This is a genomic window from Streptomyces sp. NPDC001617 (assembly GCF_053596855.1).
The window spans coordinates 52975-110645 of record NZ_JBSFHA010000026.1 but is presented as its reverse complement, the minus strand read 5'-3'; the positions used below and the strand labels follow the sequence as shown (position 1 = coordinate 110645).

Annotated in this window: 49 protein-coding genes, 1 pseudogene and 1 riboswitch (1 of these 51 running past the window's edge); of the genes and pseudogenes, 16 read left to right on the top strand and 34 right to left on the bottom strand. The window is 69.5% G+C overall.

Features of this window, described 5'->3' with window-relative positions; genetic code table 11:
• The 3 genes from rarD to ACWC09_RS21235 all read left to right on the top strand — a co-directional run.
• A protein-coding gene (rarD, locus tag ACWC09_RS21245; RefSeq protein WP_450852112.1) for an EamA family transporter RarD crosses the window boundary here: on the top strand, window positions 1-613 show its 3' portion. Its footprint begins 344 nt before the window's first position; the window shows 613 of its 957 coding nt (coding positions 345-957); its start codon lies off the left edge, out of view; it ends in the stop codon at window positions 611-613.
• A 37-nt stretch (window positions 614-650) separates the two neighbouring features.
• Window positions 651-1127, top strand: a complete 477-nt coding sequence (locus tag ACWC09_RS21240; protein ID WP_450852111.1) for a VOC family protein — start codon at window positions 651-653, stop codon at window positions 1125-1127.
• Window positions 1128-1274: 147 nt separating this feature from the next.
• Window positions 1275-2240, top strand: coding sequence for a M28 family metallopeptidase (locus tag ACWC09_RS21235; protein ID WP_450852110.1), 966 nt, complete (start codon window positions 1275-1277; stop codon window positions 2238-2240).
• A gap of 39 nt (window positions 2241-2279) precedes the next feature.
• Here the strand turns inward: ACWC09_RS21235 and ACWC09_RS21230 are convergent, their stop codons facing one another.
• Window positions 2280-3920 carry a tetratricopeptide repeat protein gene (locus tag ACWC09_RS21230; protein ID WP_450852109.1) on the bottom strand — a complete coding sequence of 547 codons (1641 nt, stop codon included), beginning with the start codon at window positions 3918-3920 and terminating at the stop codon, window positions 2280-2282.
• A 283-nt stretch (window positions 3921-4203) separates the two neighbouring features.
• Here ACWC09_RS21230 and ACWC09_RS21225 point away from each other — a divergent pair.
• Window positions 4204-4801 (top strand): annotated as a pseudogene (locus ACWC09_RS21225) (flavodoxin family protein).
• A 16-nt stretch (window positions 4802-4817) separates the two neighbouring features.
• On the opposite strand, the gene ACWC09_RS21220 reads toward ACWC09_RS21225, so the two are convergent.
• The 5 genes from ACWC09_RS21220 to ACWC09_RS21200 all read right to left on the bottom strand — a co-directional run bounded on the left by ACWC09_RS21220 (window position 4818) and on the right by ACWC09_RS21200 (window position 10651).
• Complete coding sequence (locus tag ACWC09_RS21220) at window positions 4818-5741, bottom strand: ABC transporter permease (RefSeq protein WP_450852108.1); 924 nt, start codon at window positions 5739-5741, stop codon at window positions 4818-4820.
• Window positions 5728-6705, bottom strand: coding sequence for an ABC transporter ATP-binding protein (locus ACWC09_RS21215; protein ID WP_450852107.1), 978 nt, complete (start codon window positions 6703-6705; stop codon window positions 5728-5730). Before ACWC09_RS21215 ends, ACWC09_RS21220 begins: the two co-directional genes overlap by 14 nt.
• A gap of 148 nt (window positions 6706-6853) precedes the next feature.
• Window positions 6854-8104: a LolA family protein gene (locus ACWC09_RS21210; protein WP_450852106.1), complete on the bottom strand. Its 1251-nt coding sequence runs from the start codon at window positions 8102-8104 to the stop codon at window positions 6854-6856.
• Window positions 8105-8366: 262 nt separating this feature from the next.
• Window positions 8367-9377 (bottom strand): CHRD domain-containing protein, encoded by a 1011-nt coding sequence (locus ACWC09_RS21205; protein WP_450852105.1) that lies wholly within the window; start codon window positions 9375-9377, stop codon window positions 8367-8369.
• 263 nt (window positions 9378-9640) lie between these two features.
• Window positions 9641-10651, bottom strand: coding sequence for a polyprenyl synthetase family protein (locus tag ACWC09_RS21200; protein WP_450852104.1), 1011 nt, complete (start codon window positions 10649-10651; stop codon window positions 9641-9643).
• A 220-nt stretch (window positions 10652-10871) separates the two neighbouring features.
• On the opposite strand from ACWC09_RS21200, the gene ACWC09_RS21195 reads away from it, so the two are divergent.
• From ACWC09_RS21195 to ACWC09_RS21185, 3 genes are all read left to right on the top strand, one after another.
• Complete coding sequence (locus ACWC09_RS21195; RefSeq protein ID WP_450852124.1) at window positions 10872-11084, top strand: hypothetical protein; 213 nt, start codon at window positions 10872-10874, stop codon at window positions 11082-11084.
• Window positions 11085-11103: 19 nt separating this feature from the next.
• Window positions 11104-13146 (top strand): CocE/NonD family hydrolase, encoded by a 2043-nt coding sequence (locus tag ACWC09_RS21190; RefSeq protein WP_450852103.1) that lies wholly within the window; start codon window positions 11104-11106, stop codon window positions 13144-13146.
• Between the two features lie 255 nt (window positions 13147-13401).
• A riboswitch (cyclic di-AMP (ydaO/yuaA leader) is annotated at window positions 13402-13594 on the top strand.
• Window positions 13595-13598: 4 nt separating this feature from the next.
• Window positions 13599-14081 carry a transglycosylase SLT domain-containing protein gene (locus tag ACWC09_RS21185; RefSeq protein ID WP_450852102.1) on the top strand — a complete coding sequence of 161 codons (483 nt, stop codon included), beginning with the start codon at window positions 13599-13601 and terminating at the stop codon, window positions 14079-14081.
• An 18-nt stretch (window positions 14082-14099) separates the two neighbouring features.
• On the opposite strand, the gene ACWC09_RS21180 is transcribed toward ACWC09_RS21185, so the two are convergent.
• The 3 genes from ACWC09_RS21180 to ACWC09_RS21170 all read right to left on the bottom strand — a co-directional run bounded on the left by ACWC09_RS21180 (window position 14100) and on the right by ACWC09_RS21170 (window position 17637).
• Window positions 14100-14915, bottom strand: a complete 816-nt coding sequence (locus tag ACWC09_RS21180) for an HAD family hydrolase (protein WP_450852101.1) — start codon at window positions 14913-14915, stop codon at window positions 14100-14102.
• 198 nt (window positions 14916-15113) lie between these two features.
• Window positions 15114-16316 carry an FAD-dependent oxidoreductase gene (locus ACWC09_RS21175; protein ID WP_450852100.1) on the bottom strand — a complete coding sequence of 401 codons (1203 nt, stop codon included), beginning with the start codon at window positions 16314-16316 and terminating at the stop codon, window positions 15114-15116.
• A gap of 73 nt (window positions 16317-16389) precedes the next feature.
• Window positions 16390-17637 carry a carboxylate--amine ligase gene (locus tag ACWC09_RS21170; protein ID WP_450852099.1) on the bottom strand — a complete coding sequence of 416 codons (1248 nt, stop codon included), beginning with the start codon at window positions 17635-17637 and terminating at the stop codon, window positions 16390-16392.
• A gap of 216 nt (window positions 17638-17853) precedes the next feature.
• Between ACWC09_RS21170 and fahA the strand changes: the two genes are divergently transcribed.
• Together fahA and ACWC09_RS21160 are read left to right on the top strand one after the other, a co-directional pair.
• Window positions 17854-19059 carry a fumarylacetoacetase gene (gene fahA / locus ACWC09_RS21165; protein WP_450852098.1) on the top strand — a complete coding sequence of 402 codons (1206 nt, stop codon included), beginning with the start codon at window positions 17854-17856 and terminating at the stop codon, window positions 19057-19059.
• A gap of 170 nt (window positions 19060-19229) precedes the next feature.
• Window positions 19230-20171, top strand: a complete 942-nt coding sequence (locus tag ACWC09_RS21160; RefSeq protein WP_450852097.1) for a M56 family metallopeptidase — start codon at window positions 19230-19232, stop codon at window positions 20169-20171.
• 458 nt (window positions 20172-20629) lie between these two features.
• On the opposite strand, the gene recQ is transcribed toward ACWC09_RS21160, so the two are convergent.
• Window positions 20630-22645 carry a DNA helicase RecQ gene (gene recQ / locus ACWC09_RS21155; RefSeq protein ID WP_450852096.1) on the bottom strand — a complete coding sequence of 672 codons (2016 nt, stop codon included), beginning with the start codon at window positions 22643-22645 and terminating at the stop codon, window positions 20630-20632.
• Between the two features lie 300 nt (window positions 22646-22945).
• Here recQ and ACWC09_RS21150 point away from each other — a divergent pair, with 300 nt between their 5' ends.
• Window positions 22946-23569 (top strand): hypothetical protein, encoded by a 624-nt coding sequence (locus ACWC09_RS21150; RefSeq protein ID WP_450852095.1) that lies wholly within the window; start codon window positions 22946-22948, stop codon window positions 23567-23569.
• Window positions 23570-23631: 62 nt separating this feature from the next.
• Here the strand turns inward: ACWC09_RS21150 and nuoN are convergent, their stop codons facing one another.
• The 14 genes from nuoN to ACWC09_RS21080 are packed head-to-tail and all read right to left on the bottom strand — an operon-like array spanning window position 23632 to window position 39605.
• Window positions 23632-25290 carry an NADH-quinone oxidoreductase subunit NuoN gene (gene nuoN / locus ACWC09_RS21145; protein ID WP_450852094.1) on the bottom strand — a complete coding sequence of 553 codons (1659 nt, stop codon included), beginning with the start codon at window positions 25288-25290 and terminating at the stop codon, window positions 23632-23634.
• Window positions 25287-26858, bottom strand: coding sequence for an NADH-quinone oxidoreductase subunit M (locus ACWC09_RS21140; protein WP_450852093.1), 1572 nt, complete (start codon window positions 26856-26858; stop codon window positions 25287-25289). Before ACWC09_RS21140 ends, nuoN begins: the two co-directional genes overlap by 4 nt.
• Before the next feature lie 5 nt (window positions 26859-26863).
• Window positions 26864-28759, bottom strand: a complete 1896-nt coding sequence (gene nuoL, locus ACWC09_RS21135; protein WP_450852092.1) for an NADH-quinone oxidoreductase subunit L — start codon at window positions 28757-28759, stop codon at window positions 26864-26866.
• A gap of 14 nt (window positions 28760-28773) precedes the next feature.
• Window positions 28774-29073, bottom strand: a complete 300-nt coding sequence (nuoK, locus tag ACWC09_RS21130; protein WP_242779136.1) for an NADH-quinone oxidoreductase subunit NuoK — start codon at window positions 29071-29073, stop codon at window positions 28774-28776.
• Complete coding sequence (locus tag ACWC09_RS21125) at window positions 29070-29906, bottom strand: NADH-quinone oxidoreductase subunit J (RefSeq protein ID WP_450852091.1); 837 nt, start codon at window positions 29904-29906, stop codon at window positions 29070-29072. The genes nuoK and ACWC09_RS21125 overlap by 4 nt, the downstream gene beginning before the upstream one ends.
• Entirely contained in the window at window positions 29903-30532 is a 630-nt protein-coding gene (nuoI, locus tag ACWC09_RS21120) for an NADH-quinone oxidoreductase subunit NuoI (RefSeq protein ID WP_450852090.1), read from the bottom strand. The genes ACWC09_RS21125 and nuoI overlap by 4 nt, the downstream gene beginning before the upstream one ends.
• Complete coding sequence (nuoH, locus tag ACWC09_RS21115) at window positions 30525-31889, bottom strand: NADH-quinone oxidoreductase subunit NuoH (RefSeq protein ID WP_450852089.1); 1365 nt, start codon at window positions 31887-31889, stop codon at window positions 30525-30527. Before nuoH ends, nuoI begins: the two co-directional genes overlap by 8 nt.
• Window positions 31886-34390, bottom strand: coding sequence for an NADH-quinone oxidoreductase subunit G (locus ACWC09_RS21110; RefSeq protein ID WP_450852088.1), 2505 nt, complete (start codon window positions 34388-34390; stop codon window positions 31886-31888). The genes nuoH and ACWC09_RS21110 overlap by 4 nt, the downstream gene beginning before the upstream one ends.
• Complete coding sequence (nuoF, locus tag ACWC09_RS21105; protein WP_450852087.1) at window positions 34387-35733, bottom strand: NADH-quinone oxidoreductase subunit NuoF; 1347 nt, start codon at window positions 35731-35733, stop codon at window positions 34387-34389. The genes ACWC09_RS21110 and nuoF overlap by 4 nt, the downstream gene beginning before the upstream one ends.
• A complete protein-coding gene (nuoE, locus tag ACWC09_RS21100; RefSeq protein WP_450852086.1) occupies window positions 35733-36608 on the bottom strand; it encodes an NADH-quinone oxidoreductase subunit NuoE in 876 nt (291 codons plus the stop codon). Before nuoE ends, nuoF begins: the two co-directional genes overlap by 1 nt.
• Window positions 36605-37936, bottom strand: coding sequence for an NADH-quinone oxidoreductase subunit D (locus tag ACWC09_RS21095; RefSeq protein ID WP_450852085.1), 1332 nt, complete (start codon window positions 37934-37936; stop codon window positions 36605-36607). Before ACWC09_RS21095 ends, nuoE begins: the two co-directional genes overlap by 4 nt.
• On the bottom strand, window positions 37933-38679 hold the full coding sequence (locus tag ACWC09_RS21090) for an NADH-quinone oxidoreductase subunit C (RefSeq protein ID WP_450852084.1): 747 nt from the start codon (window positions 38677-38679) through the stop codon (window positions 37933-37935). Before ACWC09_RS21090 ends, ACWC09_RS21095 begins: the two co-directional genes overlap by 4 nt.
• The gene (locus ACWC09_RS21085) at window positions 38676-39230 is read right to left on the bottom strand and encodes a NuoB/complex I 20 kDa subunit family protein (RefSeq protein ID WP_003998928.1); all 555 of its coding nucleotides are present in this window, start codon (window positions 39228-39230) and stop codon (window positions 38676-38678) included. The genes ACWC09_RS21090 and ACWC09_RS21085 overlap by 4 nt, the downstream gene beginning before the upstream one ends.
• A gap of 15 nt (window positions 39231-39245) precedes the next feature.
• Window positions 39246-39605 (bottom strand): NADH-quinone oxidoreductase subunit A, encoded by a 360-nt coding sequence (locus ACWC09_RS21080; RefSeq protein WP_003992243.1) that lies wholly within the window; start codon window positions 39603-39605, stop codon window positions 39246-39248.
• 778 nt (window positions 39606-40383) lie between these two features.
• Here ACWC09_RS21080 and ACWC09_RS21075 point away from each other — a divergent pair.
• Complete coding sequence (locus tag ACWC09_RS21075) at window positions 40384-41184, top strand: C40 family peptidase (protein WP_450852083.1); 801 nt, start codon at window positions 40384-40386, stop codon at window positions 41182-41184.
• 74 nt (window positions 41185-41258) lie between these two features.
• On the opposite strand, the gene ACWC09_RS21070 is transcribed toward ACWC09_RS21075, so the two are convergent.
• Complete coding sequence (locus tag ACWC09_RS21070; protein WP_450852082.1) at window positions 41259-43079, bottom strand: hydroxysqualene dehydroxylase; 1821 nt, start codon at window positions 43077-43079, stop codon at window positions 41259-41261.
• A gap of 90 nt (window positions 43080-43169) precedes the next feature.
• Here ACWC09_RS21070 and def point away from each other — a divergent pair, with 90 nt between their 5' ends.
• Window positions 43170-43799, top strand: coding sequence for a peptide deformylase (gene def / locus ACWC09_RS21065; RefSeq protein WP_450852081.1), 630 nt, complete (start codon window positions 43170-43172; stop codon window positions 43797-43799).
• 357 nt (window positions 43800-44156) lie between these two features.
• On the opposite strand, the gene ACWC09_RS21060 is transcribed toward def, so the two are convergent.
• Entirely contained in the window at window positions 44157-45440 is a 1284-nt protein-coding gene (locus tag ACWC09_RS21060; protein WP_450852080.1) for a geranylgeranyl reductase family protein, read from the bottom strand.
• 98 nt (window positions 45441-45538) lie between these two features.
• Between ACWC09_RS21060 and ACWC09_RS21055 the strand changes: the two genes are divergently transcribed.
• The gene (locus ACWC09_RS21055; protein WP_450852079.1) at window positions 45539-46063 is read left to right on the top strand and encodes a GNAT family N-acetyltransferase; all 525 of its coding nucleotides are present in this window, start codon (window positions 45539-45541) and stop codon (window positions 46061-46063) included.
• A 110-nt stretch (window positions 46064-46173) separates the two neighbouring features.
• Entirely contained in the window at window positions 46174-46488 is a 315-nt protein-coding gene (locus ACWC09_RS21050) for a PASTA domain-containing protein (protein ID WP_450852078.1), read from the top strand.
• 37 nt (window positions 46489-46525) lie between these two features.
• On the opposite strand, the gene ACWC09_RS21045 is transcribed toward ACWC09_RS21050, so the two are convergent.
• From ACWC09_RS21045 to ACWC09_RS21030, 4 genes are read right to left on the bottom strand one after another with little or no spacing between them, the layout of a single operon-like run.
• Window positions 46526-47221: a demethylmenaquinone methyltransferase gene (locus tag ACWC09_RS21045; RefSeq protein WP_450852077.1), complete on the bottom strand. Its 696-nt coding sequence runs from the start codon at window positions 47219-47221 to the stop codon at window positions 46526-46528.
• Between the two features lie 36 nt (window positions 47222-47257).
• Window positions 47258-48427: an acyltransferase family protein gene (locus ACWC09_RS21040; protein ID WP_450852076.1), complete on the bottom strand. Its 1170-nt coding sequence runs from the start codon at window positions 48425-48427 to the stop codon at window positions 47258-47260.
• A 1-nt stretch (window position 48428) separates the two neighbouring features.
• A complete protein-coding gene (locus ACWC09_RS21035; protein ID WP_450852075.1) occupies window positions 48429-50825 on the bottom strand; it encodes a bifunctional polysaccharide deacetylase/glycosyltransferase family 2 protein in 2397 nt (798 codons plus the stop codon).
• Window positions 50826-50842: 17 nt separating this feature from the next.
• On the bottom strand, window positions 50843-51256 hold the full coding sequence (locus tag ACWC09_RS21030) for a hypothetical protein (protein ID WP_450852074.1): 414 nt from the start codon (window positions 51254-51256) through the stop codon (window positions 50843-50845).
• 316 nt (window positions 51257-51572) lie between these two features.
• Here ACWC09_RS21030 and ACWC09_RS21025 point away from each other — a divergent pair, with 316 nt between their 5' ends.
• Window positions 51573-52601 (top strand): chitinase, encoded by a 1029-nt coding sequence (locus ACWC09_RS21025; protein WP_450852073.1) that lies wholly within the window; start codon window positions 51573-51575, stop codon window positions 52599-52601.
• A gap of 85 nt (window positions 52602-52686) precedes the next feature.
• Here ACWC09_RS21025 and ACWC09_RS21020 read toward each other — a convergent pair whose 3' ends face one another.
• From ACWC09_RS21020 to ACWC09_RS21005, 4 genes are all read right to left on the bottom strand, one after another.
• Window positions 52687-53136 carry an imidazolonepropionase-like domain-containing protein gene (locus ACWC09_RS21020; RefSeq protein WP_450852072.1) on the bottom strand — a complete coding sequence of 150 codons (450 nt, stop codon included), beginning with the start codon at window positions 53134-53136 and terminating at the stop codon, window positions 52687-52689.
• Between the two features lie 7 nt (window positions 53137-53143).
• Window positions 53144-54343 (bottom strand): cyclic dehypoxanthinyl futalosine synthase, encoded by a 1200-nt coding sequence (mqnC, locus tag ACWC09_RS21015; protein WP_450852071.1) that lies wholly within the window; start codon window positions 54341-54343, stop codon window positions 53144-53146.
• Window positions 54344-54422: 79 nt separating this feature from the next.
• Window positions 54423-55271 carry a prepilin peptidase gene (locus ACWC09_RS21010; protein ID WP_450852070.1) on the bottom strand — a complete coding sequence of 283 codons (849 nt, stop codon included), beginning with the start codon at window positions 55269-55271 and terminating at the stop codon, window positions 54423-54425.
• 13 nt (window positions 55272-55284) lie between these two features.
• On the bottom strand, window positions 55285-55716 hold the full coding sequence (locus ACWC09_RS21005; protein ID WP_450852069.1) for an SsgA family sporulation/cell division regulator: 432 nt from the start codon (window positions 55714-55716) through the stop codon (window positions 55285-55287).
• 191 nt (window positions 55717-55907) lie between these two features.
• On the opposite strand from ACWC09_RS21005, the gene ACWC09_RS21000 reads away from it, so the two are divergent.
• On the top strand, window positions 55908-57671 hold a 1764-nt coding region (locus ACWC09_RS21000), incomplete at its 3' end, for a sigma-70 family RNA polymerase sigma factor (RefSeq protein WP_450852068.1).

Below are 57671 nucleotides of genomic sequence, written 5' to 3'. Positions count from 1 at the left end.
CACCATCGCCATGGGCGTGCTTCTCCTGAAGGAACGGCTGCGACCTGTGCAGTGGGCGGCGGTCGGGGTCGGGTTCGCCGCGGTGATCGTGCTGACCGTGGGATACGGGCAGCCTCCATGGATCTCCCTCACGCTCGCCTTCTCGTTCGCCACGTACGGGCTCGTGAAGAAGAAGGTCGGGCTCGGCGGTATCGAGTCGTTGGCCGCGGAGACGGCGATCCAGTTCCTGCCGGCGGTCGGTTATCTGGTGTGGCTGAACTCGCGGGGTGACTCGACGTTCGCGAGCGAGGGGGCGGGGCATGGCGCGCTGCTCGCGGCGACGGGTGTGGTGACCGCGCTGCCGCTGGTGTGCTTCGGGGCGGCGGCGATACGGGTGCCTTTGTCGACGCTGGGGTTGTTGCAGTACCTGGCGCCGGTGTTCCAGTTCGTGCTGGGGGTTCTGTACTTCCACGAGGCGATGCCGGTGGAGCGGTGGGCCGGGTTCGGGCTGGTGTGGGGGGCGTTGTGCCTGCTGACAGCGGACGCGTGGCGCGCTGCGCGCAGGCAGGGCCGGGAGCGGGAGTTGGAGGTACCGGCGGTTGCCACGGTGCCGTCGGCTTCGGTGGACGTCTGACGCCGAGTTGTCGGTGCCGGCCGCTATAAGTGGTCCCATGACGCAGACACCCGCCCCTGCCCCCGCCCCCGTCCACTGGAAGCTCGTCATCGACGCCGCCGATCCGCATGCGCAGGCCGACTTCTGGGCTGCCGCGCTCGGTTACGAGGTCGAGGACAACGGCGCGCTCGTCCGGCGGCTGCTGGAGGTCGGGGCCGTGCCGCGCGAGGCCACCGTCGAGTTTCACGGCCGCCCTGCCTTCAGGGATCTGATCGCGGTACGGCATCCCGAGGACCCGTACGACAAGGACAGCGGTACGGGGCTCGGGCGACGGCTGCTGTTTCAGCGGGTGCCGGAGGTGAAGACCGTGAAGAACCGGCTGCATCTCGATCTGCATCCCGGCGCTGGGCGGCGGGACGGCGAGGTCGAGCGGCTGGTTGGGCTGGGGGCGAGTGTGCTGCGGCGAGTGAAGGAGGCCGCCGGGGAGTGGGTGGTGATGGCCGACCCCGAGGGCAACGAGTTCTGCGTGCAGTAGGTCACACGGGCCGCCGCGGTACTCCGTGTTGCTCCGTTATGCGAACCCGGTGTCCTGATACCGCTCTTGACGTCTCGTCGGTAAAGGCTTCACCATCCGGGGACCCCATTCCCTTCAAGTCGCTTCAAGGAATTCGGAGCCCCCCACATGAACTTCTCCGTTTCCGGGCGTGCGGCTGCGGTCGGCGTTGTCTCGGCCGTTATGCCTGTCATGCTCCTGACCAGTGGACCGATAGCCGACGCTGCACCCACGTCCGCCACCCCGGCCCTTGCAGCCGCCGCGCCCGACATCTCCGTGGCGAACGTCAAGGCCCACCTCTCCCAGCTGCAGTCCATCGCCACCGCCAACGGCGGCAACCGCGCCCACGGGAGCGCCGGCTACAAGGCCTCGATCGACTACGTGAAGGCCAAGCTGGACGCGGCCGGATTCACCACCACCGTCCAGCAGTTCACGTCCTCGGGCCGCACCGGCTACAACCTGATCGCCGACTGGCCCGGCGGCGACACCGACCACGTCGTCATGTCCGGCTCCCATCTGGACAGCGTCAGCGCAGGGCCCGGCATCAACGACAACGGCTCCGGCTCCGCCGCGATCCTGGAGACCGCCCTCGCTGTGTCCAAGGCCGGCTACCAGCCCACCAAACACCTGCGTTTCGCCTGGTGGGGCGCCGAGGAGCTGGGCATGGTCGGCTCCAAGTACTACGTCAACAACCTCTCCTCCACGAACCGTTCGAGGATCGACGCCTATCTCAACTTCGACATGATCGGCTCGCCGAACCCCGGCTACTTCGTCTACGACGACGACCCGACCATCGAGAAGACGTTCAAGGACTACTTCACCGGCCTCGGCATCTCCACCGAGCCCGAGACCGAGGGCGACGGCCGCTCCGACCACGCGCCGTTCAAGAGCGCGGGCGTGCCGGTGGGCGGGCTGTTCAGCGGTGCCGACTACGTCAAGACGGCGGCCCAGGCGACCAAGTGGGGCGGGACGTCGGGACGGGCCTTCGACGCCTGCTACCACTCGTCCTGCGACAAGACCTCCAACATCAACGACACGGCACTGGACCACGACAGCGACGCGATCGCGTTCGCGGTGTGGGGGCTGTCGGCGTAGGGCCGCCGCCTTCTCCCGATTCCGGGGTCAACTCGACGGCTACTGGGCCGACTTGCGGGCGCGTTCCGTGAGTCGGCCCATACGTGTGCGGGCCGACTCCAGCCGCTCGATGTCCTCCGCGGCCGGACCGTCCTCGGCGGCCAGCTCGGTCCACAGGCCGATCAGGTCGTGGCCCAGCGCGAGCCCCAGCTCCGGATCGCGCACGGCGCGCCAGGCGGACGCCGCGCTCTGCACGTTCCCGTACGCCCCCTCCGCGTCCCGCGCGTGCCGGTGGATCCGGGCGAGGTCGAGCGAGATCCGGAAGGCACGGACCGGTTCGCCCGCCAAGTAGGCGATGTAAGCGGTCAGTTCACGCACCTTGAGGACCTCGGGATGCTCCACCCCCAGCGCCGCCGACGCCTCCCGGACAACTTCCTCGGCCAACTCGGCCGCCTCCGCTATCCGCCCCGCCCGCACGGCCTCATTGACCCGCACCATCGGCTCCATCAGGAAGCCGGGAACGGTAGGCGGTTCGTCGCCGAGCACGGCCTCCGCCACGGCGTCGAAACCTCGGGCCGGCGTGGGGGTGGCGGAGGTGGGCCTGGGTTCGGGGTCGGGGTCCAGGACCGGGATGAGGGGGCGGCGGATCCGGGAGGTGTCGGGTGAGCTCGAGGGACTTGGGCGAAGAGGGGTGAGACGAGGGGTCGGTGCGTCCTGGGGCACGGCGCCGGGCGCCGGAGGCCATACGGCTCCGTCCGCTTCGGGCGCGGGGCGCGGCGGTACGGCATCCATCGGCGATACGGCATCCATCGGCGATACGGCGTCCATCACGGGAGGCGGGCCGAACACGCCCGTCGGCGGCGCGACCGTGCCGGGAGCCCGGTCCTCGACCTGTTCCGACAGCGCACGCAACGGGAAGGTCGGCACGGACCCGCCCGTCGGCTCCTCGGAGCCCCGCAACGGAAACGTGGGCACGCTCTCCCCCAATGGCTGCGGCTCGGACAGCGCACGCAACGGGAAGTCCGGCGCGGCGTCCGTCACCGGTTCCGCCGTCTGCCGGAGGAGGTGGGTGGGACGGTCGGGGTGGGACCGTGCGGGGGCGGTGGGCTGATCGAAGGGTGCGAGGTCGGCGGGCGGCGCGACCAGGGCCGGTGAGTCGACCGGGACCGGCGGCGCCGCGGGGATCGGGGGCGGCGGCATTTCGGGGGCGGCCTGCGGCTCGTACGACTGCGCCGAGGGCGCTGACGCGGGCGCACGCGGCGGCGCCTCGGAGGCGGCCAGCGGCTCATGCGACGACACCCCGGAAACGGCCGACGGCTCGTACGGCCTCGGCGGAGCCGGTGGCGCGGTCGGCTCCCGCAGGGACTGCGGGGCCGGCGCCTGCGCGGGCGCCGGTGCGCCCGTGAGGTGGCTTGAGCCGTCCGGGTTCACCTGGAGGGGGACCACGCAGCCGTGGCGTTCGTCGTGGATCGTGGCGTGAACCGGCTGACAGGTGGCGAGGGCGATGCGGTGGAGGTGGCTCAGGACCGCCTGCTGGACGTCCTCGCCGTCGGCCACGGCGACCGGCACACCGCCTATCGTCGCCCCACCCGCATCCGGTCCGGCAGCGGCGACGAGCACGTCGATCGGAGCCGCCGCCAGTGTGGCCGAGGACTCCGAGTGCCGCTGTTCCCGGTTCTTCTCTCGGCTGGGTCGAGACATATGTGCCCTCACTCGGATCTGCCGAAAAACCGGCGGTCAGCGCGTCACGATCCGTTCATCACGCTCATGGTGGAGTCTCTCCGCTCACCCACAGTTCTCATGTCACCACGACGTCACAGCCTCGTTCCAGTGGTCCTGGCACCAGGCCCGCCCGGACCAGGCCCTGGACGGCCTCGGGCAGCTCGCGACAGCCTTGGACAGGTGAATGCATATGCATATAATGCAGGTGCTTGTTATTGCTTCACGCCGTTTCTTGTACCTCGCCGTTCATCTGGGGGATCTCATGACGCGCCGCTTTCTGTTCGTCCTCGGCAGCAGCCGCACCGACGGCAACACCGAGCTGCTCGCCCGACGCGCCGCCGAGCAGTTGCCCGCGGATGTCGAGCAGCGGTGGGTCGGCCTGGCCGAGCAGCCGTTGCCGGACTTCGTCGACCTGCGGCGCGACAGCGACCACGTGCGGCCGCCCACGGGAAGCACCCCCGACCTCCTCCTCGACGCCACCCTCGAGGCCACCGACATCGTGATCGCCTCCCCTGCTGTACTGGTACGCGGTCTCCGGCCTCACCAAGCGCTACCTCGACTACTGGTCCGGCTGGCTGCGCACCCCCGGCCTCGACTTCAGGGCGACCATGGCCGGCCGCACGCTGTGGGGCGTCACCGCCCTCGCCGACACCGAGTTCTCGGTCGCCGACCCGCTGATCGGCACCCTCAACAACTCGGCCGCGTACCTGGGGATGCGCTTCGGCGGGGTGCTTCTCGGCAACGGCAGCAGGCGCGGCGACGTACTGAACGACGCCGAGGCGCTGGCCCGCGCCAAGACCTTCTTCGCCCAGGAGGCGCCGCTCGCCCGCTTCCCCCACCAGCCGTCCGCGGCCACCTGAGGCGCACCGGGCAGGCCTAGGCCGTGATGTCCTTCGTCGTGAACCTCGCCCAGGCCGCCGACCCGAACACCGCCGCGTACAGGGCCTGGAGGCCGAGGTTCTTCTGCAGGTCGTCCCAGTAGACCGGGTCGCGCATCAGGTCCGCGAAGGACAGCCAGTAGTGCGAGAAGAAGTACGGCTGGATGGTGTGGAGTTGGGGTATCTGGTCGAGGATCTGGATGGTGATCAGCAGGCCTACGGTCGTCGCCATCGCCGCGATACCGCTGTTCGTGAGCGTCGAGATGAACAGGCCCAGGGCGGCGATGCCTGTCAGGGAGGCGGCGACGACCAGGGCGATCAGGAGAGCCCGGCCGAGGCCGTCGGCGAAGCTGATCTGGGTGCCGGAGATCGTGGTCAGGTCGCCGAGCGGGAAGAGTATGGCGCCGACGGTGAGTGCGGAGACGGCCACGATGAGGGTGGCGACCAGGCAGAACGCCATCACCGTCGCGTACTTGGTCAGGAGGAGGCGGGTGCGGCCGGCGGGGGCCACCAGGAGGTAGCGCAGGGTGCCGGCGTTGGCCTCGCCGGCTATCGCGTCGCCTGCGATGACGCCGATCGCCATGGGGAGGAAGAAGGGGAGGGTGGCGGCGAGGGCGGTGAAGACCAGGAAGAGGCCGTTGTTGGTGATCTGCGAGATGAAGGCGGGGCCTCCGTCGCCGCCGCCTCCGCCGGGCCCGCGTGATGAGTCACCGTTGGTTTCGATCTTCACGGCGATGCCGATGAGGATCGGAACGGCTGCGAGTACGGCCAGTAGGGCGAGGGTGCGCCAGCGGCGGAACGTGGTGAGTAGTTCGTTGCGGAAGAGGGCGCCGAGGAAGGTTGTTCGGCGACTTGCGGTGGGTGCGGGCTGGTCGCGCCGTCCCCCGCGCCCCTTCAGGGCGTTCGAGCTAGCCTGCGACATCGAAGCCCTCCCCTGTCAGGGCCACGAAGGCGTCCTCCAGGGAGGCGCGTTCGATGCCGAAGCCGCGGACTCGGACGCCTGCCTTGACCAGTGCCGCGTTTACGTCGGCCAGGTCGCGGTCCGGGGGCTCTGCTGTCACCCGGTCCTCCGTGACCACGACATCCGCGGCGCCCTGTTCCTTCAGTACTCGGGCCGCGTCGGTCGGGTCCGGGGTGGTGATCGCCAGGCGGCCGCGGGTGCCTGACGCCAGGTCGGATACCGCGCCCTGGGTGATGAGGCGGCCCTGGGCCATGACCGCGGCGTGGGTGCAGACCTGTTCGATCTCGTCGAGGAGGTGGGAGGAGAGGAAGACGGTGGTGCCGTCGGATGCCAACTCCCGGACCAGGGAACGGATTTCGCGCATGCCCTGGGGGTCGAGACCGTTGGTCGGCTCGTCCAGTACGAGGAGTTTGCGGGGCTGGAGCAGGGCCGCGGCCAGACCCAGACGCTGCTTCATGCCCAGCGAGTACGCCTTCGCCTTCTTGCCCGCCGCCGCCGACAGGCCCACCCGGTCCAGCGCCGCCGCGACACGGGCACGCCGGGTGCGCGGGTCGGCGGTCGGGTCGGCGGCGTCGTAGCGGATGAGGTTGTCTCGGCCGGAGAGGAAGCCGTACAGGGCGGGGCCTTCGATGAGGGCGCCCACGTGCGGGAGGACGGTGCGGGAGGCTCGGGGCATGGGGCGGCCGAGGACGCGCGCCGAGCCCGATGTCGGCTCGATCAGGCCCATCAGCATGCGGATGGTGGTGGTCTTGCCCGAGCCGTTCGGACCGAGGAAGCCGAAGACGCTGCCCGCCGGGACGGTCAGGTCGAGGCCGTCGACGGCGAGCTGTCCGCCACGGTAGCGCTTGGTGAGCGCCCGGGTGGCGATGACGCTGTCACCCGGCTCGCTCTGTTCCGGCTCCGGGGTGGACGGTTCCTCGTCCATCGGCTTCCTCGATTCGTGCTCGTACGGCGGCCTCGGGTGCCTCGCGCGGCTGCGCGGCGACCCCGCCTCGCTGTGATTACTCACAGTGATGACGAAGGGGCGCCGCGCGATGTTCCCGGCCGCTCCGCGTTCACCCGGGCGGGTGACACTAGCCCGCGTTCGCCGCCTTCACCAGGGCGTCCTTGGTGACCGCGCCGACGTAGACCTTGCCGTTGTCGGTGATCAGGGCGTTGATCAGGCGGGTCTTGAAGATCGTGCCCGAGCCGAACTTGCCGGTGACCTTGTCGCCGAGGGAGTCGAGGAAGCCGCCGAAGTTGCCGCCGGCCTCGGAGCCGGACGGGACGCCCTTGCCGCCGGTGTCGAAGGTGGCGATGGAGTCCCAGCCCTTGCCCAGGACGTTCAGCCCGTCGGGGCTCTTGGCGTGGTTCTCGCCGGACTTGCCGCTCTTGCCGGTCGTGCCGCTCTTGCCGTCGCCCTTCAGGCCGCCGTCGATCCGGCCGTCCTTGTGGGCGGACGGGCTGTCCTCGGTGACCTTCGCGCCCTTGGGTGCCTTGAAGTCGAAGGTCGAGGCGGCCGGCTCGGCGAAGCTGATCTGGGTGAAGCCGACGTCGATCACGGCGGCGCCGCCGCTCGCCGGGGTCAGCGTGAACTTCAGCGGGAGCCCGGTCTTCGAGTCGACGGCGACGGTGATCTGACCGACCGTCGAGCCGGCGTCCTTGGGCTTGATGACCAGGCGGTAGGCGTCCCGGCCCGCGACCTGCGCGGTGCCCTGGACGGTGATCGAGGTGGTGTCGTCGGCCGCCTTGAGGGCGTCCTTGGCGAGCTGGTCGGGCGTGGCCGGCGACTCCTCCTGCTTCTTCTTCGCGGAGGCGCTGTCCGGGGCGGTGGAGTGGTAGACCTCGTTGGACTGGCTGTCGTAGCCCCAGACGTCCTTGCCGTTGTGGATGAGGCTGTACTCCGCCGCGTTCTCCAGCAGGGACAGCTTCTGCTTGTCCGGGCCGTCGGCCGCGACGCGCAAGGTGTGGGTACCGGAGGCGAGTTCGGTCAGCTTGGCCGTGGGGTCGGCGGAGGATCCGTCGCCGGAACCCTTGGTGGCGCCGGACACCAGGCTGTTCTCCAGGCCGCCGAGGTCGGGCAGGCCCAGGTCCGTGGTGATCTTCACCGTGCCGGACATCTGCTGTACGTCCGACTTGGCGATCTTCTCGATGAGTTGCTGTGCGCTGATCTTCGGCAGGCTGGGGTCGCCGGAGTCGGCGAGCGCGGGGACGAGGCCGATGGTCGCCGCCGCCACCCCCACCACCGCGACCGGGACGACGTACCGCGCGGCCTTGCGCCGCCCGGCGCCCAGGTCGTCGACCTCCCCGGTGCTCGTGCTGTCGTCGGATTCGTACGGTGCCATGTGTGCGCTACCTCCGTCGTCGGCGGCGGCTTTCCACTCCCGTGCATCCACCCCGTAGCCGCCATTCTCACCCGAATCGGTGAGGAGTGGTGTTTCCCGTGGTCTCCAGTTGACCAAATCGGCCAGAGAGAAGCGTCAGACCGCGGAGGCAACTCCATGTACACCTGGGGTATGACATGAGAGGGCGGCGCCTCCCCCGACCCGTAGGGGTCGTATGGGGAAGACGCCGCCCGAGCAGGCCTTTCGGCCCTCAACTCCCTTGTCAGCCCTGCACGAACACGTAGTCCGCCGAGTACGGGACGCCGACGATGGTGCCGGGCTCACAGGAACCGGTCGGGGCGACGCCGCCGACGGTGTTCAGCCGCAGGATCTCCGCGGTGCCGGCGAGCAGGCCGTGGTGCTTCCCGGACTGGGTGGCCTTGAGGTCGAGTTCGGGGATGTTGCCGTCTCCGTTCGGGGTCTTGGACTGGACGGCTCCGGTGACGGCGCTGCCGTCGGGCGCGACCCACTGCGGTGTACCGGAGTTGGGAGCGACGAAGGAGTGCCGGATGCCGCCGCCGAGCAGGGCGCTGACGTCCCGCTGGGCGAAGGCGTAGCCGCCGGCGTCCGTGGGCTTGCACTCGTAGATCTGCTTGCCCTTGACCACGGACGCCTGGAAGTTGTCGAAGGCGTCACGGAAGTCGAAGGCGGCGACGGTGACCTTGTGGAGCTGGCCGCGGACGGCTCCGCCCGGGAACTCGGCCGTGTGCAGGTTGGCGTAGAACGAGCCGGGGTCGTTCTTCAGCGCGTCGAGCAGGGCCGGGTCCTCGACCTTGACGGTGCCGGTGACGCTGTGCCGCTTGCTGTTCTTGAGCAGCTTGCTGAAGTCGACCTTGACGCCGCCGTTGGTGCCCTTGGCGCCCTGGTGGATGTGGAGCATGGTCGGCTTGCCGGTGCCGCGCCAGGTGACGGCGACGGACACCTTGTCGTCCTTGACCTTGATGAACTCGAGCGCGGCGCCGTCCTTGTCCCCCACGGCCGGGCCACCGGCGACGGGCACCTCGTTGGCACCGCGCAGGCTGGTGGCGAGAAGGGTGCCTCCGGTGCCACCGGAAACGGTCCCGCTCTGTGTGACGATGCCCTGCTCACTCATGCCGGCGTGTCCCGCGTGGTCGGTGCGGGCACCTCCGGCGGCGTAGGCGGGAATCACCATCGCGGCGACACCGCCCGCGGCGGCCACCGCCACGGCGGTGACGATCAGGCTCTTACGGCGCTTCGAGAACGTCGCGTTCATGCCCATGATTCTGTTTTCTCCCCGTAGACCGGCCGACACCCCCTGCGTCGGCCTTCTGGGTATGAGTACGGAAGGGATCTTAGGTTGGACTCAGTCCAGCCTTGTGACGTGTATCACATAGGACCGGTCGCCGGTCAGTGATCAACACCGGCCCGGCAATCCCAGCCGTCCCAGGGGCCGAGGACAAGGTCCTTTCGGGCCATCAGGGGTGCAGGGCGGAAGCCTTCGGGGGGACTGAAAGGGCAGCGGTGAGGAGGGGTGGGTCAGCCCGCTCGGTGGACCACCGCGTCGCACATCTCCGCCAGGGCGGCCTTCGCGTCGCATTCCCGCAAGGGGGCCAGTGCGGAGCGGGCGTCCTCCGCGTAGCGCACCGTGTCCCGGCGCGCCTGCTCCAGCGCGGGGTGCGCCCGGAGGCCGGCCAGCGCCTCCGCGTGCCTCGCGTCGTCGGTGAGGTCGGAATCCAGGAGCTCGCGCAGGGCGATGTCCTCGGCCAGCCCCAGCCGCTCCGCCCGCTCCCGGAGTCGTAGGACCGGAAGGGTGGGGATGCCCTCGCGCAGGTCCGTCCCCGGCGTCTTGCCCGACTCGCGGGAGTCGGACGCGATGTCCAGTACGTCGTCGGCGAGCTGGAAGGCGACGCCCAGGCGCTCCCCGTACTGGGTGAGGACGTCCACCACCGTCTCGTCGGCTCCCGACATCATCGCGCCGAAACGGCACGAGACCGCCACCAGGGAGCCCGTCTTGCCGCTCAGCACGTCCAGGTAGTGCTCAACCGGATCGCGGCCGTCCTGCGGCCCCGCCGTCTCCAGGATCTGCCCGGTGACGAGGCGCTCGAACGCCTCGGCCTGGACACGGACGGCCTCCGGGCCCAGGTCGGCCAGGATGTGCGACGCGCGCGCGAAGAGGAAGTCGCCGGTCAGGACCGCCACCGAGTTGCCCCAGCGGGTGTTCGCACTGTCGACCCCGCGCCGCACCGCGGCCTCGTCCATGACGTCGTCGTGGTACAGCGTCGCCAGGTGGGTCAGCTCCACCACCACGGCCGACGGCACGACTCCGGGGGCATAGGGATCCCCGAACTGTGCAGCAAGCATCACGAGAAGCGGCCGAAACCGCTTTCCACCCGCTCGCACCAGGTGTTGGGCGGCCTCCGTGATGAAGGGGACCTCACTCTTGGTGGCTTCGAGCAAGCCCTCCTCGACGGCCGCCATTCCGGCCTGGACATCGGCTTCCAGAGCCTGGTCCCGCACGCTCAGCCCGAACGGCCCGACGACGGTCACGAGGGGTCTCCTGTCTGCTGGTGTCTACTGGCGGTTACACGGTTTGTCGATAGGTCGCTGCCATCACTCAAGTCAGCGTATCCGGTCACCTTTCGATCACCGATGCCCCCCACCCGTCCAGGAGGGGCGGTACCGGATCACGCCCGGTATGTTTCTGATCACCTGATAACAGCAGATATTTACCGACTTGCGCTGTCCACCTGGAGGGAAGCAGCGGCCCGTGTCCCGAACAGAAGTCGACGTCGAGCCCGGCAGCGGGCCGCCCTCCGAGGACGATCACGCCTTCTTCGGCCGGCCCGAGGGCCTGCACCCTCTCCGGCCTGGAGGTCTGGGAACGCTTCTCGTTCCCCGGCATGCAGGCGCGGTGGCCGCGGGCCTGGCCGTGATGGCCGCGATGCCCCGGCTGCGCCGCACGATGCATCCGGTCCACTGATGCCAACGGGGTCCCGCTCATGCACATCCGTACGTCCTTCCCCTACGACACCGCCCACGAGGACCTCTGGATCCCGCTCCCCGACGGGACGCTGCTGTACGCGCGCGTGTGGCGCCCGCTGACCGACGAGCCCGTGCCGGCGCTCCTGGAGTACCTCCCGTACCGCCTCTCCGACTGGACCGCGCCCCGCGACCACCAGCGCCATCCCTGGTACGCGGGCCACGGCTACGCCTCCGTCCGGGTCGACATCCGAGGGCACGGCAACAGCGAGGGCATGCCGACGGACGAGTACTCGGCGACGGAACTCGCCGACGGCGTCGAGGTGGTCAACTGGCTTGCCGCGCAGCCCTGGTGCGACGGCAAGGTGGGCATGTTCGGCATCTCCTGGGGCGGGTTCAACTCCCTCCAGATCGCGGCCCTCGCGCCCGAGCCGCTCAAGGCGATCGTCACGGTCTGCTCCACGGACGACCGTTATGACAACGACGTGCACTACACCGGAGGTTCCGTCCTCGGGGTGGACATGCACGCATGGGCGGCGACCCTGCTCGCCTTCGTCTCCCGCCCGCCGGACCCGGAGTACGTCGGTCCGATCTGGCGGGACATGTGGCGGGGACGGCTGGAGGCCGTCGACCCGTTCATCCACACCTGGCTCGCCCACCAGACCCGCGACGACTACTGGCGCCACGGCAGCGTCTGCGAGGACTACGGCACGATCGAGGCCGCCGTCCTCGCGGTGGGCGGCTGGCACGACCCCTACCGCGACACGGTGCTGCGTCTCGTCGAGCACCTCCCGGCCGACCGCGTCCGCGGCCTGATCGGCCCCTGGCCCCACCGGTACCCGGACCACGGCCTGCCGCCCGGCCCTGCGATCGGCTTCCTCCAGGAGACCCTGCGCTGGTGGGACCACTGGCTGAAGGGCATCGACTCCGGGGCGATGCGCGAGCCCTTGCTGCGTTCCTGCATCAGCGACTCGCACGCCCCGGCGACGGTGTACGCCAAGCTGCCGGGCCGCTGGGTGGGCGAGCCGGCCTGGCCTTCTCCCCACGTGACGGCGGTGTCGTACGGCCTTGAGGGCAGTGCTATGTCACATACCACTGCCCCCGTACCGGTCCGCTCACCGCAGCACACAGGCGTCGACGCCGGCCGTTTCTTCCCCTTCGGCAACGACGCCGACCTACCGCCGGACCAGCGGGAGGAGGACGCGCGGTCGGCGTGCTTCGACTTCGAGGTGGGTGAGGAGACCTGGGTGCTGGGGCGGCCGAAGGTGCGGTTGCGGGTGACCTCCGAAGTGAAGAGCGGTCAGATTGCCGCACGGCTGTGCGACCTCGCACCGGACGGCGCGTCGACCCTCGTGACGCGGGGCGTGCTGAACCTGTCGGCCCGTCAGGGACGGGACAGGGACGTGCCGTGGCCCCCCGGCGCCACCGAGGACGTCGAGTTCGAGCTGAACGGCATCGGGTACGCCTTCCCGGCCGGCCACCGCATCCGGCTCGCCGTCTCCTCCGCGTACTGGCCGTGGGTGTGGCCGCAGGCCGACTCGGCGGCCGGGTTCACCCTGGACCCGGCGGGCAGTTCACTGGAACTTCCGGTACGCGCGCGTGCGTCGGACGAGCGGGCGATCACCTTCGAGGAGCCGGAGCAGGCCGAGTCGCTCGGAGTGACCCGCGGCGTAGCCGCTGGTGGATGGAGCCCCGCCACGCTGGACGAGCCGCGCCCCGAGCGGCTGGTGGTGCGGGACGTGGCCAAGGGCGAGTGGCGACTGGAGGTCGGCCCGCGCTACGGCGGCACGCGCGTGTACCCCGACGGCCTGGAGTTCACCGAGGACGCGCTGGAGACGTACACGATCCGGGAGAGCGACCCGTTGTCGGCCCGCACCCGCTCGGACTGGTCAATCCGGCTGCACCGTCCGAATGCGGCCTGGGACACGACGATCCGTACACGGTCCGAGATCACCTGCGACCGGGAATCCTTTTTCACATCCAATGAGGTGATTTGCACGGAGGGTGGGGAGGTCGTCTTCCATCGGACCTGGGAGAAGCGGATTCCACGGACAGCCGGTTGACTACGAGTTGGGCTCATTGCCCGATTTACCACTCTTGCGAAAGCCCGTGACTTGGCTCACTCGGATCCATGATCCACATTCCGGCACATTTCGACCGATCCGCCTTCTCCGGTATGCCAGTTGAGGTTGGCACCCGCAAAGGATCAAGCACCTCAAACGCCTCATATCTAGGTCAACCGGCTTGATGAGTGAATCCGGCACTTGTTCCGGACATGTGCTCTCGCATACGTTCCCGGCCTGTCGGGCGGACGCCGAATCCTGCCGCCGCCCGAACCGTCTACCGAGAACGCACGGCAGGAGCGGGGAACCCAGGTAAGTCGCCGGGTCGGGATGTCTTCGGACATTCCGGATCGGCTAGGGGTGAAGTCGTGTCGCCTTACGGCGATGCGGCCGGGCAGCTCCCGCCCGAACCCGACAGCTCACCTCGCAGGCGCCGGAGAGGAAACCCCGTCATGCCTGCTGCCGCTCAGCCCCGCCGCCTCAGAAGCTCCCGCCTCGCCCGCAAGCTCGCCGTCATCGGTACGGGCGCCGCCGTGCTCGCCCTCCCGGTCATCGGCGCGACCAGCGCCTCCGCGGCCCCCACGTCGGTGGTCACCGCCTCCTCGCTGGGCTATGCCAACAACCTCGACGGCTGGATCCGGGCCTCCCTGCAGGTCATGGCCCAGCACGGCATCCCGGGGTCGTACAACGGCATCTACCGCAATGTGATCCGTGAGTCGTCCGGCAACCCGTACGCCATCAACAACTGGGACTCGAACGCCCTGGCCGGCACCCCCTCCAAGGGCCTGCTCCAGGTGATCGACCCGACCTTCACCGCGTACCACGTCAGCGGCACGTCGTGGGACCCGTACGACCCGGTCGCCAACATCACCGCCGCCTGCAACTACGCGGCCCATCGGTACGGGTCGATCGACAACGTCTGGGGCGCCTACTGAGGCGTACGAGCCGCCTGTCTACCGGGCGCCCGGGAAGAGTCTTTCGAGGACGACGGCGATGCCGTCGTCCTCGTTCGACAGGGTGATCTCGTCGGCCACCGCCTTGAGTTCGGGATGGGCGTTGGCCATGGCGACGCCGTGGGCGGCCCAGTCGAACATGGGGATGTCGTTGGGCATGTCCCCGAAGGCGATCGTCTCCCGCGGGCCCAGGCCCAGGTGTTCGGCGGCCAGGGCGAGGCCCGTCGCCTTGGTGATGCCGCATGGCTGGAGTTCGACGGTGCCGGGCCCCGACATGGTGACGGTGGCCAGAGAACCGACCACCGCGCGCGCGGTCGCCGCCAACTCGTCGTCGGACAGGTCCGGGTGACGCAGCAGCACCTTGCTGATCGGCTCGCACCACAGGTCGTCGCGCCGGTCGACCCGTACGGCGGGCAGCGTGGGGTGCGGCATCAGATAGCCCGGCTCGATGAGCGTGAGGCCGTCCACGCCGTCCTGGTCGACGGCCGCGTACACCTGGCCGACCTCGGCCTCTATCTTGCCGAGGGCCGTCTCGGCCAGCTCCCGGTCAAGGGTGACGGACCACAGCAGACGGTCCGCGTCGGCGTCGTACACCTGCGCGCCCTGCCCGCACACCGCGAGCCCCCCGCTGCCCAGGTCGTCGAGGAGCGGACGCACTCTCGGGGCCGGGCGGCCGGTCACCACGAGGTGCCGGGTGCCGGCCTCCGCCACGCGCGCGAGGGCGGCGACGGACCGGTCGGAGAGCGTGTCGTCGCCTCTCAGCAGCGTGCCGTCCAGGTCGGTGGCGATGAGTGCATACGCGGTGGGTGCGGCCATGATCAGAGAATACGGACAGGACGCACCACCGACTCATCGCGAACCGGACGACCGCCCCGTTCACCGTCGTCCCACGGTCAACTTCCGTACCGCCGTTGACTTTTGATCACCAGGGCGGCCGGTTGTCAGTGGCGGGTGCGACGCTTGTTCTGTCGCACCCACTGGACCGACGGATCGGGGGCCGTTGTGGTGAGGGGATCAGGCGTGCGCCGCCGCCAGGTGCTTGGCGAGCCTCGGCGAGGCGAACTCGGTGCCGCACACGAAGCGCATCACCGGGCCGTACGAGGCCGCCGCCGGAAGGCCGGTGAAGTACAGGCCCGGGACCGAGGACACGTATCCGGCGCCCAGCCTGGGCGTGCCGCGGCTCACGGCGACGTGGGTGCGCAGCTCGGGGCCGAGGAAGTCCATCGCCGCGATGTCGACCCGGTAGCCGGTCGCCGCGATGACGTGATCGGCCGACAGCTTCTCCGTCTGGCCGCCGTGCGTGCGCACCGACAGCGTCGGGCCGGCGCCGTCCGCGTCCGTGCGCACGATCCGGTCGACCTCGCTGACCTGGACCTTGCCCTCGAAGCGGTCGCGCAGCCACCAGGCGCCGAGCGGGCCCAGGACCCGGCGGACCAGGTAGTGACGGGTCTGGGCCGGGAGGTAGCGGTAGGGCTGCGGGTAGTAGCTGAGGGCCCACAGGGACCAGGCGCGGCCGAAGGGCGACTCCGGGCGCAGCTTGGGCTGCTTCCAGGGCGGCGCGCCGAAGGCGACCCTGCCGCTCCCGCGGGAGACCACCCGTACCTGCGCGCCCGCCTCCGCGGCCAGCGCCGCCGTCTCCAGCGCGGACTGGCCGGCGCCGACGACGATCAGGTCCTTGCTGGAGTAGCGCGTGAGGTCGTGGTGCTGGGAGCTGTGCGAGACCGGGCCCGTGGGGGTGGGTCCGTCCGCCGCGGCCGTGGCGAGTTCGGCGGGCACGTGGGCGAGGCCGGACAGGCCGGTCGCCACGACGACCGCGCGGGCGGTGAACAACTCGCCCGAGTCCAGCTTGAGTTCGAAGCCGCCGCCCTTGCGGCGGTCCACCGACACCACCCGCACCCGCTCCAGCTCGGGCACCAGCTTCTGCTGGAACCACTCGCCGTAGGCGATGAAGGTCTCGACCGGGATGATGTCCTCGTCCGTCACCAGGCGCTTGATGCCTGCGGCGTCGCAGTAGTCGGCCAGGTTGTGGCCCGGCTGCGGCGCGTCCAGGCTGGAGGCGACCGGTGTGGACTTCAGGAGCATGCCGGCGGGCATATGGTCGCGCCAGCTGACCATGGGCTCGCCGAAGACGCGCACCGGGATGCCGCGGGCGCGCAGATGGGCGGCGGTCGACAGGCCGAAGGGCCCGGCGCCGATGACTGCAACCGGTTGAATCACGAAGTCCCTCCCCAGGACGTCACTTCGTCACTTCGTGTCCGGCTCGGACAGCTGATACGGCTGATACCGCTGGCTAGCTGCTCGAACTGGTGGTGCTGCCGCGGCGGTTGGTGCGCCACAGCTGATACAGATGCTTCGCGCCCGGCCGCACGAAGCGCGCGAGCATCGTGAGGAACGGCATCGGGTCGTCACCCGCGAGCCAGGCCAGCTCCGTCCCGCTCGCGCGCGCCGGTGCGTGCGGCGTCGTGTAGCCGCTGCGGCGGTAGGCGAGCAGGGCGGGCAGGTCGATGTTCTCCACGATGTACCGGTGACCGGCGCGCTGTTCCCCCTCCGGGACGGAGCGGCCGGTCAGGTCCAGATGCATGGCGCGGACGACGTCCACCCCCGACTCGTTCTCGAAAAGCCGGAACTGGGCGCCCATGCGCGGGTTGAAGTCGAGGAGCTTGTACTGTCCGTCGCGCCGGTCGAAGCGCAGGTCGAGGTCGACGATGCCGGTGAAGCCGATCTCCTTGATGAAGCGCGCGGCGAGGTCGGCGAGTTCCGGGTTGTCGACGACGTACGCGTTCGCGGTCATCCCGGCGTGCGGCGGCCAGGAGCGCACCTTCACACCCGTGAACATCGCGAGCGGGGTGGAGTCCTGGTCGAAGTAGGCGTGCACGATCCAGTCCTCGGCGTCCTCCCGGGGCAGGTACTCCTGAAGGATCACACCGGGGTGCTCGCCCCAGTCGCGGGCGAGGGTGAGCAGGCCCTCGCGGGTGGCGATCCTGGTCGTGCCGTTGACCGCCGGTTGTGTGCGCCGCAGGAACGCCTCGCGGTTCTTGGCCACCACCGGGAAGCGGGCCTTCTCGGAGAAGGCCACGATGTCGTCGTACGACTTCGGGAAGGCGGCCGTCGGGCTCGGGATGCCGTGTTCCACGCACAGTTCGTGCAGGCCCTGCTTGCTCGCCAGGCGGCGGGGCAGGGCGGGCTCGACGCGCGGGAACAGGAAGCGGCCGGCGAGTTCGTCCTGGTGCTCGGCGATCAGGACGGCGGCCTCCTCGTCGGTCGGGACGAGGACGGTGGGGCGGCCGATACGGCGCCCGATCCGCAGCAGGCCCTCCACCAGGTGGTCCGGGTCCTCCGTGCCGGTGGTCGGCCAGACGAAGGCCTTCTTGAGATAGCGCGAGGAGGCGGCGGGCGTGTAACGGTCCTCCGTGATCGCATACATGGGCACGCCGAGGCGGCCGAGACTGCGGATCGCGCCCACGCCGCCGTGGTGCAGCGGATAGTCGCCGAACTTGACGATCAGGCCCGGCACGTCACGGTCGGCCTCGAAAGGCACACGGCTCGCGCTCCTGGCCACGGGTCCCCCCACGCGTCCCCCCTACGGACCGGACCCACCCCGTCCGTGTCCCCCAAAGGACGCTAAGCCGGAATTGCCACGTCCGACAAGCCCAATTCGGACATTGCAAACTCTTTAGGCACTGCCCAGGACAGGCAACTCAGCCGTAACGTGTGGCCTGACCACACGGAACGCACGAGAGCGAGGCAGCATCCCATGCCCCCCTTCGATGTCCCCGAGGGCGATCCCTTCGGTTCGCACAACCTTCCGTACGGTGTGTTTTCGGTGCCGGGGACGGTCGAGCGGACGGTCGGCGTCCGGCTCGGCGACCATGTCCTCGACGCGGGCGCGGCGGCGCGGGCGCTCGGCTCGCCTCACGCCTCACTGCTCGCGCGGCCGACGCTGAATCCGCTGCTGGCGGCGGGGCGTAGTACCTGGTCGGAGGTGCGGGAGGCGCTGGTTTCCTGGGTGACGGAGCGCCGGGAGGAGGTTGCGGGCCTCTTCCGTCCGCTGTCCTCGGTGACGCTGCATCTGCCGTTCGAGGTCGCGGACTACGTCGACTTCTACTCCTCGGAGAACCATGCGCGCAACGTCGGCCAGATCTTCCGGCCGGACGCGGCGGACTCACTGACGCCCAACTGGAAGCACCTGCCGATCGGTTACCACGGCCGCTCGGGGACGGTGGTCGTGTCGGGGACGGATGTCGTACGGCCGTCCGGGCAGCGCAAGGCTCCGACGGACCCCGCACCCGTCTTCGGTCCGTCCGTCCGGCTCGACATCGAGGCCGAGGTCGGCTTCGTGGTGGGTGTGCCGACCGCGCTGGGCGAGCCGGTGGCGCTCGGCGACTTCCGGGAGCACGTCTTCGGGCTGTGCCTGCTCAACGACTGGTCGGCGCGGGACATCCAGGCCTGGGAGTACGTCCCCCTCGGACCGTTCCTCGGCAAGTCGTTCGCCACGTCGGTGTCGGCGTGGATCACTCCGCTGGAGGCGCTGGAGCACGCGCGCGTGGCGCCGCCGGAGCGCACGCACGCGTTGTTGCCGTATCTGGAGGACGCCGGGGCCGAGCCCGGTGGATACGACCTGCGGATCTCCGTCGCGATCAACGGTCATGTCGTCTCCGAGCCGCCGTTCTCCACCATGTACTGGACGGCGGCTCAGCAGCTGGCCCAGATGACGGTGAACGGCGCCTCGCTGCGGACCGGGGACCTGTACGGGTCCGGCACGGTCAGCGGGCCCGAGTCCGGGCAGCGGGGGTCGCTGCTGGAGCTGACCTGGAACGGACGAGATCCGCTGGAACTTCCGGAGGGCAAGCGGACGTTCTTGGAGGACGGGGACGTGGTGACACTGACGGCTTGGGCGCCTGGGGCGGGCGGGAGCCGGGTGGGGCTCGGGGAGGTCGCGGGGCGGATCGTGGCGGGGTGACGGGGAGTTCGGGGTGACGGAGGGCGGGTGACCGCTGCTTCACGTGACGTAGTGGGTCGTTCTCGTCTCCTGACTCCCGCCGTCTTCGCCGTCATACTGGCGGCGGACGGCCCTGGGCCGGCCGCCCCCGCCCTCGCCCCTTCCTCCGAACAGGAACCGGAGCCCGCGGCATGATCTTCTGCCTGCTCCTGCTGAGCGTCGTCGTCCTGACGGCCGCCGTGCCGGTCCCGCGTGCCCTGATGCGGGCCGGCTGGCCCGAGCGGGAGCCCGTTGTCGCGCTGTGGGTGTGGCAGTGCCTGGTCGCCACCGTCCTGCTGTGCTGTCTGACGGCGCTGGCGCTGGGGGCGGCAGCCGTCTTCGGTACGGTGCGCGCCCAGCTGTTCGCGCCCGCGCCGCCCGCGGTGACCGCCGCGTACGACCTGTCCTCCGCGCCCGCGTGGGCCGCCGCGCTCACCTTGCTGCTGGCCTGTGGTGCCGCCTGGACCACCGCGATGCTCGCCCGTGAACTCGTCGAGGCGCGGCGGCGGCGCGGGGTGACCCGGGCGCATCTGCGCGAGCGGGCGCCCGAGTTGCCGGCCGGGCTGGAGGCGGTGGCTCGGGGGCCGCTGCTGGTGCTGGAGGACGAGTATCCCGACGCCTGGTGGATGCCGGGGCATCCACCGCAGCTGGTCGTGACGACAGGGGCGCTGCACCGGCTGACCGACCCGCAGCTGGACGCCGTACTCACCCATGAGCAGGATCACGCGCGGGCCCATCACGACTGGCTGCTGCATCTGTCGACCGCGCTGGCCACGGGGTTTCCGCGAGTGCCGTTGTTCGCCCACTTCTGCGACCAGACACACCGGTTGGTGGAGCTGGCGGCGGACGACACGGCGTCGCGGCGGTGCGGGCATCTGACGACCGCGTTGGCGCTGATCGAGCTGAACCAGCATCGGGGGGTGCTGTCGTGTTCGTCGAGTCATCGGCTGCTGGGTGAGCGGGTGGACCGGTTGCTGCAGCCGCCGCCGCGGCTCGGGCGCCGACGGAGGGCGCTGGCGACGGCGGTCGCCACGTTGGTTCCGCTGCTGCCGCTGCTGATCGTGTTCGGGCCCGGGTTGTCGGCGCTGGCGTGATCGTCACGCTGTGAGCTGAGCCGGGACGATGTGGCAGATGTTGCCCCATGACAGCCGTTTCTGCAGGTCGACGCCCTACCTGACGCCCTGACAAGTGGCGCAACACTCCCAAATGCGAGCGACGCAGGTGGCGCGGACGATGGAGCTGCCGCCGGCGACACGACCGGCCCGAGGGCGACCGATACCGTCGCCTCCGCCGGCCTCCCGGTCGACCCGCGGGGCACCACACCCGCACCCGACGCCGACTCCGGCATCACGCTCGCTGCCCTGACCGCCCTCACCGATGCCCCGATGCCCTGGTCCAAGGCGCCGCCTACGCCGCGCTCGGTACCACCGGCTGCCCGGCGCCTCGCCGCTCGTGCCGTGGCCGCCCTGTCCGCCCAGGCGTGGCAGGTCAGGTCGGGGGCCGCGACCGCTCTGTCGCGGCCGATCAGCTCCGTCCAGTCCGGTTCCGGCTCCTATATCCAGTCCGGTTCCGGCTCCGCGTCCATCTCGGGCCAGTCGTCCTCGGCGCCCGGCGCATCGGCGGCCGTCAGAGCCGCACCCGGCGCATCGGCGGCCGTCGGAGCCGCATCCGGTGCTTCGCCCAACGAGGCCAGCACCGCCAGGACGCCCTCCCCGTATGTCGCCAGCTTCTTCTCGCCGACCCCGCTGATGCCGCCCAGCTGCCCTACCGACGTCGGCCAGATGGTCGCGATCTCGCGGAGCGTGGCGTCGTGGAAGATGACGTAGGCCGGGACGCCGTTCTCCCTGGCCTGTTCGGCTCGCCAGCCGCGCAGGGCCTCGAAGGCCGGCTGGAGTGCCTCGGGCAGCTCGGCCGCCGCGGCCTTGGCCTTGCGCTCGCCCTTGCCGGAGGAGCCGGACGCCGATCGTGCGGTCGCCGGCTTCTTCGGCTCCTTGCGCAGCGGCACCTCCCGCTCCCGCCGCAGCACCGAGCCGCTCGCCTCGGTCAGCACCAGCGTGCCGTAGTCGCCCTCGACCGCGAGCAGCCCCTGCGCCAGCAACTGCCTTACGACACCCCGCCATTCGCCCTCTTCGAGGTCCTGGCCGATGCCGAACACGGACAGCTGGTCGTGGTCGAACTGGATGACCTTGCCGGTGCGCTTGCCCAGCAGGATGTCGACGATCTGCACCGCGCCGAACTTCTGTCCCCGCTCCCGCTGCAGCCGCACCACCGTCGACAGCACCTTCTGCGCGGCGACGGTGCCGTCCCAGGTCTCCGGCGGGGTGAGACAGGTGTCACAGTTGCCGCAGCCCGGCAGGTCCGGGTCCTGGCCGAAGTAGGCGAGGAGCTGGCCGCGACGGCACTGGGCCGTCTCGCACAGCGCCAGCATCGAGTCCAGGTGGGCGGCGGCCCTGCGACGGAAGGCCTCGTCGCCCTCGCCGGACTGGATCAGCTTGCGCTGCTGTATGACGTCGTTGAGGCCGTACGCCATCCAGGCCGTGGAGGGCAGTCCGTCACGGCCCGCGCGGCCCGTCTCCTGGTAGTAGCCCTCGACGGACTTCGGCAGGTCGAGGTGGGCGACGAAGCGGACGTCCGGCTTGTCGATGCCCATACCGAAGGCGATGGTCGCGACCACGATCAGGCCTTCTTCCCGCAGGAAGCGGGACTGGTGTGCCGCGCGGGTGCCCGCGTCCAGGCCCGCGTGGTAAGGCACCGCCTCGATGCCGTTGCGGGACAGGAACTCCGCCGTCGACTCCACCGACTTGCGGGACAGGCAGTACACGATGCCCGCGTCGCCCGCGTGCTCGTCCCGCAGGAAGGCCAGGAGCTGCTTCTTCGGGTCGGCCTTGGGCACGATCCGGTACTGGATGTTGGGCCGGTCGAAGCTCGCCACGAAGTGCCGGGCCGTCGGCATGTGCAGGCGCTGGGTGATCTCCTGGTGCGTCGCGTCCGTGGCCGTCGCCGTGAGCGCGATCCGCGGGACGTCCGGCCAGCGCTCGCCCAGCAGGGAGAGGGCGAGGTAGTCGGGGCGGAAATCGTGGCCCCACTGGGACACGCAGTGCGCCTCGTCGATCGCGAAGACCGCGATCTTGCCACGGGAGAGGAGGTCCAGGGTGGAGTCCAGACGCAGCCGCTCCGGTGCCAGGTAGAGCAGGTCCAGCTCGCCGGCCAGGAACTCGGCCTCGACCACCCGCCGCTCGTCGAAGTCCTGCGTGGAGTTCATGAACCCGGCGCGCACGCCGAGCGCCCGCAGCGCGTCCACCTGGTCCTGCATCAGCGCGATGAGCGGGGACACCACGATTCCCGTACCAGGTCTGACCAGGGAGGGAATCTGGTAGCACAGCGACTTGCCGCCACCGGTCGGCATGAGGACCACGGCGTCGCCGCCGGCCACGACATGCTCGATGACCGCTTCCTGTTCGCCGCGGAAGCTGTCGTACCCGAAGACGCGGTGGAGCGTGGCCAGCGCCTCGCTCCCGCCGTGTGCCGCAGGCGTGTGTACCTCGGTCGTCACAACCGTCCCGCCCATTCCGTGCATCGCTCGTCCCCCGTGCGTCGTCCCTCGACCACTGCCTCCACGATAGGGGTCGGCGCCGACAGCGCCGGAGTTATCCACAGGCTCGTACGTGAGGCGAACGCCAGTCCGGCCCGGCCGGCCGCCTCGGCCGCATGGATGTCCCCGTCCGGCCGACCGCTCAGTCCAATGGCCTTGCCCGCATGGCGGGCACCCCGCACCCGGAAGAAGCTGCTCGGGCGGGCCGGGGGCCGGCCCGCCCGGTCCGCTCACGGACCGAGGTCCGTACCGCGCGTTTCCAAGGAGGTCCCCCCGATGCCCTCTCGTCTCGCCCAGGCCGCCCTCGCCCTCGCCGCCGCCCTCGCCCTCACGCCGGTCGCCGCGCCCGCCCACGCCGACCCTCCCGGCCCGGATGTCTCCGTCCTGGGACAACTCGCCGAGACGTACGCGGTCACGGCGAAGTACGCCTATGAGCCGAACGCGCTCGCCGACGGCTACGTCGCCCATGACTGCACCGTCGACAGGTCGGGCCACGGCGCCATGGGCTACCACTACTTCAACCCGGGCCACTTCGGCTCCCTCGACCCGAAGGTTCCCGGTGGCCTCCTCTACGAGGACGACGGGTTCGGGGGACGCAGGCTCGTCGGCGTGGAGTGGGTTGTTCCGCTCACCGACAAGAACATGCCGCGGCCCCATATGTTGGGCCAGGCGTTCCAGGGGCCGATGCCGGGCCACTACAAGGGCATGCCGACCCACTACGACCTGCACGCCTGGCTCTACAAGCCGAACCCCAGCGGGCTCTTCTTCCCCTGGAACCCGGACGTGAAGTGCCCGTCCACCGCCGGTACGAGCGGGATGAGCGGGATGACTGGCACAAGCGGCACGAGCGGCACGAGCGGGATGAGCGGGATGAGCGGGATGAGCGGCACGAGCCACTGAGCACGGACGAAAGAGCCCCGGCTCCCGCCGAGCGGGAACCGGGGCCTTCGCCTGTACGGTGCTCAGCGCACGAACACTCCCGCCTGGCTGGCCAGGTCCAGGAAGTACTGCGGCGCCACACCGAGCACCAGCGTGACCACCACACCAAGGCCGATCGCCGTCATCGTCAGCGGCGACGGCACGGCGACCGTCGGACCCTCCGGCCGCGGCTCGCTGAAGAACATCAGCACGATCACGCGGATGTAGAAGAAGGCCGCGATCGCGGACGAGATCACACCGATCACGACCAGCGGGGCCGCCCCGCCCTGCGCCGCCGCCTTGAACACGGCGAACTTCCCGGCGAAGCCGGAGGTCAGCGGGATGCCGGCGAAGGCCAGCAGGAACACCGCGAACACGGCCGCCACCAGCGGCGAACGACGGCCCAGCCCGGCCCACTTGGACAGGTGTGTCGCCTCGCCGCCCGCGTCGCGCACCAGCGTCACCACGGCGAAGGCGCCGATGGTCACGAAGGAGTACGCGCCCAGGTAGAAGAGGACGGACGAGACGCCGTCCTTCGACGTCGCGATGACACCCGCGAGGATGAATCCCGCGTGCGCGATGGACGAGTACGCCAGCAGCCGCTTGATGTCGGTCTGCGTGATCGCGACGATCGCACCGCCCAGCATGGTGACGATCGCGACGGCCCACATGACCGGCCGCCAGTCCCAGCGCAGGCCGGGCAGGACGACGTAGAGCAGGCGGAGCAGCGCGCCGAACGCCGCCACCTTCGTCGCCGCGGCCATGAACCCGGTCACCGGGGTCGGCGCACCCTGGTAGACGTCCGGCGTCCACATGTGGAACGGGACGGCGCCGACCTTGAACAGCAGCCCCATGACGATCATCGCGCCGCCGACCAGCAGCAGCGCGTCATTGCCCATGGTGTCGGCGAGCGCCGGGTCGACGTTGGTGACCGTGCCGTCGACGACCCGCGCGATCGTCGCGTACGACACCGAGCCCGCGTACCCGTACAGCAGTGCGATGCCGAACAGCGTGAACGCGGAGGCGAACGCGCCGAGCAGGAAGTACTTGACCGCGGCCTCCTGCGACATGAGCCGCTTGCGGCGGGCCAGGGCGCAGAGCAGGTACAGCGGGAGGGAGAAGACCTCCAGGGCCACGAAGAGCGTCAGCAGGTCGTTGGCCGACGGGAAGACCAGCATCCCGGAGATCGCGAACAGCAGGAGCGGGAAGACCTCGGTGGTGGTGAAACCGGCCTTGACCGCGGCTTTCTCACTGTCGCTGCCCGGTACGGACGCGGCCTGCGCGGCGAAGGAGTCGACGCGGTTGCCGTGCACCTCCGGGTCCAGGCGCCGCTCGGCGAAGGTGAACAGGCCGACCAGTCCGGACAGCAGGATCGTGCCCTGCAGGAACAGGGACGGCCCGTCGACCGCGATGGCGCCCATCGCCGCGATGTGCGCCTTGGTGGTGCCGTAGCCGTCTGCCGCGAGCGCGACGACCGCCGCGAAGGCGGCACAGAGCGCTACGGCCGACACGAACACCTGGGCGTAGTAACGGGACTTGCGCGGCACGAAGGCCTCGATCAGCACCCCGACGATCGCCGCACCCAAGACGATCAAGGTGGGCGACAACTGCCCGTACTCGATCTTCGGCGCGGGGATCTTGGAGATCGGATCGGCTGCGGTTGCCGCCGTTGTCCACAGGCTGTGGACGGCTGTTGCGCTCACTTGGCCGCCTCCACCGAGGGCTTGGGGTCCTTCTTGTGTACGTCGGACAGGGTCGACTTCACCGCCGGGTTGACGATGTCCGTCACCGGCTTCGGGTAGACGCCCAGGAAGATCAGCAGCACGATCAGCGGGGCGACGACCACCAGCTCACGCGCCCTGAGGTCCGGCATCGCGGAGACCTCCTGCTTCACCGGGCCCGTCATCGTCCGCTGGTAGAGGACGAGGGTGTAGAGCGCGGCGAGTACGATGCCGAAGGTCGCGATGATGCCGATCGCCGGGTAGCGCGTGAACGTGCCGACCAGGACCAGGAACTCGCTTACGAACGGGGCGAGACCGGGAAGCGAGAGGGTCGCCAGGCTGCCGATCAGGAAGGTGCCGGCGAGCACCGGGGCGACCTTCTGCACACCGCCGTAGTCGGCGATGAGCCGCGAGCCGCGCCGGGAGATCAGGAAGCCCGCGACCAGCATCAACGCGGCGGTGGAGATGCCGTGGTTGACCATGTAGAGCGTCGCGCCGGACTGACCCTGGCTGGTCATCGCGAAGATGCCCATGATGATGAAGCCGAAGTGCGAGATCGACGCGTACGCCACCAGCCGCTTGATGTCCCGCTGGCCGACCGCGAGCAGTGCCCCGTAGACGATGCTGATCAGGGCGAGTACGAGGATCACGGGCGTCGCCCACTTGCTGGCCTCCGGGAACAGCTGGAGGCAGAAGCGGAGCATCGCGAAGGTGCCCACCTTGTCGACGACCGCCGTGATGAGGACGGCGACCGGGGCGGTGGACTCCTGCATGGCGTTGGGCAGCCAGGTGTGCAGCGGCCACAGCGGCGCCTTCACCGCGAAGGCGAAGAAGAAGCCGAGGAACAGCCAGCGTTCGGTGCTGGTCGCCATGTGGAGCGAGCCGTTGGCGCGGGCCTGCACGATCTCCGGGAGGCTGAAGTTCCCGGCGACCACGTAGAGGCCGATCACCGCGGCCAGCATGATGAGGCCGCCGACCAGGTTGTAGAGGAGGAACTTCACGGCCGCGTACGACCGTTGCGTCGACGCCGCCTCCTCGCCGTGCTCGTGGGCACGGTCCCCGAAGCCGCCGATGAGGAAGTACATCGGGATGAGCATGGCTTCGAAGAAGATGTAGAAGAGGAAGACGTCGGTGGCCTCGAAGGAGATGATCACCATCGCCTCGACGCCGAGGATCAGGGCGAAGAAGCCCTGCGTCGGCCGCCACCGCTTGTTCCCGGTCTCCAGCGGGTCGGCGTCGTGCCAGCCCGCGAGGATGATGAACGGCATCAGCAGGGCGGTCAGCGCGATCAGCGCCACCGCGATACCGTCCACGCCCAGTTCGTACCTGACGCCGAAGTCGGCGATCCAGGCGTGGGATTCGGTGAGTTGGTAGCGGCCGCCGTCCGGGTCGAAGCGGACCAGGATGGTGATCGCGAGGGCGAGGGTGGCGAGCGAGACGGTCAGCGCCAGCCATTTGGCCGCGGTGCGCTGCGCGGCCGGCACGGCGGCCGTGGCGATCGCCCCGATCGCCGGGAGCACCGCCGTCGCTGTCAGCAGAGGAAAGGACATCGGTATCAGACCGCCCTCATCAGCAGGGTCGCGGCGACGAGGATCGCCGCGCCGCCGAACATCGAGACCGCGTAGGAGCGCGCGAAGCCGTTCTGCAGCCTGCGCATGCGTCCGGAGAGGCCGCCGACCGAGGCCGCCGTGCCGTTGACGACGCCGTCGACCAGGGTGTGGTCGACGTACACCAGGGAGCGAGTGAGGTGCTCGCCGCCGCGGACCAGGACGACGTGGTTGAAGTCGTCCTGCAACAGGTCGCGCCGGGCGGCCCGGGTGAGGAGCGAGCCGCGCGGGGCGACGGAGGGGACCGGGCGGCGACCGTACTGGGCGTAGGCGATGCCGACGCCGATCACGAGGCACACCATGGTCGCGCCGGTGACCGTGGCCGCGCTGAGCGGGGAGTCGCCCTCGCTGTGGCCGGTGATCGGCTCCAGCCAGTGCAGGAAGCGGTCGCCGATGCTGAAGAACGCGCCGCCGAAGACCGAGCCGACGGCCAGCACGATCATGGGGATCGTCATGACCTTCGGGGACTCGTGCGGGTGCGGCTCGTGTCCGTGCTCGTCGGGCTGCCAGCGCTTCTCGCCGAAGAACGTCATCAGCATCACGCGCGTCATGTAGAAGGCGGTGATGGCCGCGCCCAGCAGTGCGCAGGTGCCCAGGATCCAGCCCTCGGTGCCGCCCTTCGCGAAGGCCGCCTCGATGATCTTGTCCTTGGAGAAGAAGCCGGACAGGCCCGGGAAGCCGATGATCGCGAGGTAGCCGAGGCCGAAGGTGATGAAGGTGACCGGCATGTACTTCCTGAGGCCGCCGTACCTCCGCATGTCGACCTCGTCGTTCATGCCGTGCATGACCGAACCGGCGCCGAGGAAGAGGCCGGCCTTGAAGAAGCCGTGCGTCACCAGGTGCATGATCGCGAAGACGTAGCCGATGGGGCCGAGACCCGCGGCCAGCACCATGTAGCCGATCTGCGACATGGTCGAGCCGGCCAGCGCCTTCTTGATGTCGTCCTTCGCGCAACCGACGATCGCACCGAACAGGAGCGTGACCGCACCGACCACGGTGACCGCGGTCTGCGCGTCCGGCGCGGCGTTGAAGATCGCTCCGGAGCGGACGATCAGGTAGACGCCCGCGGTCACCATCGTCGCGGCGTGGATGAGCGCCGAGACCGGGGTCGGGCCCTCCATCGCGTCCCCGAGCCAGGACTGCAGCGGCACCTGGGCGGACTTGCCGCAGGCGGCGAGCAGGAGCATCAGGGCGATGGCGGTGAGCTTGCCCTCCGAGGCGTCGGTCGCGTGGCCGAGGACCGGTCCGAAGGCGAAGGTGCCGAACGTCGTGAACATCAGCATGATCGCGATGGACAGGCCCATGTCGCCGACGCGGTTGACCAGGAAGGCCTTCTTCGCCGCCGTCGCCGCGCTGGGCTTGTGCTGCCAGAAGCCGATGAGGAGGTAGGAGGCCAGGCCCACACCTTCCCAACCGACGTACAGCAGAAGGTAGTTGTCGGCGAGGACCAGCAGGAGCATCGCCGCGAGGAACAGGTTCAGATAGCCGAAGAAGCGGCGGCGGCGCTCGTCGTGCTCCATGTACCCGACCGAGTACAGGTGGATCAGCGAGCCGACGCCGGTGATCAGCAGCACGAACGTCATCGACAGCTGGTCGAGGCGGAAGGTGACGTCCGCCTGGAAGCTCTCGACCGGGACCCAGGTGTACAGGTGCTGGATCAGGGTCCGGTGTTCGGCGTCCTTGCCGAGCAGGTCGGCGAAGAGGATCACACCGAACACGAAGGACGTGGTCGACAGCAGCACGCCCACCCAGTGGCCTACGGCATCGAGCCGCCGGCCGCCGCACAGCAGTACGGCCGCTCCGAGCAGTGGCGCCGCCACCAGCAGCGCAATCAGGTTCTCCACGATTCAGCGACCCCTCAGAGCTTCATCAGGCTGGCGTCGTCGACCGAGGCCGAGTGGCGGGAACGGAACAGGGACACGATGATCGCGAGCCCGACCACGACCTCCGCGGCGGCGACGACCATCGTGAAGAACGCGATGATCTGGCCGTCGAGGTTGCCGTGCATCCGGGAGAAGGTGACGAACGCGAGGTTGCAGGCGTTCAGCATCAGCTCGATGCACATGAACACGACGATCGCGTTGCGCCTGATCAGCACGCCGGTGGCGCCGATCGTGAACAACAGGGCCGAGAGATACAGGTAGTTGACCGGGTTCACTTCGACGCCTCCTCCCGCTTGAAGGTGGCCGGTTCGATCTCGGTGCGCTCCAGGCGCTCCTCCGCGCGCTGCTCCAGCGCCTTGAGGTCGTTGAGGGCCTCGGCCGACACGTCCCGGATCTGGCCGCGCTCACGCAGCGTCTTGCTGACGGTGAGCTCGGACGGGGTGCCGTCGGGCAGCAGGCCCGCGATGTCGACCGCGTTGTGCCGGGCGTACACGCCGGGCGCCGGCAGCGGCGGTACGTGCTTGCCCTCGCGGACACGCTGTTCGGACAGCTCGCGCTGCGTCTTGGCCCGCTCGGTGCGCTCGCGGTGGGTGAGCACCATGGCGCCGATGGCGGCCGTGATCAGCAGGGCGCCGGTGATTTCGAAGGCGAACACGTACTTGGTGAAGATGAGGGTCGCGAGGCCCTCCACGTTGCCGTTCGCGTTCGCCTGACCGGTGCCGTTGAACTCGGTGAGGGAGGCGTTCCCGATCCCGGCGAACAGCAGGACGCCGAAGCCGAGGCCGCAGAGAAGGGCCAGCCAGCGCTGCCCCTTGATGGTCTCCTTCAGCGAGTCCGCGGCCGTCACGCCGACGAGCATCACCACGAAGAGGAACAGCATCATGATCGCGCCGGTGTAGACGACGATCTGCACGATGCCCAGGAAGTAGGCGCCGTTGGCGAGGTAGAAGATCGCCAGGATGATCATGGTGCCGGCGAGTGACAGCGCGCTGTGCACGGCCCGCTTCATGAAGACGGTGGCCAGGGCGCCGATCACGGCGACGGTGCCGAGGACCCAGAACTGGAAGGCCTCTCCGGTGGAGGTGGAGTAGGCGGCGAGAGCGCTCATGCCTCTACCCCCTCTTCTTCAGCCGCGCCCGAAGGGCCTGCCAATGGATGCAGCTCACCCTTGGACACGGCGACTTGGCGCACGGTCCCGGGCGCGGCCTCCGTCACCAGTCCCCGGTAGTAGTCCTGTTCGTCCGTCCCGGGGAAGATCGAGTGCGGGCTGTCGACCATGCCCTCCTCGAGGCCGGCGAGCAGCTGCTCCTTGGTGTAGATGAGGTTGGCGCGGCTGCTGTCGGCCAGTTCGAACTCGTTCGTCATCGTCAACGCGCGCGTGGGGCACGCCTCGATGCACAGGCCGCACAGGATGCAGCGGGCGTAGTTGATCTGGTAGACGCGGCCGTACCGCTCGCCCGGCGAGTAGCGCTCCTCGTCCGTGTTGTCGGCGCCCTCCACATAGATGGCGTCGGCGGGACAGGCCCAGGCGCACAGTTCACACCCGACGCACTTCTCCAGGCCGTCCGGATGGCGGTTGAGCTGGTGCCGTCCGTGAAAGCGGGGAGCGGTGGTCTTCTGCTGCTCCGGGTACTGCTCGGTCAGCCGCTTCTTGAACATGGCCTTGAAGGTCACGCCGAAGCCGGCGACGGGGTTCATGAAACCGGGCTTGGTCTCCTTCGGCTCCTCAGCCATCGGACGCCTCCTTTCCATCCGAAGATCCGTCACTGGCAGTATCCGACCCACCACTGACAATCAGCTCCCGCTCGCGGCGCGGGCTGCGCCTCGGCACCGCCGCGAGCTCCTGTCCCGGCAGTGGCGGCACGGGGAATCCGCCCGCCATCGGGTCGAACTCGGCGGGCCGCTCGGCGGCTTGCTCGGCCTCCTTCGCCTTCTCGCGGAACATGTCGGCGACGAAGGACAGAAGCAGCAGGGCGAGGACGCCGCCGCCGATGTAGAGGGCGATGTCGGCGAAGTCGTAGTTCTCGTTCCGCAGCGCCCGGACCGTCGCGACCAGCATCAGCCAGACCACGGAGACCGGGATGAGAACCTTCCAGCCGAGCTTCATCAGCTGGTCGTAGCGGACGCGAGGCAGCGTGCCGCGCAGCCAGATGAAGAAGAACAGCAGCAGCTGGACCTTGATCACGAACCAGAGCAGCGGCCACCAGCCGTGGTTCGCGCCCTCCCAGAAGGTGCTGATCGGCCAGGGGGCGCGCCAGCCGCCGAGGAAGAGCGTCGTCGACACGGCCGAGACCGTCACCATGTTGACGTACTCGGCGAGCATGAACAGCGCGAACTTGATCGACGAGTACTCGGTGTTGAAGCCGCCGACCAGGTCGCCCTCGGACTCCGGCATGTCGAAGGGGGCACGGTTGGTCTCGCCGACCATCGTGACGACGTAGAGGATGAAGGAGACCGGCAGCAGCAGGATGTACCAGCGGTCGTGCTGCTGCTCGACGATCGTCGACGTCGACATCGACCCCGAGTAGAGGAACACGGAGGCGAACGCGGCGCCCATCGCGATCTCGTAGGAGATCATCTGCGCGCAGGAGCGCAGGCCACCGAGCAGCGGATAGGTGGATCCGGAACTCCACCCCGCGAGGACGATGCCGTAGATGCCGACCGAGGCGACCGCGAGGATGTAGAGCATCGCGATCGGCAGGTCGGTGAGCTGCATCGTGGTGCGGGTGCCGAAGATCGAGATCTCGTTGTCGGCCGGGCCGAAGGGGATCACCGCGATCGCCATGAAGGCCGGGATGGCCGCGACGATCGGTGCGAGGACGTAGACGACCTTGTCCGCGCGCTTGACGATGACGTCTTCCTTGAGCATCAGCTTCACGCCGTCGGCGAGCGACTGGAGCATGCCCCAGGGGCCGTGCCGGTTGGGGCCGATGCGCAGCTGCATCCAGGCGACGACCTTGCGCTCCCAGACGATGGAGAACAGCACGGTCACCATCAGGAAGGCGAAGCAGAACACCGCCTTGACGACGACCAGCCACCAGGGGTCGCGGCCGAACATCGAGAGGTCTTCAGCGGCGAGGTACGGGCTCATGCCTCCACCTCCTTGGGGGCTTCGGCCGCGAGCGTCGCCGGGCCGATGCGGACGAGGGCGCCGGGCAGCGCCCCGGTGTCGGAGGCGACGCCTCCGCCGACGGAGTTCAGCGGGAGCCAGACCACGCGGTCGGGCATCTCCGTGATCTGCAGCGGGAGTTCGACCACTCCGGAGGAGCCGGTGACGGCGATGACGTCGCCGTCCTTGACGCCGGCTTCCGCCGCGGTCGCCGCCGACACGCGCGCGTGGGCGGCGTGACGGGTTCCGGCGAGCGCCTCGTCGCCTTCTTGGAGGCGGCCCTGGTCGAGCAGCAGCCGGTGTCCGGCCAGCACGGCCTCTCCGGCGGCGGGCCGCGGCAGCACGCCACCCCTCTCCAGGGGTTCGGTGGCGCGCGGACCGTCCCAGGGACCGAGCCGGTCGATCTCCGCGCGGATGGTGCGCAGATCCGGCAGACCCAGGTGTACGTCCATGGCGTCGGCCAGCATCTGCAGCACGCGCGCGTCGGTCGGCGCGAGGCGGCGGGTGATCTGCTCGGGCTTGAGCGCGGCGTCGAAGAAGCGCACCCTGCCCTCCCAGTTGAGGAACGTGCCCGGCTTCTCGGCGACCGCGGCGACCGGCAGGACGACGCTGGCATGCTCGCTGACCTCGCTGGGCCGCAGCTCCAGCGAGACCACGAAGCCGGCCTCGTGAAGTGCTTCACGTGCGCGTGCCGGGTCCGGCAGATCGGCGATCTCGACGCCGGCGACGAGCAGCGCCTGCAGCTCTCCGCCAGCGGCGGCCTCGACGATCTGGCTGGTGTCGCGGCCGTAGCGGTGCGGGAGTTCGGCGACGCCCCAGGCGGCGGCGACCTCGTCACGCGCGCGTGGATCGGTCGCCGGACGTCCGCCCGGCAGCAGTGACGGCAGCGCGCCGACCTCCACGGCCGCGCGCTCCCCGGCTCGCCGCGGGATCCACACCAGCTGGGCGCCGGTCGCGGAGGACGCTCGTACGGCGGCGGTCAGACCGCCGGCCACCGAGGCAAGCCGTTCGCCTACGACGATCACGGCGCCCTCGGTGCGCAGCGCCTCGGCGGCCTTCGAGCCGTCGCCCTCCAGGCCGACCCCGCCGGCGAGGGCGTCCAGCCACTCGGTCTCGGTGCCGGGAGCGGCCGGCAGCAGTGTGCCGCCGGCCTTCCCCAGACCACGCGTCGCGTGCGTGGCGAGCGAGAAGACCTGCTGGCCGTGCTTGCGCCAGGCCTTGCGCAGCCTCAGGAAGACGCCCGGTGCCTCCTCCTCGGCCTCGAAGCCGACCAGGAGAACGGCGGGCGCCTTCTCCAGAGACGTGTACGTGACGCCCGTACCGTCGAGATCGCGTCCGCGTCCGGCCACCTGGGCCGCCAGGAAGTCGGCTTCCTCGCTGGTGTGCACCCGCGCGCGGAAGTCGATGTCGTTGGTGTCGAGGGCCACGCGTGCGAACTTGCTGTACGCGTAGGCGTCCTCGACGGTGAGGCGGCCGCCGGTGAGGACGCCGGTGCGGCCGCGCGAGGCGAGCAGGCCCTGGGCCGCGATCTGCAACGCCTCCGGCCAGGACGCCGGTTCGAGGTCGCCCTCGGCATTGCGCACCAGGGGCGTCTCCAGGCGGTCGCGCTGCTGGGCGTACCGGAAGCCGAAGCGGCCCTTGTCGCAGATCCACTCCTCGTTGACCTCGGGGTCGTTGGCCGCGAGGCGCCGCATGACCTTGCCGCGCCGGTGGTCGGTGCGGGTCGCGCAGCCGCCGGAGCAGTGCTCGCACACGCTCGGCGAGGACACCAGGTCGAAGGGGCGGGAGCGGAATCGGTACGCCGCCGAAGTGAGCGCGCCGACCGGGCAGATCTGGATGGTGTTGCCGGAGAAGTACGACTCGAACGGGTCGCCCTCACCGGTGCCGACCTGCTGCAGCGCGCCCCGTTCCAGCAGCTCGATCATCGGGTCGCCCGCGACCTGGTTGGAGAAGCGGGTGCAGCGGGCGCACAGCACGCACCGCTCGCGGTCGAGCAGTACCTGTGTGGAGATCGGGACGGGCTTCTCGTAGGTCCGCTTCTTTCCTTCGAAGCGGGACTCCGACTGGCCGTGCGACATGGCCTGGTTCTGCAGGGGGCACTCGCCGCCCTTGTCGCAGACCGGGCAGTCCAGCGGGTGGTTGATGAGGAGGAGCTCCATCACACCGTGCTGGGCCTTCTCGGCGACCGGCGAGGTGAGGTGCGTCTTCACCACCATGCCGTCCGTGCAGGTGATCGTGCAGGACGCCATCGGCTTGCGCTGGCCCTCGACCTCGACGATGCACTGGCGGCAGGCGCCGACCGGGTCGAGGAGGGGGTGGTCGCAGAAGCGGGGGATCTCGATGCCGAGTTGTTCGGCGGCCCGGATGACCAGGGTGCCCTTGGGCACGCTGATCTCGGCGCCATCGATCGTCAGCGAGACGAGATCCTCCGGCGGGACCGCCGCCTCTCCCCCACCGGAGGGAGCGCTCGTGGTCACCGTCATGCGTTCACCTCCGTGCGGTGGGCCCAGGCCGTCGACTTGGCCGGGTCGAAGGGGCACCCGCGGCCCGTGATGTGCTGCTCGTACTCCTCGCGGAAGTACTTGAGCGAGGAGAAGATCGGCGAGGCGGCGCCGTCGCCGAGGGCGCAGAACGACTTGCCGTTGATGTTGTCGGCGATGTCGTTCAGCTTGTCGAGGTCGGACATGACGCCCTTGCCGGCCTCGATGTCGCGCAGCAACTGCACGAGCCAGTACGTCCCTTCGCGGCACGGTGTGCACTTGCCGCAGGACTCGTGGGCGTAGAACTCGGTCCAGCGGGTGACGGCGCGGACGACGCAGGTCGTCTCGTCGAAACACTGGAGCGCCTTGGTGCCGAGCATGGAACCGGCGGCGCCGACGCCCTCGTAGTCAAGAGGGACGTCGAGGTGCTCGTCGGTGAACATCGGCGTCGAAGAACCGCCCGGCGTCCAGAACTTGAGCCGGTGCCCGGGCCTCATCCCGCCGCTCATCTCCAGCAGCTGGCGGAGCGTGATGCCGAGCGGGGCCTCGTACTGGCCGGGGCTGGCGACATGGCCGCTGAGCGAGTAGAGCGTGAAGCCCGGGGACTTCTCACTGCCCATCGACCGGAACCATTCTTTGCCCCGATGCAGAATCGCGGGAACCGACGCGATCGACTCGACGTTGTTCACAACAGTCGGGCACGCGTAGAGGCCCGCGACAGCGGGGAAAGGGGGACGGAGCCGCGGTTGACCCCGGCGGCCTTCGAGCGAGTCGAGCAGTGCGGTCTCCTCACCGCAGATGTACGCGCCGGCGCCGGCGTGCACGGTGAGCTGGAGGTCGAGCCCGCTGCCCAGGATGTTCTCGCCGAGGTAGCCCGCCGCGTAGGCCTCGCGCACGGCCTCGTGCAACCGCCGCAATACGGGGACGACTTCACCACGCAGATAGATGAAGGCATGCGACGACCTGATGGCATAACACGCGATGACAATGCCCTCGATGAGGCTGTGCGGGTTCGCGAAGAGGAGCGGGATGTCCTTACAGGTTCCGGGCTCCGACTCGTCGGCGTTGACAACTAGATAGTGTGGCTTTCCATCACCCTGGGGAATGAACTGCCATTTCATTCCCGTCGGGAACCCCGCGCCACCGCGGCCGCGCAGACCGGAGTCCTTGACGTACGCGATCAGGTCGTCCGGCGACATGGCGAGCGCCTTGCGGAGCCCCTCGTAGCCCTCGTGCCTTCGGTAGACGTCCAGAGTCCAGGACCGGTCCTCGTCCCAGAAGGCCGACAGCACGGGTGCGAGCAGCTTCTCGGGGCTGTTGTTCTTGAGTTCGGGTGCCAAGGTCATCACTCCCCCTCCTCGGCGGCAGGCCCTGCCGGGTGGGCGGGGTCGGAGGCCGACGTGTCCTGTGGCGCATCGTGTGAACTCAGGTGCTCGGTCGGTGACGGCTCGTGCACTGTCCTGTCCTGCGGCTCGTCCTCGTGCGGGCCGCCGTCCCGCGGATGGACCACGCGCGCGGGTGCGGCCTCTCCCCTTGCCAGGCGAAGGCCCACCAGCGACGCCGGTCCCGCACTGCCGCTCTCCTCGACGGCCCCTGGCCGCTCGTCGGGGAAGCCGGCCAGAATCCGCGCGGTCTCCTTGAAGGTGCACAGGCGCGCCCCACGCGTGGGCTCGACGGCCCGTCCCGCGCGCAGGTCGTCGACGAGGCGCTTGGCGCTGCCCGGGGTCTGGTTGTCGAAGAACTCCCAGTTGACCATCACGACCGGCGCGAAGTCGCAGGCCGCGTTGCACTCGATGTGCTCCAGGGTGACCTTGCCGTCGTCGGTGGTCTCGCCGTTGCCGACGCCGAGGTGCTCCTGGAGCTCCTCGAAGATCGCGTCGCCGCCCATCACCGCGCAGAGGGTGTTGGTGCAGACGCCCACCTGGTAGTCACCGCTCGGCCTGCGCCGGTACATGGTGTAGAAGGTGGCGACCGCGGTGACCTCGGCCGTGGTCAGGTCCAGCATGTCCGCGCAGAACTGCATGCCCGTGCGCGTGACATGGCCCTCCTCCGCCTGCACGAGATGCAGCAGCGGCAGGAGCGCGGACCGGGAGTCGGGATAGCGGGCGATCACCTCGCGCGCGTCCGCTTCGAGCCGGGCTCGAACGTCGTCCGGGTAGGCGGGCGCGGGCAGTTCGGGCATGCCCAGGCTGACGCCCCGCTCCGAAGAACTGGTGGTCACCGGTCGACGCCTCCCATCACGGGGTCGATGGACGCGACGGCGACGATGACGTCGGCGACCTGGCCGCCTTCGCACATCGCCGCCATGGCCTGCAGATTGGTGAAGGACGGGTCGCGGAAATGGACCCGGTAGGGGCGGGTGCCGCCGTCGGACACGGCGTGCACCCCGAGTTCGCCCTTGGGCGACTCGACGGCCGCGTACGCCTGTCCCGGCGGGACGCGGAAGCCCTCGGTGACCAGCTTGAAGTGGTGGATCAGGGCCTCCATGGAGGTGCCCATGATCTTCTTGATGTGGTCGAGGGAGTTGCCGAGCCCGTCCGGTCCCAGGGCGAGCTGGGCGGGCCAGGCGATCTTCTTGTCGGCGACCATGACCGGGCCGGGCTGCAGCCGGTCGAGGCACTGCTCGACGATCCTGAGCGACTGGCGCATCTCCTCCAGGCGGATCAGGAAGCGGCCGTAGGAGTCGCAGGAGTCGGCGGTCGGGACGTCGAAGTCGTACGTCTCGTAGTCGCAGTACGGCTGCGTCTTGCGCAGGTCGTGCGGGAGGCCGGTGGAGCGCAGGATCGGGCCGGTGGCGCCGAGGGCCATGCAGCCGGCCAGGTCGAGGTAGCCGACGTCCTGCATACGGGCCTTGAAGATGGGGTTCCCGGTGGCGAGCTTGTCGTACTCCGGGAGGTTCTTCTTCATCTTCTTCACGAACTCGCGGATGTGGTCCACCGCGCCGGGCGGCAGGTCCTGCGCGAGTCCGCCGGGGCGGATGTACGCGTGGTTCATCCGAAGGCCCGTGATGAGCTCGTAGATGTCGAGAATCATTTCACGATCACGGAATCCGTAGATCATGATCGTGGTGGCGCCGAGTTCCATGCCGCCGGTGGCGATGCAGACCAGGTGCGAGGACATCCGGTTCAGCTCCATCAGGAGCACCCGGATGATCTTTGCTCGCTCGGTGATCTGGTCCTCGATGCCGAGGAGTTTCTCGACGGCGAGGCAGTAGGCGGTCTCGTTGAAGAAGGACGTCAGGTAGTCCATGCGCGTCACGAACGTGGTGCCCTGCGTCCACGTGCGGAACTCGAGGTTCTTCTCGATGCCGGTGTGGAGGTAGCCGATGCCGCAGCGGGCCTCGGTGACCGTCTCGCCGTCGATCTCCAGGATCAGACGGAGCACACCATGGGTGGAGGGGTGCTGGGGACCCATGTTGACGACGATGCGCTCGTCGTCGGCGCGGGCCGCGGACTGGACGACCTCGTCCCAGTCGCCACCGGTGACCGTATATACGGTGCCCTCGGTGGTTTCGCGGGCCGAGGCGGCGGATGCTGACTGCGTGCTCACGAGTACGACCTCCGCTGGTCCGGAGCCGGGATCTGGGCGCCCTTGTACTCGACGGGGATGCCGCCGAGGGGGTAGTCCTTGCGCTGCGGATGGCCCTGCCAGTCGTCCGGCATCATGATCCGCGTCAGGGCCGGGTGACCTTCGAAGACGATCCCGAAGAAGTCGTACGTCTCGCGCTCGTGCCAGTCGTTGGTCGGATAGACCGAGACCAGGGACGGGATCTTCGGGTCGGCGTCCGGAGCGCTGACCTCCAGGCGGATCAGCCGGTTGTGGGTGATCGAGCGCAGGTGGTAGACGGCGTGCAGCTCGCGGCCCTTGTCGTGCAGATAGTGGACTCCGCTGACGCCGGTGCAGAGCTCGAAGCGCAGGGCGGGGTCGTCGCGCAGGGTGCGAGCGACGCGCAGCAGGTGCTCGCGCTCGATGTGGAAGGTGAGCTCGCCGCGGTCGACGACCGTCTTCTCGATGGCGTTGTCGGGCAGCAGGCCCTGTTCCTCCAGGGCGCCTTCCAGCTCATCGGCGACCTCGTCGAACCAGCCGCCGTAGGGGCGGGCCGCGGGTCCCGGGAGGCGGACCGAGCGGACCAGGCCGCCGTAGCCGGAGGTGTCGCCGCCGTTGTTGGCGCCGAACATGCCGCGCTGGACGCGGATCTCCTCGCCACCCTCGCCGCGCTGGCCGGGGAGGTTGGAGGCGCCGAGGTCCTTCTCGGGGTTCACACCATTACTGGTGCCGTTCGCGTCGCTCACCGCAGCAGCCCCTTCATCTCGATCGTGGGCAGGGCCTTGAGCGCCGCTTCCTCCGCCTCGCGGGCCGCCTCCTCGGCGTTCACGCCGAGCTTGGAGGTCTGGATCTTCTGGTGCAGCTTGAGGATGGCGTCCATCAGCATCTCGGGCCGTGGCGGGCAGCCCGGGAGATAGATGTCGACCGGGACGATGTGGTCGACGCCCTGGACGATCGCGTAGTTGTTGAACATGCCGCCCGAGGAGGCGCAGACCCCCATGGAGATGACCCACTTGGGGTTCGGCATCTGGTCGTAGACCTGCCGCAGGACGGGTGCCATCTTCTGGCTGACCCGGCCGGCGACGATCATGAGGTCGGCCTGGCGGGGTGAGCCGCGGAAGACCTCCATGCCGAAGCGGGCCAGGTCGTAGCGTCCGGCGCCGGTCGTCATCATCTCGATGGCGCAGCAGGCCAGCCCGAAGGTGGCCGGGAAGACGGACGCCTTGCGCACCCAGCCCGCGGCCTGCTCGACGGTGGTCAGCAGGAAGCCGCTCGGCAGCTTTTCTTCGAGTCCCATGTCGTTAAAGGCCCCTCAGTCCCATTCCAGCCCGCCGCGCCGCCATACGTACGCGTACGCGACAAAGACGGTGAGCACGAAGAGCAGCATCTCCACGAGCCCGAAGATCCCCAGGGCGTCGAAGGTGACGGCCCAGGGGTAGAGGAAGACGATCTCGATGTCGAAGACGATGAAGAGCATCGCCGTCAGGTAGTACTTGATGGGGAAGCGCCCGCCGCCGGCCGGCGTGGGGGTCGGCTCGATCCCGCACTCGTAGGCCTCGAGCTTGGCCCGGTTGTACCGCTTCGGACCGATCAGCGTGGCCATGACCACGGAGAAGATCGCAAAGCCTGCCCCGAGGGCTCCCAGTACGAGGATGGGCGCATACGCGTTCACCGCTCCTCGCTCCTCTCAGTCGGCACTGACTGCTGGCGATGGCGTCGGACTCACACGCGCCTCATACGCCGCTCTAACCTCCGTTCGTCCTAACGAAGATCGAGAACATGTGAAGCAGGTCACAAGCCCAACTGCCTCGCATCTTATGCCCGCCGCTCTGTGATCTGCGACACGGGGTATTACACAACCTTTGTGATCTCCACCACCTGACGAAGGATCATGAAGTCGGATGAGCGGTGATCTTCGCACGTGAAGCGTCCGAGTGGTCACCAGAGGTGACATTTCGGCTCGTCGGCGCAGCTCGGAAAGGGCATCTCCATATCAAGAGCATTCCCCTGCATGCAAATTGGCGTCGGACGGAGCCGCTTGATAGTGAGCCGCATTCACACATCGGGGTGAGGTGCGCGGCGCGATGTGGACGCGTGCACACATTCACGAGCGAGTCCGACCGCGACCCGCTCGCGACCCGGCCGCAATCCCGTCGTGATCTACGCGCGTGACGCGGGCGCCGACGTAACCGTTGCGTGACCTCCGCCACATCCGTGAGAGGCGCATGAGAACCGGGCTTGGCCAACTGTCCCCACCGGTGGTAGGCGGCGGGCAATTCGGGCGTACCGACGAAAGGCCGTGATCACGGGCCCGATGGGACGCGTCCGCAATGTCCGTTACGGCGTCAATAAGGAACGCCACGCCCGGGATTCATGGGGCTGGTTGAACAACTGTGGCGCAGCACACGTTTCTTGAAGGTATGGAGGAGCCCCTGATACCGGTTGTTCTCATGTCCCACACCGCTCACATACGCAGCCACCGGAAAGTCCGCCGCAGCGCGACGACGAACCTCGCCGTGCGTGCCGGAGTTGCCGGTGGCGTTCTCAGCATGGCGGCGGCGGGTGCGGCCTCGGCGAACGCGGCCGAGACCACCCAGACCCTGCAACTGCCCACCCTGACGGCCGACCTGGCCGCCCAGGTCGCCCAGTCCGCGGACGCCACGCAGCAGACGGCCGCGAACTACGAGCTGCAGGCCGAGCGTGACGCTGCCGCCGCGAAGGCCGCGAAGCAGGCCAAGTCGGACCTCGCGGAGGCGAAGAAGAAGGCCGAGGCCAAGAAGAAGGCCGAGGAGGCCCGCAAGGCCGCCGCGGAGCGCGCCGCGTCCCGCAGCGCGGAGCGGACCACCCTGGCCGCCTCCACGACCTCCAGCGCCTCGACGAGCTCGTCGACGGCCACGGGTTCGGCCGCGGCGGTCATCGCCTTCGTGAAGGCCCAGATCGGCGACGCGTATGTCTCCGGTGGCACCGGACCCAACTCGTGGGACTGCTCGGGTCTCATACAGACCGCCTTCAAGCAGGTCGGCATCAGCCTGCCGCGCGTCTCGCAGGACCAGTCGACGGCCGGCACCCAGGTCTCGCTGAGCAACCTGCAGCCGGGCGACATCCTGTACTGGGGCAGCGCGGGCAGCGCGTACCACGTGGCGCTGTACGTCGGTGACGGCATGTTCGTCGGCGCGCAGAACCCCTCGAGCGGCGTGGTCGAGAAGCCGCTCTCCTACGACCCGCCGACCGGCGCGGTGCGGGTGCTCTGACACAGGGCACCACACGAACGCACGGAAGGGCCGCGGCCGCTCGGGGGCAGCGGCCCTCCGTCACACCCGGAGGGCTACCCCAGGTCGAAGGTGTTGGGCAGGCCCAGCTGGTAGCGCACCTCGTCGACACGCTTGAGGGGCTCCATCTCCGGCGGCCGGTACAGCTCCCGGATCGCACAGCGCTCGGCGTCCGAATTGTCTGCGTCGAGCAGTGCGTTGACCGCCCGTCGCGCGGACTCGTTGGCGCCCTCCATCGTCGCCAGGTCGACGTCCGTGCGGACGTAGTCGCCGGCGAGGAAGAAGTTCGGGACCGCGGTCTTCGCCGACGGGCGGTTGTAGAGCGTGCCCGTGGGGTGGATGAGGAGCTGCTCCCGGTTCTGCGGATTCGGGCCGCCGAGCCCCGTCACCGCCGGGTCCATGAACCAGCCGAGGCGGTCCTCGTCCGTCAGGGTCGTCTTGCCCGAGTCGTTCAGCCCGTCCTTCAGTTGGGCCCACAGCTCGGCGACGATCTCGTCCTTCGTGCACTCCTTGGCCGTCTTGCCGTACAGGATGCCGGGCTTGTCCCATTCCGAGATGATCGCGGACAGGCAGTCGTGGGCCCGTCCGTCGCCGTATTCGCGCGAGAAGTCCCGTCCGTCCCAGAACTGGGCCTGTCCGATGCCGGTCACCGACCAGGGTGAGTCGAGGCAGTTGATGTGGCCGTGCACGACGGGGGTCGGCGTGCGGAGGTAGAACATCACGCCGGTCATCCAGTCGGTCTGCAGCTTGTCGCAGCGGGCGAGCTGCGGGTCGGCGGCGCGCAGGGCCGGGCCCCAGGTCACGCGCGCGTGCTCGACGGGCAGCGCGGAGACGTAGTGGTCGGCGCTGATGGTGCGCTCCTGGCCTCCGTCGCGGGCCGAGACGCGCACGCCGGTGACGCGGCCGCCCTCGTGGACGACCTCCCGCACCTGGGTGCCCGTCACGAACTCGACGCCCTGGGCGCGCAGATACACCTCCCATGGGTCGATCCAGGCCTCGCTCGTGGGGGCGTTGAGGACACGGTCGATGTCGGCGTCGGGGCCGTCGAGGCCCTGGCCGAGCAGGCCCCAGAGGATGAGGGCCTCGATGATGACGCGGCCGACCGTGCGGGTGGACGCGACCTCCGCGCGCGTGGCGACGAGGTTGCGGGTCTGGCCGATGCCGAGGAGGGTCCGGTACTCCTCGCTCATCTGCTCGGCGCGGATGAACTCCCACCAGGACGTCTTCTCCCACTGGTCCTCGCGGCGGGCGTCGCAGCTGGTGAGGTGGACCAGGACGCGGTCGGCGAAGTAGGCGGCCTCGTGGGCGGGGAGGTGGGTGGCGAGGTCCAGGACGGAGAGGATCTGGTCGCGGATCCAGGACGGGGTGATGTCGCCGGGGGCGGGCGGGGTGGTGGCCCGGCGGAGGGGGAAGTGCAGGTCGGCGCGGCCGGAGCTGCGGGCGAACAACTCCTCGGTGGCGCCTCGCAGGTTGCCTCGGACGCCGCCCGCGTTGCCCGGGAACGGTATGCGGCGCATGGTGTCCGGGAGGTTCCGGTAGAAACCGGGGAAGAAGCGGAAGCCGTGCTCGCCGGGGAGGGGCCGCCGGCCGCCGGCCGCCGTGTCCGGGACGTCCATCGAGCGGGCCTTGCCGCCGAGGATGTCGTAGTACTCGTAGACGGTGACGGCGTAGCCGCGTTCGGCGAGTTCGTGGGCGGCGCTGAGGCCGGAGACACCGCCTCCGAGGACGGCGACGCGCTTGCCGTCGCCGGAGGCGGCACTCGCCCGTCCGGCCGGCCATAAGGCGAGGGCGCCCGCCGCTCCCCCGGCGCCCGCCAGGAATCTTCTGCGGGTGTGGCCGAAGTTCTCCTGCGACTCGGGTGCGTGTTCTGTTGTCATGACTCCGGGAGGGTAGGGAGGGGTTCCGACGGCCGGAAGCCCGTTTCCCCGCCACCCACAGCATCCTCACAATCACAAGGAGACACAGACATGCCCAGCGTCTTCGTACAAGGCCGGCCCGTCGACTCGTATCCCCGGCTCGCGCCCGAGGCCCGGAGCGGGAAGGTGCGGCGCGTCACCGAGGTCGGTGAAGAGGTTCTGCACAAGCCGTGCCGGGACGTGACCGAGTTCGGACCCGACCTCGCCGCGCTGATCGACGACATGTTCCTGACGATGTACATCGCCGAAGGGGCGGGGCTCGCGGCGAACCAGGTCGGCGTCGATCTGCGGCTGTTCGTCTACGACTGCCCGGACGACGACGGGGTCCGGCACGTCGGCCACATCGTCAACCCCGTCCTGGACGCCCTCGACCCCGCCGGGCGCCGACTGCTCGACGAGAGCGAGGGCTGCCTGTCGGTGCCCGGTGCCGTCATGGACGTACCGCGCCCGGACCGGGCCGTGGTGCGGGGGCTCGACAAGGAGGGGGAGCCGCTCGTCATCGAGGGGACGGGATACTTCGCGCGCTGTCTGGCGCACGAGACGGACCATGTGAACGGGCAGGTCTATCTGGACCGGCTCTCCAAGCGGGAGCGGAAGGACGCGCTCAGGCAGGTGGCGGACCGGCGCGACGAGGTGTTCGCGCGCCGGGAGGCGAGGACGGCCGGGCTGAGCCTCGGCTGACCGCCGTGCGGGACGCCGGACCGCGCGCCGGGGTCGGGGCACGGGCAGGTCGTGGTGTGTCTCGGCCAACGCCCGCTCCTGCGGTGCCGCCGCCGAGGAGCGCCACGACCGGGGCGAGGGGAAGGAACACTGCCGGGTCCTTCATGGGTGCCGCAGCTGCGATCCGCGCCGGGAGTTCCTGGGGACACCGCCGGTGTGCGATGCCACCCGGGTGCGGGCCGGAGCCGTTCGGCCTCCGGCCAGGGTCCGGGCCCGGACGCGATCCGTACGCCTTCCGTACGTGCCGATCGGCTTCCTGGCGCCGACCTTCCCTGCGCCCGACCTCCCTGCGCCCGCCTTCTCCGCGCCCGCCGTCGGCTACGCCTTCGGTGCCACCTTGCTCAACCCGTTGATGATCCGGTCCATCGCGTCGCCGCCCGTCGGGTCGGTGAGGTTGGCCAGCATCTTCAGGGTGAACTTCATGAGCACGGGGTGCGTCAGGCCGCGCTGGGCGGCGATCTTCATGACCTTCGGGTTGCCGATGAGCTTCACGAAGGCGCGGCCCAGCGTGTAGTAGCCGCCGTAGGTGTCCTTGAGGACGCGGGGGTAGCCCTGCAGGGCGAGTTCGCGGCTCGCGGGCGTCGGGCGGGCGTGGGCCTGGACGATGACGTCGGCGGCGATCTGTCCGGACTCCATGGCGTAGGCGATGCCCTCGCCGTTGAAGGGGTTCACCAGACCGCCGGCGTCGCCGACGAGCAGCAGCCCGCGCGTGTAGTGCGGTTGACGGTTGAAGGCCATCGGGAGGGCGGCGCCGCGGATCGGCCCGGTCATGTTGTCCGGGGTGTAGCCCCAGTCCTCGGGCATCGACGCGCACCAGGCCTTCAGCACCTCGCGCCAGTCGAGCTCCTTGAAGGAGTCGGAGGTGTTCAGGACACCGAGGCCGACGTTCGACGTACCGTCGCCCATGCCGAAGATCCAGCCGTAGCCGGGCAGGAGACGGTCCTGGGCGCCGCGCCGGTCCCACAGCTCCAGCCAGGACTCCAGGTAGTCGTCCTCGTGGCGGGGGCTCTCGAAGTACGTCCGGACCGCGACACCCATCGGGCGGTCCTCGCGGCGGTGCAGACCCATCGCCAGCGAGAGGCGGGTCGAGTTGCCGTCGGCGGCGACCACGAGGGGCGCGTGGAAGGTGACCTCGCGCTTCTCCTCGCCGAGCTTGGCGTGGACGCCGGTGATGCGGCCGGTGCGGTCGTCGACGATCGGGGCGCCGACGTTGCAGCGCTCGTAGAGGCGGGCGCCCGCCTTCTGGGCGTTGCGGGCGAGCTGCTCGTCGAAGTCGTCGCGCTTGCGGACGAGGCCGTAGTCAGGGAAGGAGGCGAGATCCGGCCAGTCGAGCTGCAGCCGCACGCCCCCGCCGATGATCCTGAGCCCCTTGTTGCGGAGCCAGCCCGCCTCCTCGGAGACATCGATGCCCATGGCGACGAGCTGCTTGACCGCGCGCGGGGTCAGGCCGTCGCCGCAGACCTTCTCGCGCGGGAACTCGGTCTTCTCCAGGAGGAGGACATCGAGTCCGGCCTTGGCGAGGTGGTACGCCGTCGTGGAGCCGGCTGGCCCCGCGCCGACCACGATCACATCGGCGGTGTTTTCGGAGAGGGGCTCGGTCACGGCGGGATCTCCCCAAGTTCGAAATCTGCGTGCCGACCGGCACTGGACACAGGCAGTCTATTCAGCAGAATTGATCACCCGGCTGAAGGGCTGCCCCCGTGAACCGAGCTCTCCCCGTCGTACGGCTGCGCGTCCCCACCGACGAGGACGCCGTGGCCTGGCACCGGGTCTTCGACGACCCGGACGTGATGGAGTTCCACGGCGGCAGGTCCGCGGAGTTGTACGTCTACGAGGAGCTCACCGCCCGCCAGCGCCGGCACGACGCCGAGCTGGGTTTTTGCCTGTGGACCATGGTCGACGAGTCCGGGCAGGTGATCGGCTTCACGGGCGCCCAGCCGTGGCCGCAGGAGTGGGGGCCCACGGGCGAGATCGAGATCGGCTGGCGGCTCGGGCGGGCGTACTGGGGCAAGGGATACGCGACCGCGGCGGCGCAGATGACGCTGGAGCGGCTCCGGGCGGCGGACGTGGCGAGCGTCGTGGCGATGGTCCGCCCCGGCAACGAGCGGTCCATCGCGGTCACCCGGCGCCTGGGCATGGAGCTGGCGGAGACCTTCCCGCACCCGCGTCTCCAGGAGGACGCGCTCTGCTTCCGCCTCGACCTCAAGAATAGTCACACAGAGTAATCGACCGCTACAGAAAGACACTTGAGGCTTCCGGACGACACCCCCGGGCGGTTACCCTTCCAGTACCGCTGGGGGTGACATCTGTGCGTATAACACCCAAAACACCCGAAGTGCGCGTGCCCAGGCTGGTTGGCCTGATGGCCATGGACGCGCGCAAGACGGCCGAGGCGAGTGGCCTGTTCGTCAACGCTCCGGACCGGCCCGACTTCCACCAGACCGTCGTCGAGTACGTCGTACGGCAGTATCCGCCGCCCGATGCCGAGGTGCCCCGGGACTCCATGGTCTACGTGTGGTTCGACTTCGGTGAGGGAGAGGGCGGCGGAGGCGTGCGCGAGCCGCGTCTTCCCCGGCCCTCGGGAGGCGGGCTGCAGCGTGAGATCGGCGAGCCGGGAGACGAGTTCGAGGGGATCCGGTGCGCGATCTGACCTGAGACCCCGGCCGACGCACACCCCGTGAACGGGCTCAGGCCTGCTTGAACCCTCGGTGCAGGGCCACCACCCCGCCCGTGAGGTTGCGCCACTCCACCTTCGACCAGCCGGCCTTCTTCAGGTGCTCGGCCAGCGCGGGCTGGTCGGGCCAGGCGCGGATGGACTCGGCGAGGTAGACGTAGGCGTCGGGGTTGGAGGAGACCGCGCGGGCGACCGGCGGCAGGGCGCGCATCAGGTACTCGGTGTAGACCGTGCGGAAGGGCGCCCAGGTCGGGTGCGAGAACTCGCAGATCACGACCCGGCCGCCGGGCTTGGTCACGCGGTACATCTCGCGCAGACCCGCGTCGAAGTCCTGCACGTTGCGCAGCCCGAAGGAGATGGTCACCGCGTCGAAGGTGTCGTCCTTGAACGGCAGCTTCGTCGCGTCGCCCGCGGTCAGCGGCAGCCACGGGTGCTTCTTCTTGCCGACCTGGAGCATGCCGAGCGAGAAGTCGCACGGGACGACGTAGGCGCCCGTGCGGGCGAAGGGCAGCGACGAGGTGGCCGTGCCGGCCGCCAGGTCCAGCACCTTCTGCGCGGGCCGGGCGTCGACCGCCCGGGCCACCTCCCTGCGCCACACCCGGTCCTGGCCGAGCGACAGCACGTCGTTCGTCAGGTCGTACCGTTCCGCCACGTCGTCGAACATCGAGGCGACTTCGTGCGGCTGCTTGTTCAGGGAAGCGCGGGTCACGCTCGCCATTCTTGCAGTACGGCCATCAGGACCCGCTCAGGGGAGGAGCCTGGGTTTCTTCTTCGCCGCCACGTCCTCCACCCAGCCGCAGGCCAGGACGAACACCGCGATCAGGACCCAGCCGATGCCGAACATGAACCACTGGCTGTCCAGCGGCAGCCACTTCTCGAACGCGGGGACGTTCCAGAACTGGTCGATCAGCGGGACGGCCAGGATCAGCGCGATCTCGTGCCAGAGATAGATCGTCACCGCGCGCGAGTTGAAGATCGTCACGACCCGGTCGGTGCGCCGGAAGCGGGTCAGCCACGCGAAGTCGATCCGGAAGTAGGCCTTGGCCCACATCAGCAGCATCACACAGCCGGCCGACCAGAAGGCCTGGGCGAGCGGGTTCTCGTCGAGGTCGTAGGTGCCGAAGTCGGCCTGGTGGCCGAAGGCGTACCAGCCACCGAACCCGACCGCGGCGAGCGAGAGGACGACGACCAGCGCCGGCCTCATCCTCTGCAGCACGCCGTCGCGGTGGGCGAAGCCGAGGATCCAGCAGAAGAGGTACGTCGACAGGTCCCACAGGGCGCTGCCGAAGCGGTTGTCGGGGCCCGACCAGAGGAAGTTCAGGACCAGGATCGGGGACAGGGACAGGAGGAGGACCGGGATCGGCGCCAGGCGGAAGACCTTCAGCAGGACCGGGGAGAGCAGGACGAACCAGAGGTACGTCCGCAGGTACCAGAGGATCTCCCAGGCCTGCTCGCCCCACGCGTTCCCCGGCGGGTCGCCGAGCGGCACGACCCAGTAGACGATCTGCCAGCCCGGCATCCAGTCGTGGATCAGCATGGCCAGCACCACGAAGACGCCCCAGAACCAGAACGGCGGCAGGAGACGCCGGAGCCGGCTCTTCAACACCGCGGCCGCGGGACGTTCGAGCGATTTGGCCATGAGCGTGCCGGCCAGACCGAACATGATCCCCATGGACGGGAACACCATGCCGCACCAGGCCCAGCCGAAGGTGTGGTAGGTGACGACGCGGATGAGGGCGACGGCACGGAGGGTGTCGAAGTAGCGGTCGCGGCCCGTCGGTTTCGGCTGCGGCCGCGGGTCGGTGCTGTGGGCGTCGGCCGGGGCGGTGCCCGGCGTCGGTGGCTGTGCCCACCCGTTCCGCCCTGCGGAACGACTGCCCACAGCGGTAACAGCGTCTCTTCTGTGTGCCCCCATCTCAGCTCACCCCCGCCGGTGTCCCGACCTCGCCCGTACGCTTCAGTTTCTGCCAGCGCAGCCGGCCGCCCGTCATGGCGGTGATGCAGGAGTGGATGAGGACGAGGTACATCATCTGGCGGTAGGCCAGCTGTTGGAGGGGCATCATCAGGAGGTAGCGGTACTGTTCGCGGTCGAGGCGGAAGGCGTAGGCCGCGCAGACCAGTTGGATGCCCAGGACCGCGAGCCAGGCGTACAGCGCCGCCTGGAAGTCGATGAAGATCATCGAGTAGGCGGTGAAGACGTCGATCAGCGGGGCGAAGACCGGCGTGACGATCTGGAAGATGACCACCAGAGGCATGCCGACGCGGCCGAAGCGTCCCGAAGGGCCCTTGTCCGTGAGGGACTTGCGGTGCTTCCAGAGGGCCTGCATGGTGCCGTACGACCAGCGGTAGCGCTGGGACCAGAGCTGCTTGAGCGAGCCCGGCGCCTCCGTCCACGCGCGCGCGTGCTCCTGGTAGACGACCCGCCAGCCCGCGCGGTGCATGGCGATCGTGATGTCCGTGTCCTCGGCGAGGGTGTCCTCGCTCATACCGCCGACCTGGAGCACCGCGTCCCGGCGGAACGCGCCGATCGCGCCCGGGATCGTCGGCATGCAGCGCAGCAGGTCGTACATGCGCCGGTCGAGGTTGAAGCCCATCACGTACTCGATGTGCTGCCAGGCCCCGATGACCGTGTTCCGGTTGCCGACCTTGGCGTTGCCTGCGACCGCGCCGACGGCCGGGTCCGCGAAGGGCTGCACCAACTGCGCAACGGTCTCCGGCTCGAAGACCGTGTCGCCGTCCATCATCACGACGATGTCGTAACTGGCGCTGCGCACACCGTTGTTGAGGGCGGCCGGCTTGCCCGCGTTCTCCTGGCGGATGACGCGGACGTTGGTCATGCCGAGCTCGTACGCGGCGTTGCGGGCGATCTCCGAGGTGCCGTCCGTCGAGCCGTCGTCGACCACGATGACCTCGATCGGATGGGTGCTCTTCGCCAGCGACTCGAGGGTGTTGGCGATGCACTCCTTCTCGTTGTACGCCGGGACGATCACGCTCACCGGGCCGGTGACCGTCGGCCCCCAGCTGAAGCGGCGTTTGTTGCGCTGTCCGTAGTGGCGCCGGGCGAGGACCAGCATCATCCCGAAGCGCCCCATGACGGCCACACCCACGACGATCAGTCCGTACGACAGCGCGGGCACCGTCCACTCGGCGACGGCGACGGCCGCGATCAGGGCCTTGCCCTCGTAGAGGGTCGTGCCCGTGGCCGTGCGGTGCGCGGCCTGGAGGCGGGCGGGGTTCGAGCTTCCCCGTGCGTTCGAACTTCCCTGCGCATTCAAGCTTCCCTGCGCGTTCGAACTTCCCTGCGCGTTCGAACCGCCGGTCGTGCTCTGTCCGTCGGGACCACCCGTGGGCTGCTCTCCCGTCGCCCCCGCGGTGCCGGTCCCCGCGGGCGTGCCGGTCTGCCGACCCGTCGCCTGCCGGTTGCCGGCGTTGTCCTTCTCGATGACGCCGCTGATGGTGGTGAAGGTGTAGCCCTTCGCCTTCATCTTCTCGATGTACTCGGGCAGCGCCTTGACCGTCTGCGACCGGTCACCGCCCGCGTCGTGCATCAGGACCGACGCGCCCTTGTTCTTCTTCGGCGTGGCCCAGCTGACGATCTTCGAGACGCCCGGCTTCTTCCAGTCGTCGCTGTCGGTGTCGACGAAGACGCTGGTGTAGCCGTCCTTGCCGAGCTTCTGGTAGACGGGCCAGCTGTAGTTGTCGATGGCGTCCGTCTCCGAGGAGTAGGGCGCCCGGAACAGCGTGGTCGTGATGCCGGCCGCGCCCGCCAGCGCCAGTTGGGTCTGCTGCATCTCGCGGTCGACGCGGGCGTCGCTCTGATAGGAGAGGTCGACATGGGTGAAGGTGTGGATGCCCACCTCGTTGCCCTGCTCGACCATGTTCTTCACGATGCTCGGATAGCGCGAGACCATCGAGCCGACCAGGAAGAACGTGCCCGGGACGTCGTACTTCTTCAGGATGGCCAGCACCTGGGGCGTCCAGGTGGGGTTGGGGCCGTCGTCGAAGGTGAGGGCGATGGTCTTCTTCGGCACCGAGAGGGTGGTCGCCGTGCCGCCCCGGAAGGTCAGGATCGGGCCGCCGTCGAGGATCTTGTCGGGCACCTTGCTGGAGCTGGCCCCGTCACGCACGCGCTGGTCGCCGCCGACCTCGGCGCGCAGATAGCCGTCGAGGAGCATGACGCTGGTCAGCGCGAGCAGGAGCAGACCGGCCAGGATGACCCGGGGTTTCTGGAGCGCCGCGGCCTTGCCCGCCGCCCGTTCGATCCGGGAGGGGGCGCGGCGGCGGCCTCGTGAGGGCGTCGTCGTCGTAGTCATAGGGCTCTGCGTTCCGGTCAGTTGGCCGCGGTGGCGGACGCGGTCGCGGACGGGGTGGGCGTGCCGGAGGGGAGCCCCGAGGGCGGGGCCGTGGGGGTGCCGCGGGGCCGGCTGCCGACCTGGCTGCCGATGCCGCCCTGCTGCCGGATGCCGGCGGGGCCGTTGCCGTTCCCGGCCGGGCCTCCCCGGCCGTTGCCGAAGGGCAGCACCGAGGATGGATTCGAGAGGCCGATACCCATGAAGGCGAGGCCCAGGACGACGGCGTACCCGATGCACAGGACACCGACGAGGAGGCCGATCCGGCGCAGCAGCTTGGAGCGGCGTCCGGAGTTGTCGACGAACACGGGCCCCTCGTCGGACCCGTTGCCGCGGCGTTTGCGACGGCGACCTCCACTGGTCGCGCCGTTTTCGAAGGCAGGCTCGGAATGCATTCCCCGGATATTAGGCTGGCTTTATGTGACCGGATCCCGGCTTCTTGTGAGGCGCGTATGAGAAACGCCTTAACCTGTCTCTTACCTGAGAATTTCTGTGAATACCTGCGAAACGAAGGGCAGGTGGGAAAGGGTCGAATATCCCTTTCAGTCCGCACCATTGGCCCGATTCAGGCGGCATGTTCAATGTGTTTCCTGTGTCTTGGCCGTCTTCATGAACAACGGCTTCGCATGAGACGTTCTCCTTTTGAATGGGGCCTTGATGGGACCTTGTTTCAGTCCTGAGACAGAAATCACGAGAGCGGGTGCATGTTCCATGCGGGGTTTCCTGAAGCCGGCCACCGGGTTCGCCTGTGTGTTTGCCCTGGCCACGACGGGGTGCTCGGCGAGCCACGCGCCCCTGTCGCAGGGGGCGCCGAAGGAGGCCTCGCAGACGGCGTCACAGCAGACGCAGGAGGCCTCGTCCAGCACCTCGTACGCGCCGTACGTCAGCGCCACGGAGGCCTCCGACAACGACTCGGCCGGGTCTCCGGGGACGTACAACCTGGCGTTCGTGATCGCGGACGGGAGCAGCTGTACGCCGAAGTGGAACGGTGAGGACTCGCTCTCCGACTCGGCCGTGAAGTCCCGGATCTCGAAGCTCAAGGAGGACGGGGCGAGTGTGCGGGTCTCCTTCGGCGGGGCATCCGGGAAGGAGCTGGCGGCGACCTGCGGGAGCGTGACGAAGCTGGCCGCGGCGTACGGCAAGGCCCTTGATGCGGCGGGGTCCCGTCAGGCCGACTTCGACATCGAGGGAGACCAGTTGACCGACTCGGGGTCGGTGGCCATGCGGTCGGCGGCGATAGCGCTGCTGCAGAAGCAGCGGGAGAATCTGGAGGTTACGTTCACTTTGCCCGTTATGCCGTCCGGGCTGGATTCCGACGGTCTGGCGCTGCTGGAGTCGGCGAACAAGTACGACGTCCAGGTGTCGACGGTCAACCTCATGACCATGAATTACGGGGAGTCGTACACCGGGGACATGGGGGACTACGCGTTGACCTCGGCGAAGGCCGCGCATGCCCAGTTGAAGAAGGTGTTCGGGCTGTCGGATGCGGGGGCGTGGCGGGGGATGGCGTTGACCTCGATGATCGGGGTGAACGACGTGGACAACGAGACGTTCTCGTTGGCGGACGCGGCTCAGGTGCGGGAGTTCTCCGAGGGGAAGGAGATCGCGTGGGTGTCGATGTGGTCGTCGTTCCGGGATCAGCAGTGTGCGGACGGGAGTTCGGGGGATGACGACGCGGCGACCAACTGCAGCGGGGTGAAGCAGAGTGCGGGGGCGTTTGGGGAGGCGTTTGCCGGTTGAGGTTCGACTGCGGGTGTTGGGGGGGCTTGTCGCGCCCACGCGGCGGAGCCGCATATCGATACGGCCCCGCGCCCCTGGGTAGCTCCTATCGCCGCCTGTGTACAAGGCGCCCGGCACAGACCGTTGCGATGCAGTCGCCCGTATCGGTGACGACGGTCAGGTCTGCGCGGGCGTGATCGGCAATGGCCATGGGGCGCGTACACGGAAGCACAGCCACGTCGTTTCGCTCGGCCGCCGACCGGAGTGCGAGAGAGTCCACGTGCTCCTCCAAGACCGCCACCGCACCCGACTTCAGGACGGCATGAATACGCTCACGCGGCGTCGGAGCGTCCGGTAGGGGTCCCTCATGGATACGCCCCGGGCCGAGCGTGCCGGGCCACCTCCGCAGCCGTGCGCCCGGAAACCGTTCCTCCACCTCCGCCAGCGGCCCCACCGCCGCGATCCGGCCACCCTCCACCGCCACGGCGCCGTCCTTGGTCGGCTCGGGGTCGTTCCAGGTGAGGCGGACGGCGTCCGCCGCGTGAATCGTCAGCACGGGTACGTCAGTTGGAAGCCAGCAGCTTCAGCTCGGGGTGGGCCGTGCCGCCCGCGATCGCCGTGGACGAGATGTGGGACATCACGCGCTCGTCGACCGGGTCGTTCGCCGGGTCGTCGTGGACGACGATGTGCTCGTACGTCGTCGTCCGCTGGGCCGGCACCCGACCCGCCTTCCTGATCAGGTCGATGATCTCCAGGCGGTTGGAGCGGTGCTTGGCGCCGGCGGAGGAGACGACGTTCTCCTCCAGCATGATCGAGCCGAGGTCGTCGGCGCCGTAGTGCAGGGACAGCTGGCCGACCTCCTTGCCCGTGGTGAGCCAGGAGCCCTGGATGTGCTGGATGTTGTCCATGAAGAGGCGCGCGATGGCGATCATCCGCAGGTACTCGAAGATCGTGGCCTGCGTGCGGCCCTTCAGGTGGTTGTTCTCGGGCTGGTAGGTGTACGGGATGAAGGCGCGGAAGCCGCCCGTCCGGTCCTGTACGTCGCGGATCATGCGCAGGTGCTCGATGCGCTCGGCGTTGGTCTCGCCCGTGCCCATGAGCATGGTGGAGGTGGACTCGACGCCCAGCTTGTGCGCGGTCTCCATGATCTCCAGCCAGCGCTCGCCGCTCTCCTTGAGGGGCGCGATGGCCTTGCGGGGACGGGCCGGGAGCAGTTCGGCGCCGGCGCCGGCGAAGGAGTCGAGGCCGGCCTCGTGGATACGGGTGATGGCCTCGTCGACCGACACCCCGCTGATCCGGGCCATGTGCTCGACCTCGGACGCGCCGAGGGAGTGGATGACCAGCTGCGGGAACGCGTCCTTGATGGCCTTGAAGTGCTTCTCGTAGTACTCGACGCCGTAGTCCGGGTGGTGTCCGCCCTGGAACATGATCTGTGTGCCGCCGAGTTCGACGGTCTCCGCGCAGCGGCGCAGGATGTCGTCGAGGTCGCGGGTCCAGCCCTTGTCCTTGTCCTTGGGCGCGGCGTAGAAGGCGCAGAACTTGCACGCCGTCACGCAGACGTTCGTGTAGTTGATGTTGCGCTCGATGATGTACGTCGCGATGTGCTCGGTGCCCGCGTACTTACGGCGGCGCACGGCGTCGGCGGCGGCGCCGAGTGCGTGCAGGGGCGCGTCGCGGTAGAGGTCGAGCGCCTCCTCGGGGGTGATGCGCCCACCGGCGGCAGCACGGTCGAGAATGGACTGGAGGTCGGCCTTCTCGGTCACCGGGGTCCCTTTCGCAGGCTTCGTCAAGGGTTGTGGACGGACCAAGCCAGCCTACGCCAGCCCTCCGACAATCCCGACGTCAGGCCGCGTAGGCACCCACCAGCAGCCCCAGGAACGCCCCGCCGATCAGGAACGGCCCGAAGGCGATCGCCGTCTTGCGCCCGGCCTGTCGCAGGAGGACGAGCAGGCCGCCGTAGAGAGCCCCCAGCAGGAACGCGGCGAAGGTCCCCACCATCACCGTCCCCCAGCCGTACCACCCGAGCACGGCCCCGAGCCCGACCGCCAGCTTCACATCACCGAAGCCCATGCCGCCGGGGTTGAGGAGGAAGAGACCGAAGAAGCCGGCGCCGAGGGCGAGGGCGGCGTACAGCGCGGTCGGCCAGTCGCCCGCGTGCTCCGGTACGAGGGCCACGACCCCGAGCAGCGCGAGCGCGACGGCGGCGAGCGGCAACGTGAGGACGTCCGGCAGCCGTTGCACCCGGAAGTCGACGGCCGCGAGCAGGACGCCGACGGGTGCGAGAAGCAGCCAGACGCCGAGTTCGGGCCGGGTGCCGGTGGCGGCGGCGAGGGCGGCGCAGACGAGGGCGGTGGCGAGGGAGAAGGACAGGGCGGAGGCAGGGATGCGGGGGCCGTAGGACTTTGGCTGTCGCCTCGTACCTCTTGGCTCTTGCCTCGTATCTCTTGGCTCTTGCCCTATGTCTCTTGGCTCTTGCCCTATGTCTCTTGGCTCTTGGCTTGTGTCTACGGCGGTTTCGGCGCACATCTCACACCGGTCCCGCCCGATCCACCCGCCGAGCGGGTGCCCGTCGGGGCATGTGTCCCGCCAGTCCTCCTCCTCGGGTACGGAGAACCGGTAGGCCGCGCGCGGGAGCAGCAGGCCCGCCGCCGCACCCCAGAGGGTGGCCGCGATGACGAGCAACGTGCCCATCCGTACCCCTTCTTCATGCGGCGCGGTCGGTGTCGGACACGCCGAACATAGCCGCAAGGCCGCGGTCGAGGGCCGGTTCCAGGGGTTCGCCGCCCGGTTCGGTGATCTCGTAGGAGCGGAGGAGGAAGCGGCGGAGGGCGGACGTCTCGAAGAGAACGACCGCGACGCCGACCGGGGTGCGGAACTCGACGAAGGTCTGGGACGGGCCGGCCGGGCGGATGTGGACCGTGCCGAGGCCGGCGGGGGTGCCGAGGCCCTCCTCCAGGAGGGAGCGGGCGAAGGTCCAGGTGACCTCCTCGCCGTCGAGGGATATCCAGGCCGGGAAGACGAAGTGCACGGCCAGGGGGTCGGCGCAGGTGTAGCGGAGGGTGACGGTGAGCGCGAGTTCGTCGTCGTCGGGGGTGAGCAGACGGGCGCCGGTGGTCTGTTCGACAGTGATGGGCACGGGGGCCTCCGGGATCGGGCGGGACGTACTAGGTGGAGTCCGAGGAGGGGGTTTGCATTACGCCGCTTACGAAAGTTGCTGATGTGACGTGCATCACTTTCCGTGGGGGCTGAAACTTTAATTGAAAGTTTTGCCATCTAGGCTGACAAACCCTTTGGCCCCTTCGCAGGCAGCAACTGGAGCGTTCCGCCATGCCCGACGGTTCCGCCACCGCCACGTACGCCCGTATCTACGAGGAGCAGCAGCCGCGCCTCGTCGCTTACGCACGCTCGCTCACCCGTAACGCCTGGGTTGCCGAAGACCTGGTCGCCGAGGCGCACTTCAGGGTCTGGCGACGGCTGGCCGAGGGCCACGAGATCGAGAACGTGCCGGCGTATCTGATGACGACGGTGCGGCATCTGGCGACGGCCGCGGGGACGTCGGTGCGCGAGACGCCCCACGACCCGCACGGCGAGGAGCGGGTCGTGGTGGGCCGTCAGGCGACGCCCGCCGACGACCCGGCGGAGCATGTCTCCTCCGTGGACCTCGTGGTGCGGGTGCTGGGGCAGTTGCCCGAGCGGTGGGTCAAGGCGCTGTGGCTGTCGGAGGCGGAGGGGCAGCCGTTGGCGGCGATCGGGCCGCAGCTCGGGACCAAGGAGGGTGCGACGGCCGTGCTGTTGCACCGGGCGCGGGAGGGGATGCGGCAGGCGTTCCTCCGCGCCCAGACCGGCGCGCCGGACGACCCCGCGTGCCAGGTGCACTGGGCGCGGATGCCGGCGTATGTGCGGGGGGCGGCCACGGCGAAGCAGTCGGAGCGGCTGCTGGGGCATGTGGACGCGTGCGACGACTGCCGGGGCCGGTTGGCGGCACTGATGAGCGCGAACGACCGCCTGCCCGCGCTGGTCGGTCCGGCGTTGCTGGTACTGGCGGTCGGCGGAACAGCGAAGTTCCTGCTGGCGTTTGCGTCGGGGGCGGCGGGGGCCGCAGCTGGTGCGAGCGCGGCCGGCGGGGCTTCCGCGGTGTTGGGAGGAAGCGGGGCTTCGGGAGTGTCGGGGGCATCCACGGCTTCGGGGGCGGCTGGAGCGTCGGGGGCCTCCGGAGCAGGCGCGGCTTCAGGAGCGTCCGGAGCATCAGGCGCGGCTGGGGCATCGGGGGCATCCGCGGCTTCAGGGGCGGCTGGAGCCTCGGGAGCGTCCGCGGCTTCGGCAGCTGGCGTGACGTCAGGAGGGGCCGGGGCATCCGGAGCGGCGGCGGCCGCCGGGGCGTCGGGGGCTTCGGGAGGAGCCGGAGCAGCCGCGGCTTCGGGAGGGGCGGCGGCCGGAACGTCGGGAGCGGCCGGGGCATCCGGGGTCGTCGGGCACGGTGGTGGGCTGCTGCACGGGGTGCGGCAGGTTGCTGTCGGTGGGTCGAAGGTGCCGGCCGCGGTTACCGCGGGGGCCGTGGTGGTAGGGGCTGCCGCGTTGTGCCTGCTGCTCGGGTCGGGGGGCGCTGTTCCGGTTCCGGCGCAGCGGACGCCGGTGGCGGAGGCGCCGGTGGGGCAGGTACCCGTGGCGGAGACGCCGGTGGGGCCGCCGTCGAAGGGCGGGCGGGCCACGGTGACGGAGAGCGGTGGTGACTCCGGACAGGCGGGTGGTTTCGGGGGCGGCGCGCAGGCTCGGGGGGACGTGTCGGCCGCGGGCTCCGGGGCGGCCGACGGGGCCGGAACCGGCGTGTCGGAACCGGGAGATGGCGGGAAGGACATACCGGCCGACGGAGGGCGGACGGGCGACACACCGTCGCCGAGCGAGCCCGCACCGGACGAGCCGACCAGCCCTGCACCGGACGAGCCGAGCAAGCCGACGCCAGGCCAGCCCACCGACCCCGAGCCCGAGGAACCGTCGAAGCCGACGCCAGGCCAGCCCACCGACCCCGAGCCCGAGGAACCGTCGAAGCCGACGCCAGGCCAGCCCACCGACCCCGAGCCCGAGGAACCGTCG

Coding starts and splice junctions, on each gene's coding strand:
- ACWC09_RS21240 (WP_450852111.1), top strand. CDS start 651: ATGACGCAGACACCCGCCCCTGCCCCCGCCCCCGTCCACTGGAAGCTC.
- ACWC09_RS21235 (WP_450852110.1), top strand. CDS start 1,275: ATGAACTTCTCCGTTTCCGGGCGTGCGGCTGCGGTCGGCGTTGTCTCG.
- ACWC09_RS21230 (WP_450852109.1), bottom strand. CDS start 3,920: ATGTCTCGACCCAGCCGAGAGAAGAACCGGGAACAGCGGCACTCGGAG.
- ACWC09_RS21220 (WP_450852108.1), bottom strand. CDS start 5,741: ATGTCGCAGGCTAGCTCGAACGCCCTGAAGGGGCGCGGGGGACGGCGC.
- ACWC09_RS21215 (WP_450852107.1), bottom strand. CDS start 6,705: ATGGACGAGGAACCGTCCACCCCGGAGCCGGAACAGAGCGAGCCGGGT.
- ACWC09_RS21210 (WP_450852106.1), bottom strand. CDS start 8,104: ATGGCACCGTACGAATCCGACGACAGCACGAGCACCGGGGAGGTCGAC.
- ACWC09_RS21205 (WP_450852105.1), bottom strand. CDS start 9,377: ATGAACGCGACGTTCTCGAAGCGCCGTAAGAGCCTGATCGTCACCGCC.
- ACWC09_RS21190 (WP_450852103.1), top strand. CDS start 11,104: ATGCACATCCGTACGTCCTTCCCCTACGACACCGCCCACGAGGACCTC.
- ACWC09_RS21185 (WP_450852102.1), top strand. CDS start 13,599: ATGCCTGCTGCCGCTCAGCCCCGCCGCCTCAGAAGCTCCCGCCTCGCC.
- ACWC09_RS21180 (WP_450852101.1), bottom strand. CDS start 14,915: ATGGCCGCACCCACCGCGTATGCACTCATCGCCACCGACCTGGACGGC.
- fahA (WP_450852098.1), top strand. CDS start 17,854: ATGCCCCCCTTCGATGTCCCCGAGGGCGATCCCTTCGGTTCGCACAAC.
- ACWC09_RS21160 (WP_450852097.1), top strand. CDS start 19,230: ATGATCTTCTGCCTGCTCCTGCTGAGCGTCGTCGTCCTGACGGCCGCC.
- recQ (WP_450852096.1), bottom strand. CDS start 22,645: ATGGGCGGGACGGTTGTGACGACCGAGGTACACACGCCTGCGGCACAC.
- ACWC09_RS21150 (WP_450852095.1), top strand. CDS start 22,946: ATGCCCTCTCGTCTCGCCCAGGCCGCCCTCGCCCTCGCCGCCGCCCTC.
- ACWC09_RS21140 (WP_450852093.1), bottom strand. CDS start 26,858: ATGTCCTTTCCTCTGCTGACAGCGACGGCGGTGCTCCCGGCGATCGGG.
- ACWC09_RS21125 (WP_450852091.1), bottom strand. CDS start 29,906: ATGAGCGCTCTCGCCGCCTACTCCACCTCCACCGGAGAGGCCTTCCAG.
- nuoI (WP_450852090.1), bottom strand. CDS start 30,532: ATGGCTGAGGAGCCGAAGGAGACCAAGCCCGGTTTCATGAACCCCGTC.
- nuoH (WP_450852089.1), bottom strand. CDS start 31,889: ATGAGCCCGTACCTCGCCGCTGAAGACCTCTCGATGTTCGGCCGCGAC.
- ACWC09_RS21110 (WP_450852088.1), bottom strand. CDS start 34,390: ATGACGGTGACCACGAGCGCTCCCTCCGGTGGGGGAGAGGCGGCGGTC.
- nuoF (WP_450852087.1), bottom strand. CDS start 35,733: ATGACCTTGGCACCCGAACTCAAGAACAACAGCCCCGAGAAGCTGCTC.
- ACWC09_RS21085 (WP_003998928.1), bottom strand. CDS start 39,230: ATGGGACTCGAAGAAAAGCTGCCGAGCGGCTTCCTGCTGACCACCGTC.
- ACWC09_RS21075 (WP_450852083.1), top strand. CDS start 40,384: ATGTCCCACACCGCTCACATACGCAGCCACCGGAAAGTCCGCCGCAGC.
- ACWC09_RS21070 (WP_450852082.1), bottom strand. CDS start 43,079: ATGACAACAGAACACGCACCCGAGTCGCAGGAGAACTTCGGCCACACC.
- def (WP_450852081.1), top strand. CDS start 43,170: ATGCCCAGCGTCTTCGTACAAGGCCGGCCCGTCGACTCGTATCCCCGG.
- ACWC09_RS21040 (WP_450852076.1), bottom strand. CDS start 48,427: ATGGGGGCACACAGAAGAGACGCTGTTACCGCTGTGGGCAGTCGTTCC.
- ACWC09_RS21035 (WP_450852075.1), bottom strand. CDS start 50,825: ATGACTACGACGACGACGCCCTCACGAGGCCGCCGCCGCGCCCCCTCC.
- ACWC09_RS21030 (WP_450852074.1), bottom strand. CDS start 51,256: ATGCATTCCGAGCCTGCCTTCGAAAACGGCGCGACCAGTGGAGGTCGC.
- ACWC09_RS21025 (WP_450852073.1), top strand. CDS start 51,573: ATGCGGGGTTTCCTGAAGCCGGCCACCGGGTTCGCCTGTGTGTTTGCC.
- ACWC09_RS21010 (WP_450852070.1), bottom strand. CDS start 55,271: ATGGGCACGTTGCTCGTCATCGCGGCCACCCTCTGGGGTGCGGCGGCG.